The sequence below is a fragment of the Annamia dubia NIES-4383 genome (assembly GCF_055394725.1).
This window is the reverse complement of the sequence record NZ_AP025630.1, coordinates 3,093,086-3,150,756: the sequence shown is the minus strand read 5'-3', so window position 1 is coordinate 3,150,756 and position 57,671 is coordinate 3,093,086. Positions and strand designations below refer to the sequence as shown.

Sequence of the window (57,671 nt, the reverse complement as noted above, 5' to 3'; positions counted from 1 at the left end):
ATAACAAAATAGGGTTTCAACAGTTGACAATTATCAGGGAATAGTTGATAATATTTTTTAAAATTATCCACTTTTAACTTATAATGTTTTTGTCAATTTTGCTAGTTATAACTGTGGTGCAAGTATCTTGCTTGTTACCCTTTAAGAGATTTTAATTTTTAAATCTCATTTGTAAATGCAATAGTTACGAATAACAAATAAAAAATAACAAAAATTATGATGAATGTATTACAAGCATTTACTTTAACGAATATTCCTTTTACCCAATGGGGAAAAGGTAGTTTTTTATATCGAATAGTTAGCTTTTTAAATGATTGGAAAAATCAAAGTTGGTTATTACAATGGAGCGAAGCGATCGGCGGAATTATTATTAGTCTTATTTTAATATTAAGCCCCTTTGTTTCTACCAGTTTAATCGGAGTTTTACTTTTAATGGCCGGGGCTTTTTGGGCTTTATTATTAATTTCTGAAAAAGCTACTTTTGGGGGAACTCCTATTCATTTATTGGTATTTTTATATTGGTTTTGTGCTGTTATTGCTACCATTTTTTCCCCTGTTAAAAGAGCCTCACTTAATGGCTTAGTTGAATTAACTTTATATTGTTTAATGTTTGCAATTTGTGCTAAAATTTTTCGATCTAATCAGGTTAAAAACTGGGTTATAACTATCTTTTTATTAGTATCTTTACTGGTGGGAAGTTATGGTATTAGACAGGAATATTTTGGAGTTGAACAGTTAGCAACATGGAACGATCCAACCTCACTTTTAGCAGGGGATACAAGGGTTTATAGTTATTTAGGAAACCCCAATTTATTAGCATCTTATTTATTACCCGCAATTGCTCTAAGTTTAGGTGCTATGATCATCTGGAAAAACTTGCTACCTAAAGCTTTAGCCCTTACTATATTTATAGTAAATATCTCCTGTTTATTCTTTACCGATAGTCGTGGAGGTTGGTTAGCCAGTGCAGTTTTATTAACGATCTTTTTTAGTTTTTGTTATTATTGGTATCAGGATAAATTGTCTCCATTTTGGAGAGCTTCTTTGATTCCTTTAGTAACAGGAATTATCTCAATTTTATTTATCATTGCTCTTTTAAGAGTAGAATCTTTAAGGATACGTTTATTAAGTATTTTTGTGGGTAGAGAAGATAGTAGTAATAATTTTAGAATTAATGTTTGGGAAGCAGTGATTAAAATGATTAAAGATTATCCTATTACGGGCATCGGAATAGGCCATGATTCTTTTAATCAAATTTATCCCATTTATATGAAAACTGATTTTACTGCTTTAAGTGCCTATTCTATTTATTTAGAAACTATTTTAGAGATGGGATTTCTTGGTTTTAGCTCTTTTATTTGGCTATTAATTGTAACTTTAAATCAGGCAATTATTCACATCAAAAATTTAAAATTAAGTCAAAATTTACAAGCTTTTTGGTTAGTAGGGGCGATCGCAGGTTGTGCAGGTTTATTAACTCATGGTTTTGCTGATACCGTTTGGTTTCGCCCCCAAGTTAACACTTTATGGTGGATGTTGATCGCCTTGATCGCCAGTTATTATGAAACAGTAAACAATGATCAGTGATCAGTTAAGGGTTATCAGTTAACAAATAACTACTAACAAATAAGCAATAACTAATACTGTTTCATGGCGCGTGAAATATCCCTTTGATCATCACGCCGTTTAACAGTTTCTCTCTTATCATGAAGTTTTTTACCACGCCCTAAACCAATTTCAATTTTAATTTTGCTACCTTTAAAATACATTTTAATTGGCACTAAAGTTAAACCTTTTTCTTGGGTTTTACCAATTAATTTTGTAATTTCTTTTTTATGTAATAAAAGTTTACGAGTGCGTAAAGGATCATGATTAAAATAATTACCACTAGCCTGATAAGGGGAAATATGAACATTAGTTAATAAAGCCTCATGATTGCGGATAAAAATATAACCATCTTTTAAATTTACCTTTCCCGCACGGATAGATTTAACTTCCGTGCCTAACAAAGAAATTCCCGCTTCGTAAGTCTCTAAAATCTCATATAGAAAGAAAGCTTGACGGTTTTTACTAATTAATTTAATACCTGTTTTTTGCTCACCCATTTTATTAATTTACCAACCTTTAATTTATAAGTAATAAAATATTTTTAATTTTCCAACAAGCTTCAACAATTATTAATTGATCACACTTGCTTAACGGAATTTCTATTATAACATTTTTGGGACTTAAGCAGATAAAATAATTTAAAGACTTTAGCACAAAATTTATTGTATAATTTACAAATAAGCTCCTTGGCAGTAGTCTTTTTCCTCGACAAATATTTTTATACCATCTTAAGCAAATTAATCTTAACTGATCATTTTAATTAATTCATCGGACATTTCAAAATTAGATGTAACATTTTGCACATCATCTAAACCATCTAAAATATCCATTAATTTTAAAATAGATTTAGCTTGATCAGCATCATCAATTTCCATAATATTATTAGTAACCCAAGTTAATTGTACCTCCTTAATCGGTAATTTTAAATCCTTTAAAACCTGATTTAATCTTTCTAAATTACCAACTTCCGTAAAAATTTGAGTAATAATTTGATCATCTTCATTATTAATTTCATAACTGTGTGCATTGCCCTCAACAGAAGCCTCTAACAGTGTTTCTTCATCTATTTGACCCCCCAATATTATCACTCCTTTTTGTTCAAACATCCAGCTAACACAGCCAGTTTCACCCAAATTTCCCCCATTTTTACTAAAAGCTACCCTCAGATCCGCCGCCGTGCGGTTGCGGTTATCGGTTAAAGCCTCGATCAAAATGGCTACACCTCCTGCCCCATAACCTTCGTAGCGAATTTCCTCTAACCTACTGCTCTCATCATTATAAGTACCCGCTCCCTTAGCGATCGCCCTTTCAATATTATCATTAGGAATGCCGGCCGCCTTGGCTTTTTCAATAGCGGTGCGTAATTGAAAATTCCCCGCCGGATCTGGAAAACCATTTCGAGCGGCCACAATGATCGCACGGGAAAGTTGAGTAAAAGTTTTCCCTTTTTTAGCGTCTACTCTTTCTTTTTGGCGCTTAATATTCGCCCATTTTGAATGCCCTGCCATTGTTAAAAAATTCGCTTAAATTTGAATATTTTAAGTTATAATCTAAAGTTTTAATTGTGCATTATACAATATTTTGTTATTAGTTAAATGATCATCAATTCAAAAATTGATCTTTTGATCTATAATTAAACAAGTTTATTTTCATTAATATTAGCAAAAATTAAACCCAAATCAATTTATTTCATGACTTTATTTGCTTCCAGTACAACCCTTTCACCCCCCATCGGAGAACTAAAAATTTCTACTTTTAACGCTTTAGAAGAACAAGATCATCCTCCTTTAAAATTATCTTTAGTGCTTCCTACCTACAATGAGGGCAAAAATATTCAAAAAATTATTATTATTTTAAGTGATTTATTAAACTTGGTTTTACCTAATAATTATGAATTAATTGTAGTAGATGATAATAGTCCCGATCGCACTTGGGAATTAGCCCAAGCAATGACAGCAGAATATCCTCAGTTAAAGGTGATAAACAGAACAGAGGAAAAAGGATTATCTACTGCGGTTATTAGAGGATGGCAGATAGCAAAAGGAGATGTATTGGGAGTTATTGATGCTGATTTACAGCATCCACCAGAAATTTTAGTTAAATTATTAGAACAAATGACTCAAGGAGCGGATCTAGCGGTGGCTAGTCGTCATGTGGAAGGGGGCGGAGTAAGCGACTGGAGCATAATGCGCCGTTTTTTGTCACGGGGGGCGCAAGTTTTAGGTTTAGTTTTATTACCCCATGTGTTAGGGCGACTCAGTGATCCCATGAGTGGCTATTTTATGGTGCGTAGGGAGGCGATCGCTGGTTATGCCCTCTCTCCTGTGGGTTATAAAATTTTAATTGAAGTGGTGGCAAGGGGCAAAATAGGCTCGATCTCTGAAGTGGGCTATGTTTTTCAAGAAAGAAATGCCGGAGAAAGTAAAGTTACATGGAAACAATATGTGGAATATTTACAACATTTATTAAAATTAAGGTTAGCTTTATTTCCAATTAAACAATTTTTAAAATTTGGTTTAGTGGGTTTTTCTGGCGTATTTGTTGATATGATCATCTTATATTTATTGAGTGATCCAACTACTCTAAATTGGGAGGTAACTCGTAGTAAAATTATAGCGGCGGAGGTGGCAATTTTCAATAATTTTTTATGGAATGATGCTTGGACTTTTGCAGAAGTTTCTTTGGCTCAAAAGGGATGGAAAAAGCGCTTAAAAAGGTTTATCAAATTTAATTTAATTTGTTTAGCAGGATTAATTTTGAATGTTTTATTATTAAATATTCAATTAAATTTACTCGGCTTTAATGATTTAAAATATGGAGTATATATTGCTAATTTTATCGCTATTGGCATTGTCACAATTTGGAATTTTTGGTTAAATTTAAAGTTAAGTTGGCGCACAACACAACAGTGAACAGTTATCAATTGACAATTGATAATTGACAATTAGTTGATTAGGTTTATTGTTCGACTTCGCTCACCAACCAACCTCCTCTTTTAATACCATTTACAGAAAGTAACTTCAGACGTAGTTTAATGGAATAGTTTATTTACAAAGATTTCAGGTATTTAACAATGTAGCTACTAAATCTAAATGGTATGACTTGGGGCTGATTATGGTTGAGTGCAAAAAAACCAAGTTTTTTGATTAAACTTGGTTTGTTAATTTTTTGTCTGTATAATCGAAAAAGTTGATTAAATACTACCACGACGACCAATTTGACGAGCCATGCCTAAAAATGTATTTAAACTAGGGCCGGGGCGACGACGGGTATTGCTAGGTTGAGGTAATAAATAATCCGTAGAAAAAGTCATTTCTGAGCCTTCTTGTTTAGGTTTGGGATAATTTCTGGTATTTTCCATCGCTTTAACCCAGAAAGGCTCAGGAGCGACTAAACGCTTGGAAGCAACGGTGGTAGTAGGGGCTGAACCTGTTTTTGAACCTGTTTTTTTGCTAGTTTTAACAGATGTTTTTGGTGCAGGTGCAGGTGCTGAAGTTGTCTCAGCTACGGTTTTAGTCACGGTTGTTTGCTCGACAACAGAAGTAGAAGATGGGCTATCATCCTCAGCGACTACATAAAAATTGTCTTTTTTTGCGAAGATTCCAAGAATCCCTAACATTGTCAATAACTCCTAATAAGGTAAGAATTTTTTATTTTTTTTAATTAAAATCAGAACAATTTGAGACTTTTTCCCAGATCAAATGATTAATTTTTAATTTTTATCATTTTATCAAGGAAATTTAAAATTTTGGTAACAGTTTTTAACAAAACTTAAAAGTTAAGGTTTTGTGATTGGTTATTCTTTATTGGGATCACAACCACTGATGGATTGCTATAGTTAACAATACCACATAAGGACTGACACAGAAACGGATTTTCTTGTAGATTGTTTTTATTTTGAGATTTAACCCTTAATTTTAAGGCTTCTTGTTGAAGTCAACTAATAAGTAATGAGGATAAGAATTGATCAAAACTTGATGAAAATTGATTTTAGAAGTCTATTAAATTAAATGTTTAATTCTTCATCTTTAAGATCAGTAATAAACATATAGCCCGGACTATGGGTAATGGCAAGGTCTGGTTTACTTTCAATAATAGCAAGTTGGGGCGTTACTCCACAAGCCCAAAAAACGGGAATTTCCCCTTGATTAATAGTAACAGCTTCACCAAAATCAGGATTATTAATATTAGTAATTCCTATTTGTTCGGGGTTTCCAAAGTGTATGGGTGTGCCATGAGATTTAGGAAAACGACTGGTAATTTCTACTGATTTTATGGCTTGAATTGGGGTTAAAGGACGCATAGAAACGACTAAATTACCTTTAAAAATTCCTGCTGTTTGTAACGGTATATTAGTTCGATACATAGGGACATTTTTATTTTCTTGAATATGTTTTACTGGTAACTTTGCCCGTAACATTGCATCTTCAAATGAGAATGAACAACCCAACAAAAAGCAAATAAAATCATCTTGCCAATTTGATTTTATATTGTTTACTTCTTCAATTAATTTACCATGTTTCCAGATACGATAACGGGGTAAATCTGTTCTTAAATCTGCTCCGGTTGCAACAAGTTTAGGTTCATAATTTCCTATTTCTGTTACGTCTAAAATTGGGCAAGGTTTGGGATTTTTGACACAAAATAAGAGGAAATCATAAGCATATTTTTGAGGTAAAATTACTAAGTTTGCTTGAACAAAGCCGAGGCAATATCCGGGGGTAGGTTTAGTAAATTGATTGTTACGACATAAGTGACGAACTTCAGTCGGGGTTAAGGTTTTAAGAGCAGACATAGATTAATTTTTGTTGATCTTTAGGGTTATTTCAATCAGTAAAAAAAGAAAAAGTTGACCGGAATTTGACTTTTTTATGATTTAAACTATTGTAAAATTTCTTCTAGTTGATGTTGTTGCCACAAAGATAAATATAAACCCCCTTGATTTAATAATTGTTGATGTGTGCCAGATTGAATAATTTTACCTTGATCCATTACCAAAATTCGATCAGCAGTGGCCGCCGCCGAAAGTTGATGGGAAATAAATAAAACTGTTTTCTGTTTTGTGCCGTGAGAAAGTTCTTTTAAAATCGCTGTAGCCGTCTGATTATCAACACTTGATAGGGCATCATCTAATATTAATATGGGTGAATCTATCACTAATGCTCTAGCTAATGAAGTGCGTTGTCTTTGGCCTCCAGAAAGGGTAATTCCTCTCTCTCCAACTAAGGTTTCATATTGTTTGGGAAAGTTCAATATTTCTGGATGAATTTGTGATTGTTTAGCCGATCTTTCAATTAATTCTTGTTCCAATAAGGGATCGCCATAACGAATATTATTTTTAATAGTTGTACTGAATAAAAAACTATCTTGGGGTACAAATGCAATCGCTTTTCTTAAGTCTTCTAATTTAATTTTGGTTAAGTCTAAACCATCTAAAAATATTTGATTTGAGTCAATATTTAAGAGTCGAGGAATGGCATTGGCAAGGGTAGATTTTCCCGATCCGATCGGGCCTACGATCGCCACTGTCTCCCCTGTTTTAATATGAAAATTAACCCCATTTAAAGCGGGTTTATTACTACTTGGATAGGAATAAATAAGATTTTTAACCTCCAGTTCTCCCTTAACATTTTCAAGGGGCAAAGATAGGGCATTAGGTTCATTTTTAATCTGGGGTTGAGCCTCAAAAATTGTTTCAATACGATCGAGGCTAACTTCTCCTCTTTGATAGGTGGTAATAGTGAAGCCTAAAAGAGCAGTAGGAAAGACTAATCTTTCTACTAATAATATTAATGCAATAAAATCGCCTACCGTAATTTCATTATTCAAAATGGCTTTTGTTCCTAATAATAATAATACGAATAAACTTAGATAGGATAAGCTTTCTATCAGGGGAAATAAAATATTTCTAGTTCTAGCTAATCTCAGATTTGCTCTTAATAAACTTCGATTTTTTTTGGAAAAAGCTTTTCTTTCATTATCTTCTTGAGCATAAATTTTAATTAAAGCCATGCCACTCATATCTTCTTGAATTAATTCACTTACTTCCGATAATCTTTCTTGTACTTGTTGTTGATAAATTCTCAATTTATCGCTAAACAATTGCACCGTAAATAACATTAAAGGATAAACTGAAATTGCAAATAAGGATAGTTTAACATTAATGGCTAACATCACAGGTAAAGTTAAAATATAGGCAAAAATTGTATTAATTAAACTTAAAACTGCAAAGCCCAATAAACGTCTAATATTATCAACATCACTGGTAGCTCTATTCATTAAATCACCAGAAGTATTAATAGCAAAATAAGAAGGTTCAAGCTTTAATAAATGTTGAAAAATTTTCTGTTTTAAATCAAATTCTACTTGTCTTCCTATGCCAAAAATTGTCATTCTGGAAATCATGCGAATAAACCACATAAATGAGGCTAGTCCGATAATTATAATTACATAATGCCACAATTGATCGATAGTAAAACCATTTTTTAAATCATTAATACTATCTTTAATTAAAACTGGAATATAAGCACCTAAAGCATTAACTACTAACAGAGCAATTACACCAATTAATAATGGTTGCCAATGGGGAATTAAATAATTTATTAATTGTTTTAGTCTTGAATTTATCATTTTATTTTAATAATTGTTTTTAGATATATATTAATTTTTGTAGAGATATTTTTTGCAAAATTTCTACAGATTTTTCCCTTATTATTTATTACTTGATTTTTCCAAAAAATCTAATAATGTTTCTCTCATAATTTTAACAGGAACTTCTTGATTTAACCAAATTTCTAAAGCTTTTGCTCCCTGTTGTACTAACATTTCTACTCCATCAATTATAATTGCTCCCTGTGCTTGTGCTTTTTGTAAAAATAGAGTAGGTTTAGGTGTATAAATTAAATCATAAACGATCGTTTTTGGTTGAATTTTTTGTATGATTTGATCTTCGATCGGGCAATCATTAATATTTGGATACATTCCAACGGGCGTAGTATTCACAATTAATTTTGATTGGGATACCAACCCCCCTAAATTGTTGTAGGAATGAACTTTAATTGCGTCTTGAAGGGGTGTATTAGCCCAACTTTGAAGAAAATGGTCTAACTTGTCTTGATTGCGTCCAAAAACGTGAATTTCCCGACATCCTAATTTATAACAGCCCACGATCGCCGCCCGTGCCGCGCCACCATGACCTAAAATTACAGGGGTAATCTTCCCCCAATCTAAATTTAATGCTTCTAAAGGTGCGATAAAGCCTAAATAGTCGGTATTTGTGCCTTTCCAGCCGTTGTCTACAGCCCAAACCGTATTAACTGCGCCGATCATTTTGGCTTCTTCTGTGATCTGTGCAAGTAGGGGGATGATCGTTTGTTTGTGGGGAATGGTGATACTAAAGCCTTTCACGCCGATGGCCGAAAATCCGGCGATCGCAGTGGTTAAATTTTCTGGTTGAATGGGAAAAGGAAGATAAATATAATCAACTTGCAAAGCGGAAATAGCCGCATTGTGCATCACTGGGGATAAAGAATGTTCAACGGGATAGCCGATCACCCCTAATAATTTGGTTGTACCTTTAATCATAAACTGTTTTTTATTTTTTTAATTTTGGATTATTATAACCTTTTTCTGATTAGGTTTTAAGCTTAATTAAACACCGTATTAATAAATTATTAATATTTCTAACAAAAATGACATTTATTAGTATAATAATTTATATTATTATTCAAATCAGACACAATTAAAAAAATCAAGTACATTTCATTGTAATTTTTGCTTTACTAATGGCATATAAAACAATTTAACTTAGTTATTTGACCTCCTTAATACTATGAAATTTAATTTTAGATTAATTCATTTTCATCATAAAGTTAATTCTAATCAGATTGAACAAGGATTTACTTTAGTTGAATTAATTGTGATAACGGTTATTATTACTGCTTTATCAGCGATCGCTATTCCAACAATGTTAAGTCAAGGAACTAAAGCCCGACAAACAGAAGCAAAAACCACTGTTTCTACAATGTGTAAAAATCAACAAATTCATTATATGGAAAATGGTTATTTTTCCGCTACCATTGGAGCATTAAATATTGGAATAAAAGAAGAAACTCAAAATTATCTTTATTCAATTATTATGGATAGTCCCAATCATGCCATGAATATGGCAAGAGCAAAAGAAGATGTTTTAAAATCATATATTTGTACAGCTTATGCCGAGCCTCCCATCGCTGGAGAATTGAATAGTCAAGCCTCAACTTTTATTTGTGAAGCGATGTTAAACGATAGCGATCCTATTAATGTTATTGATCCGGCTCAATGCCCTGAAAATTTTGCTTTGATGACAAGATAAAACCCCGATCTATGATTAAGATCAGGGGGTTAAATTATTAGTCAGAATTGATAATTAAATTCTATGATAAATATTGTTCAATAATTACTTTATATTCGCTTTTTTGTTTAATTCCTCGAAATTCTTTAACCATTTCTTGGTTTTTAAAAATTTGTACCGTAGGAGTGCCTACCACTTGCCCCATATCGGCGATCTCCGGCTCGGCATCAATATCTATTTCCACAAAATGAATTTTACCCTCATATTCGGCTACCACCTTCTCTAAAATAGGTTTTAAGGTGCGACAAGGGCCACAAGTAGGTGACACATATTTCACCATTAACAGGCGATCGCCCTCATGGAAAATTTTGCGCAGGGCATACCCCCCAACATGGCTAGTGTCATTGATATTAAAGCTTTTAGGGGTAGTATTAGCTGATTTTTCTGGCACTTGCTCACTCATTTCAGTTTCCTGTTGATGATATTCAATAATTAAATTATGATGAGATAAATATCTTTCCGCCGAAAGAGCCGCCATACAGCCAGTTCCCGCCGCCGTGATCGCTTGACGATATTCATGATCCTGCACATCACCGGCCGCAAAAACCCCTTCAATATTGGTTTCCACCGTTCCCGCCTTTACCTTAATATAACCGATCTCGTCTAACTCTAATTGACCTTGAAATAAAGCAGTATTAGGAGTGTGACCAATGGCATAAAATAAACCTTTTACAGCTAAGTCTCTGATTTCCTCTGTTTTTGTATCTTTAATTTTAATGCCAGTTAACCGGCCATTTTCGCCAAAAACATCTACAGGTTGACTATTATAATGAATTTTAATTTTAGGATTATTTAAAACTCGATCCTGCATGGTTTTACTGGCTCTCATCACATCCCTACGCACCAATAAATGAACCACAGAAGCATATTTAGTTAAATAAACTGCTTCTTCGGTGGCCGAGTCTCCAGCCCCTACTACAGCAACCTCTTGACCTCTAAAAATGGGACTAGCACCGTCACAAATACCACAGGCGGAAATGCCACTACTCCAATATTGTTCTTCTGAAGGTAAATAAAGCCTTTTGGCCGTTGCTCCTGTGGCAATGATCACACTATGAGCTTTAATCTCTCTTTCAGAGGATGCAATAGTAAAGGGACGCTCAGAAAAATCAACTTTAACCACATCTTCACCATAGGTTTGAGTACCCCAACGGATGGCTTGAGCCTTCATTTGATCCATCAGTTGAGGCCCTGTGATCCCATTCGGAAAGCCCGGAAAATTCTCCACTTCGGTGGTAGTCATTAGTTGCCCTCCCGGAATACCTCCGGCTTGGAAACCTTCAAATAAAAGGGGTTTAAGGTTAGCTCTAGCGGCATAAATAGCGGCAGTATAACCGGCCGGCCCTGAACCAATAATTACTACATTTTCAACGGAAGCACTACTCATAATTATTCATCAAAGTAAAGAATATTGAAACATTATTTCATTATAGCATTTCTGATTGAAAGTATTTTTATTAAGCATTAATAATATCATCAAGAATAATAATAGATAGATCAGAAAGTTTACGAAAAGCCAAATCATTAGTGATAAAAATATGACATTTAGCGGATAATGCTGTTGCAAAATGAATAGCATCAGGTGTTTTTTATTTGATTTTACTTCTTAATTTTGCTGATTGTATCAAAATAGATTGATTAATAGGTTTTAGCTCTATTCCTGATGAATTTAAAAACAGTTTATAATCGTTAACTAATTGATTATCATTATTTTTGATAGGAAAAATAAGAACTTCCATTAAAGTTAATTCACTGCTAATAATTCTAATCTTTTTATCTTGTAATTTTTCCCATAAAGGTTGTATTAATGACCAATAATTTGGATCAGATTCTACGGTATAAATAAAAATACAAGTATCTAAATAAATAATACTATGATCAGCAATATTTAATCCCATGAATTACGCTCCTGAGCAAGTTCCTGATTAATTTCATCTTTTGTTCTAAATGAAGAACGATTTTTTCTTATGGTTTCTATTATTTCTAAAATATTATTAGGTTTTTTCTCTTGAGGTAAAACAATAAACACCTCAACAATTTCACCTACTTTAAAATTGGGATCATCAATTTTGATTTTGTTTCCTTCTAAAATTTGAGTTTTTAAATGTAATGTTGAGGACATAATTTCTTAACTCCGCTTAATAAAGTCTAGTTTTAATTAAATTTTAGGTTAAAAATGGTATAATATATTATTCCTAAATATATCTTAACCAATAACTAACAAAAAATAAAGAATAATTATGAAAAATCAAAATTTAGGGTATCCAAAAGAAGAATTAATTAAGGCAATTTTTGAAGGTAAAGTCGTTAGTTTTCCCACTGATACTGTTCCCGCTTTAGCGGTTAAACCTGAATTTTCAGATGCTATTTTTAAACTCAAAAAAAGAGAACCGAATAAACCCTTAATCTTAATGGGGGCTAATTTTGAGGATTTTTTACCCTATCTTAAAGGTACGGATCAAGAATTAGAAACTTGGCAAAAAATGGCCGAACTTTATTGGCCGGGGGCTTTAACTTTAGTCTTACCTGCTTCTGAAAAATTACCAAAAGCCATTAATCCCCTTGATTATAGCACCATTGGCATTAGGATTCCTGATTTAGAAATAGCTAGAACTATTTTAAATCAAACCGCTCCCCTTGCCACCACTAGCGCTAATTTATCAGGTCAACCTCCCTTACAAAAAATGAGACAAATTGCTGAACAATTTACTGAAGTTTTAACTCTTAAATGTGATAATTTCAATCAAGAAATTATTGGCAGTGGTTTACCTTCTACTGTTGCAAAATGGACGGGAAAAAGGTGGCAAATTTTACGTCAAGGTACTGTTCAATTATCAGAATAATTGATACTTTAAAAACTTTAAAATTGCAAATCTAGTTAAGTTAATTATTAAGATAATTAACTTGAAATTAATTAACTATTGATTAATTTTTATCTATTGGAAAAATGGGAGGAAATTTAAGCTTAAATTATACTCCCTAAACGGATCAAAATAAGCCAGAAAATCATTTTATACCAATAAAGTATTGACTTTATCTGATAATTTATGATTAGAAATTTCTGAAGTTGATAGATAGGAATTTTCTAAAATCATGGTAGTAGTTTTATTTTCTTCAAACCCAATCTTTTTATAAAAACTTTGTTGATGGCTTGTCATTAAATAAACTCTTTCTACTCGATTAACTTTCGGATGGGTTAAAATTGTTTCTACTAATTTTCTCCCCAAACCTAAACCACGATAATCGGGATGAACAATCACATCCCAGATCGTAGCCCGATAAATTTGATCTGAAGTGGCACGGGCGAAACCAATTAATTTTTGATGATCCCAAATTGTAACAACAGGATTGCTATTTTCTACGGCTATTTTGAGATGTTCAATGGTACGATTTTGCGCCCAAAATGCACTGATTTTAAATAAGTTTAATAATTGATAAAAATCAATTGTTTCCGTGTCAAGGGAAAATTGAATATGACGACAATCCATATAAGATAAACTCCTGATTTTGAAAGTGGTAAATCTAAGAAAATTTCTTAGTCAAAAATTGAACTTTTAGTATTAATAATTACTATTTAAAAGTAATTTCTTTGATCCTATAAAAAATTTAATCATTCTATTGTAGCAAAAAAAACATTTACTCGATTAAATTGAATAAAATGATTATCCTAACCTATTTTATACTATTTTAATAAAGTTATCATAGAAATGAAACTTTGTAGGCTTGAAACAGTATTCACTTGTGCCAATCTGATCAAACAAATACAATAATATTCCGGATTAAGGTTTAAATCTTGAGAAAAACAAATTAATAAAAATCAGGTTGAATTAATTGGAATAATTATATAATGAACACTACCACCCACAATGCTTTAATAGAGACAGCACAGATTGGAGATATTTTATCTAATCGTTATCGAGTGCTTCAAGTAATTAAATCTAGTGAATTAACACAGGTTTATTTAACAGAAGATATTTCTTTACTTCATGATAATATTTGCTTATTAAAAAGGTATAAATATAATAGTAAACAACCTCATTTATTCAAAGTAAATAAGCATTTATTTGAACTTGAATTAAATAGTTTAGAATCATTTAAAGATTGTCCTCAAATTCCTAATTTATTAGATCATTTTGAAGATGAATTTAGTTTATCTTTAATTGAGGAATTAATTCAAGGAGATTTAGTTAATAAATTATTACCTCAAACTATTAATGCTCCTAATTGTTGGTTAGAGTTAAATGTTTTAGAATTTTTAAGGGATACTTTAGAAATTTTAGTTTATCTTAATAGTAAAGATGCTATTCATGGAAATTTAAAACCTAATCATATTATTCAAAGAAACAAAGATCGTATTTTTTGTATTATTGATTTTGCTAATCTTCAAAAAATTAGTGAGATTGATCATCCTTTAAAAAAATTATTTTCTTTTCAAAGTAATTTTTTAGTGAGTCATTCTTCTTATTTTCCTCCTGAACAAATTAATGGAAAAGTAAAGATCAATAGTAATCTTTATACTTTAGGAATGATCGGGATTCAAGGTTTAACAGGAATTAATTTTGAGCAGTTAGAATCATCGGAAAATCAATCAGAATTAAATTGGCTAGAAATGTGGAAATCGGCGCGTAACAATCAGGATTTTTATCTCAGTGAAGACTTATTATTAATTTTAAATAAATTGGTTTGTTATGATTATAAAAATAGATATAAAAATCCTCAAGAAGCTTTAAAAGATGTTAAAAATTTAATTGAGAAAAAAACGGCTCAAGTTATTATTTTTAAGGAAGAACAATGGCCGGGTTTAAGTTTTTCTCCTAGTTATTATTTCAGTAAATTATCTGAATTTGATGATGATTTAGAGCTAAATTTTGATGATATTACTGGAGAACTACCCGAATATTTTATGTTAGAAGAATCAGATAATTTATCTACACAAAATGCACCTTCTACTCAAGAATTATTAGATATGTTTAATGAACAATATTATGAAAATTCTGAAAATATAACTAAATTAAATGGGTTAAAAATTGATCAAAAGTGGTTAACTATTATCGGAGGTATCGGTTTAACAGGTTTATTAATTTATGCCACTGTTATTTATTTTGGTTTAGGTAGTATTTTAAATATTATTGGTTTAGATTTTAGTGGGAATAAATTGTTAAAAGCACAGGCGATTTATGAGGGCGGAAATATTCAAGAAGCTATTACAATTGCCCAATCTATTCCGACTGATAGTAATGCTTATCAAGAGTCTCAAGCTATTATTAAAAAATGGGAAAATGAGTTAGAAAAAGCTAATCAATTATTGAAAAAAATTGAATTAGCTTTTGCTCAAAAACAATGGGAAACGGTGCTTCAAGATGCAAAAAAAATGCCTTCTCATGGTGTTTGGCAAGATAAATTAAATCCTTTAATTACTAAAGCTAAAGAGAGTTTAGATCTAGAATCTCGTCAGTTATTACAACAGGCTATTAATTATGCTCAAGCACAAGAATTTGGTCAAGCTTTAATTTATTTAAAACAAATTTCTTTAGAAAGTTCCTATGGTGAATTAGTAAAAAATAAGTTAGTTGAATATGAAGAAAAACGCAATATAAGAGATTATTTTTTTTTACAAAATGCTTTTAATGCCGCCCAAAAACATGATTTTTTAACTGCTATTAATTTGTTACAAAAAATTCCTATTAATAGCCCAAAAAGTGTAATTGCTCAACAAAAAATTATTGAATATACTAAGATGAATAATATTAAGCAAATTATGGAGCAAAGACAGAAAAGTTATGTCCCCAGTCATCATTTTAATCCCGGATATTCTTTAAATGAAATTCATATTTAAAGTGTTATTTGTAATTATCAATTATCCATTATTCATTGTTAATTATTGGATGTATCTTTCCATTTCTGGGCTTTGATTGCCATAAACTCCTGTTATTTGTTCTTGGCAACATTCTATCGCAAAATCATTAAATTCTTCGGGATCAATTTGATACATTTTGCTAAAGTTTTCCGGTGTTACTCGACAAAAAAGAGGGCGATTGTCATAAATTAAACATTTGCGAGTATTATGATCAAAATTAATACACCAGCCATCTTTTCCTACTAAACTTAAATATTGTTGTAGTTGATCGGGTGTTAAATAATCCTCTAACTCAGGGCGATCGCTTGGATCAAGATGACAACAAGCCCCACAATTTTCAATACAACGCCATTTTTTCATAATTTTTTGATTTGCTTTTTTCAGGGAATTAATTATTAATAAAAAAGTTAGTGATAAGCTCTTGCTTAATATTTTTTTAGTTGGTAAGCAAGGGCTTATTATTCCAAAATTTATCACAATTTATGTATGATTGCTATAGGCCAATGATAGTTAATAATTAATCATTGATGGTTAAGTTTTATGATCAATAAGCAATAATCAATCATAAAACTTGCACAAGTGGAATCAATCAAGATAAAATAAAAATATATCCTCAATATTACAAGGAATTTTTTATATGAAATATACGGAAGAAAGTGGGTTGCTCAACAATTTTGCGATCGAACCAAAAGTTTATTCTTCTGATACCGATGAAGAAAAACAAAAAACAAATTATCTAGTTATTGCTGGAGTAGGTTTATTACTTGTTTTAGGTTTAATTGCGGTAACTTTTACTATTTCATAAAATTAATCAATGTGGTTTAATTAGTTAAAACATTGAGACATTAAACGGCCTTGAACTTTAGTTCAAGGCTACCATAATTTTTTGAATAAATTTCAATAAATTTAAACCAATAACTACTCGTTATTAACTATAATAATTGTTCTAATTGTTGAATTAAATTAATGGTCATTTGATATTGATTTTGATAACCTTGTAAAGAAAAAAGTTGAGCAGAATTTTTTAAATCATTAACGGCTGATTCAATGTTATTAAGTTTATAATAGGTTAAACCTCGATTATAATAAGCTTCCCCAAATTCTTGATTTAAACTAATAGATTGAGTGTAATCTTCTAGGGCTTTTTGATGAAGTTCTAAACGGTTATAAGCTAAGGCTCTATTATAATAAGCTTGGGCGTTATTCGGCGCTAAATTAATCGCTTGATCATATTGATTTATGGCTTGTTGAGTGTTACCAGAATCGTCTTGAGCGTTGCCTAATTGAATATGAAAATTAACATTATTTGGTTGTAAATTAACAGCATTTTGACAATCGGAGATCGCCAGTGAATAACTTTTTAAAATATAATAAGCATAACAACGATTACCGTAGGCATAAGCAAAATTTTGATTCAAATTTAAAGCCGATGTATAATCATTAATGGCATTAGTATAATCCCCTAAAATATGATAAACATAACCACGATTATAATAAGCATCGGGATCCTGATTAAGTTGAAGTGAAGCCGTAAAAGAAGCGATCGCCTCTTGATAATTTCCGGCCGTTAAATAATCCACCCCTTGATTATATAAAGTGATCGCAGTGGGAGCATTATTATTAGTAGTTTCTTGTGCCTTAACTGATTGATTATTAAAGAAAAATTGACAAGAAATAACACCTGTTAATATAACAGTTTGAATAAGAATTTTTGTCGCCGATTGAAACACAATAAATTGGTTATTTATGATTAGTTATTGGTTATTTTTAACAACAATTTAGCTCAGTTTATAAAACAAACTTTTGGTAGGGGTGAACACCTGTTCACCCTTAGATCGCTATTAAAATAATTAGCGAATAGTTCCACGAGCCATTTTGCGGAATTTATCTAAATTACTATCATTACGTTGACGCTCAGAAGACTGTTTAACAGTATTAGATAAACCCATTTTCCGATAGGGCGTTAAGTTACTATCATTCTTTTGACGTTCAGTCTTAGAAGTGAATTGTACTTTAGGAAAAGCGGGAGAAAAACTGCTAGAAGAAAAACTTTTAGCCTGTTCTAAACTATCACTTTGTGTAGTTTGTTGACTAATTACCACCGGATCGGGAATAATAGTCTGACCACGTTTAGGGGCGGAAACCTGTATGGAAGTAGGAGCGGCCGCTTTAGGGGCATCTTCAACTTCTTTAGCGATCGTAGCGGAAACTTCTTGAACTAACTCTCCGCCACCTTTAGCTTTAGGAAATGTGCGCTTAATTTTAACTGCTTTACGCATATATTCCACATTACCCAAACTGATCGCTTCATCGGGATCTAGGAAAAAAGCTTCTTTACGGTCTTCTGCCATTTAATTTTAATCCTCTTTTGTTATGTTGAGTTGTAAAAAAAATATTATTGCTGATTATATCATCACAACATCATAATTTTTGGTGATTTTGTCAATTGTAACTTTTTGTTACTCATTAATCATTGGTCACTGATAACTGTTCATAGGCGTGATCAACATAACCCTTACCCCTGAGAAAACCCGTATTAGACCCAGGGCAAATATATTGGAGATTAGTCTCATTAAAGCGATCGGCTAAAAGTTTCACACTTTGTAACTGCCGTGGCCAATGAAAAGTTTTAGAAATGCGTAAAGGCTTGATCTGACCATGTTGATCCGGTAATAAATGCCTACCCGTAAACAAAATTCCTCCATGAGCGTTATCATAGAGACAGGAAGATCCGGGCGAAAATCCGGGAGTCCAAATACCTTGAGTTTGATCAGTTAAGAAAATTTCATTTTCAAAACTTATGACTTTAATTTCTGGTAATAAATAAGCTTCTTGTTCTTGTATAATTATGTCACAATTAAAGGTTTTTTTGATGTCTTTAATGTGTTTAGAGATAGCACCTCGATGGGTTAGATAAAACCACCTGATGCCACCTTGATCGGCTAAAAATTGTTGAGTTTCTTCTGTCCAAGGGGGACTATCAATCAAAATATTGCCAGTTTCTTTGCGCAAATAATAAGCAGTTGCACCTAATGTTTCTCGGTTCGGAGAAAAAGCATATAATTCTGGTAATAATAAGCGTGGGGCTTTCATCTTTGTACTTAATTAATTATGGTAATGATTGTGATTATTATTTATTGTTGATTATTGATTGAGCATTTGTCAATTATTTTTAATTTTTATTTGTTAAGTTTTTTTCTTTCAATTTTGAATTTTTAATATGCAATTTTGGTTAATTTTAATTATAATTTTACTTAGTTTAATGACCTATTCTTCCATTAAACGTTCTGTACAAAAATTTACCACTACTCCCATCTGGTTATTATGGTTAGTGATCATGACTCCGGCTTGGTTGTGGACGGTTTGGAGTTTAATTTATCCTCAACAAAGTCCCCCCCTTGGATTAATTATTATTCCTTTTATTGGTTGTCCTTTTTTATATTGGTTCTTAGTTAATCTAGGAAGAATTAAACCGGAAATTCCTGACAAATCAGAGGTTAAAGGTAAAGATGAACCAATTTTTAGTGTATTAATGGAAAAAGAAAATGAGCAGAAAGTTCGGCCTATTACTAATGATGAAGAAATTGCTTTAAAAAGTTGTTTCCCTTGGGATGTTTTTTATTTACAAAAAATTGATTATCGCCCTCAAGCTATTCTTTGTACGGGTAAATTAAGATCAATTCCCACCGAAGCCTATCAAAAAATTAAACATAATATTGAAAAATTATTTGGCGATCGCTTTTTAGTCTTATTTCAAGAAAGTTTACAAGGACAACCTTTTTTTGCTTTAGTGCCTAACCCTTGGGCTAAGTCTAATCGAGAAATTCCCTCTTTTTTATTACCAAAAAATATTTATCAACCTAAATTAGCTTTTAGTTTATTATTAATAACTCTTTTAACTACCACATGGATGGGGACAGAAATTGCAGGAGTTCCAACGCAACAAATACAAAATAATTTTTCTTTATTATTAACTGGTTTACCCTATAGTTTAGGTTTAATTGCTATTTTAGGACTTCATGAATTGAGTCATTATCTAACAGCAATTTATTATAAAATTCGCACTACTTTACCTTATTTTATCCCTGTTCCTTTCTTTTTAGGAACTTTTGGGGCTTTTATTTCCATGCGATCGCCTGTTCCCCACCGCAAAGCTTTATTTGACATAGCGATCGCCGGGCCTTTAGGCGGCTTGTTGATCACCGTACCCCTGTTATGTTGGGGGCTTTCATTGTCCGATGTGGTGGCCATTGGCAAAGACTCCCATTTATTAAATTTTCAGTCTTTGGATCCCCGTTTTTCTTTATTATTGGCTGTAATTAGTAAATGTATACTAGGAAATGAATTAACTTCAGGAATGGCCATTAATTTGCATCCTTTAGCCGTGGCCGGATATATTGGTTTAATTGTGACGGCCTTAAATTTAATGCCTGTGGGGCAGTTAGATGGGGGTCATATTATTCATGGAATGTTCGGACAACGCACAGCGATCGCAGTGAGTTGGATCAGTCGTTGGTTAATTTTAATTTTAGGGTTAATACATAGCGCCTTTTTATTGTGGGCAATTTTATTATTTTTTATGCCAATAGTTGATCAACCGGCCTTAGATGATGTAACAGAATTAAATGATTTTCGTGATTTTTTAGGATTAGCAACTTTAACATTGTTAGTATTAATTATAATTCCCGTACCTCATCTTTTAGTTGAGTGGTTAAATCTTTAATTTTTTGTTATTTGTTATTGGTTATTGGTGACAAAATTCTGCATTTCTTTTGACAAATAATTGAGCTATTAGATCCTATTTAAAAGTGGAATATAAGTCTAATGATTAACTTTTAAAATTAATAAAAAAATTGGTAAAGTTAATAAACTTAAAATAGTCGAAATTAGGATAATTCTAGCAGTTAAAGGTGCATCTCCTCCAAATTCATTAACAAAAATATAAGAACTAACCGCACTTGGCATCGCCCCTTGTAATACTAATACTTGAAAATCTAATCTTTCTAAATTTAACAAGGAGGCTACCACAATAGACACGATCGGAGCAATAATTAATCTTAATCCTGATGCTAAAAATTCTTTTTTTCCCCAACCATAATCACCTTGACTTAATTGAATACCTAATAATAATAAGGCTAAAGGAATGGCTGTTTGACCTAATAGACATCTCCAATAACTGATAAAGCTTATATGGTAACAGTTTCATCTTTAATCAGCACTCAGCAATCAATCGCCGTAAAGTTAATTTCACGTCAAAATTTCCTCTAAATCTAATTTCCTCCCAAAAGTATGACTGATTAAAACATCAATTACTTCACTTGATGACGATGATTTTACTATTTCTAAAACTAAACTCTCAATTCTTAATCTCACTAACCCACAAACTGTTAAAAATACTGACTGATATTTATCTTTTCTTAATCTAAATCTTTCTCTTGCTACTCGCCATATTTTTATGATTCTAATTAAATGTTCTATAAATATTCTGACCGATGAAATCTTTTTATTTTCTTCTTTTTCTTCCTGAGTTAATACTCCTTTTTTCGGTTTTTTCTTTGGGGTAATAATTTGTGGCTCTCCCACATAAGCTTTATCCCCTTTAAACATTTGATTCATCCCAAACTTCTTGAGATTTTGACGACAAATGTTAATATCACTTGAAGGACCTGGTTTTCCCGCCACTACATCCACAATATCTCGGCCTTTTGGAAGACTAATTAATTGATTTTTAAAAGTATGTTCACATTTTTTTCCACTATAATATTTTTTCTGTTCTTCATAGTCTAAAGGTCTTTCTCTTGGCTGTTCTTCACTATCTACTAATAATTCATTTTCCTTCAATTTTTCCAACATTTCTTCTATTTTTTCTGGGGACTTTTTACTTGTTTCTAGTAAAGAGCATGGCAAAGCTTCTCTCATAATTTTTGCCAATAATCAAACAAATTATTCGCAGTTGATTCACTTACTTGAAAGACGATACCTAATAGTTGAAAACTCAGATGATGTCTTAAATAAATTAAAGTCAAAATAATCTGGTTTTCTTTTGAAAGTTTACTCTCTCTACCACCACCGGAATTGATAATTCTAGTTTTTTGTTTTTCAGATTCTTCTTTTGCTTGTTTCTCCAAGATTAAAAGATGTGCGATTAGCAGTTCTAATTGTTCATAATTAATTCCTAATAATCTTTTAGTTGCTTGTTTGTGATCTTGAATATATTGCCAAGTATAATTACTCATTTTGGCTATTTCTCCTTAAAATTTTTGTTGATGATAGCTTAATTTTTTTATTTCTATTATATTATAGAGATGTCTAATAATTTAATCCCTAATTCTAAATTAAAAGGTAGTTTAATCGAGGCTATATTAAAATAAATTCCACCTAAAGTAGCCCAGAATAAAGGCATTTTGAAAGTTAATTTAAGACCATAATTTAAACCTGCTCCTGTTAATAAAGCAGGGGCAAAAATTGCCATTAAAACTGAGCCTGAAATCATATAAATTAAAGCCCTAGCTAAACCATCATCCCCTAAAGAAAAAGAAATAAAAGGTAATCCTAAATTACCAGTATTAGCGAATAAAGTAGTAGCAATTAAACTTTTATTAAAATTAGGTGAAAAGAGAAAAATTTGCTTAATTATGATGATTAAAGCATATAAAAATAAAGATGTAATTAAAAAGCCAATAATTAAGTCAGTGGCACTATTTAAAGATAGAGAAGAATGGGATAAACTATCAAAAATTAAAGCGGGAGAAAGTACGGAAATATTTAAAATTGAAAGGGTTTTTCCATCAAGATCAAATTTTGTTCCTGCAATATAACCAATAATTATGATTAGAATTACAGGAGCAAGAGCGGAAATTAAAATAGTCATTGTCAACTGATAATTTAATCTTAATCTATAGTAATCTTAGGTGAAATATACCAACCAAAAGTAGGACTATCTTCATTTATATCAAAATCTAATTGACTTTCCGCTCCATCAATGGTTAAACGTAATAAATAATCAGCCGCTTTTACCTTTTCAATGCGAATAGTAATAGAATTACTGTCTTGATGACGTGCTTTTGCATCAAATAAATAGGAAACGGGGGTAGGAATATCCTCCATTGTCCATTCATTCATGGCTAAAACTACCGCCTGTTTTTTGCCAATGGTAAAATTAAGGGTTAAGGTAATTTCGGCTGTTCTTGTTTCATCTCGATTTCGATTGATTGAATCAACATTAATATTAACAATGGTTGGACAAAGCACAAAGGGCAATACATTTGATTCCACATCACGATATTCGGGGGCATTGCCTAGATTGGCTTTCGCTTTAGGGGTACGGGGAACGCCTGTACTAATTTGATGAATGATTTGTAAGCTTTGTACTCCCGCTCTTAATGATTCTAAGGAGATCGCCCCTAAATCGAGGATAATTTCATTAGGGGTAACTTGTTGAGCTTCAACGTAAATGTAATCGCCTATTTTAACTTTAGTTCTCTCATGTTCTAAGTTACGGCCACGAATAATTAATTTACTATCGCAGAAAATGGGATTAAATCTACCCGTTTGATTGATAATTTGTTCTAAGACGGGGCGATCGGGGAAAGGAGTTACACCACCAAGATTGCGGCCACGCACTGGTAAAGCCCGTTTCCAAGGTTCTTCCCCTTCGATCAAGACTACCATCACTTTATACACAACCGATAAAATATAGGGCGTTTGGAAGAAAGCTGACCATGTTTTGGATAGATCATCCAAACTCATATCCAAGGGTAAAATATTAATTTGTTGGATTTGTTCGGCTAAATTAGAATCTTGTAAAAAACTAAAGGTAGAATCGGCTAAGGTTTCTTTAACCATGTCTACCGAGACAATTTTTTTATCATTTAAGGTGCGGATGGTGCTTCCTAAGAGCCTTTGAGGTTCTAAATCCGTATCATTACCATAAAAACTAAAGAGATAATATAAATCTAAAGCGGCCGTGCGAAAAGAGGGATTGCCCTTCACTCGGAAGGGGGTGGCATCCATATTATGAAGGGCTGGATTAGTATTTACTTGATAAAGAAATATATTAACTCCAGATTCCGATGGCCCACTACCCAAGTTAATCGGGCGTAAAGTGGTAACTCTCGCCCCATATAAATCAGACTGGATTCTTTCTTGTAATGTTCTTTGTAATGTGGCTGTAACAGTTGCGATCGCTAGATGATTACTCATATTTGAAAGGTTAAGACTCAATGATCAAGAGCCATTTTGACAAAACAATATTTTTATTTAACTTTAATTTTAAGGCTTTATCTTAATTTTGTAACAAAAATTATAAATTAGTCATTGATTTTATTATTGGTTATTTATAACAAGGCTTGATCACTTTTTTTACTAATCAATTATTCCACTTATTAATTATTACTTGATTTAGGTTGATCTTGTTCAACTAATTCTTTTAATCTTAAGAAAAATCCAGAAGAATCTAAGGGAGGGACAAATTTATGAATAGGTTGAGTTGCAAAATGATAATAAATTAAATCATCAGAAGCACAATGATCATTTACTATCTTAACAGAATTTAAAGAATTTTCTTCTACTTTTGTTTGATCAATTGGCTTTATTTCCCGATCTTGTTTTTGATTAATTGATTCATTAATTACATCTTGATCAATCAGTTTTTCTTCTTGATCTTTGACTTGATTTTTTTGAGGTAAATCAAGATTATTATTACTATCAGATACCGGAGTTAAATAATTAAATGATTGAATAATATTTTTACAAATTAATCTTTCAAATTCTTTAGTAAAATGATAACAAGGAGAGCCTTTTTTTTTCCAACAATTTAAAATTTGCTCCACCGAAAAAGCTTTATAACGCCCTTGATATAAGGCTTCAATCACAGCTAAACGAATCCAAATACCTTGATAATTAATCACCCATTTTTCAATTAATTCTTCAATTGTATAGTCTGCTATGTCAAATCCGTAATGTGTTAGTAATGTTACGGCTTGTGTCACCGTTAATTCATGTTCAATCTTTGTCATCATAATTGAAATTGAGAACGATCATATTTGATTATAATTAAAATTGATTAATTATTCATCTTAATTAAAATATTTTGATAATCAGTTAATAATAATTTTACTTGCTCTTTGTGTTGAGTAATTATTAATAAATAATGTTCACCAACTGGCCTGATTATTAAGGGTTTTCCTTCAATCTTAAATACATTTGTTTGTTGTCCATCTTCATCTATAATAATACCTTGCCCTTGATTATTAAATAATAAAAAACCTTGGGGAATGCTGATCATAAAATCAGGTTTAATTACTAAACTAATGGGTAATAAACGATAGGGTTTAAAATCAATTAAAAATCCTAAATTTACCTCGTTTTTGTCTAGGGCAAAATAACGATAGGGTTGATCAAGATGGGGTATTAATTGATTAAAATGGATGGGAATAGTTAAACTATAGATAAATTTACCTTTACGGGTAAATATTTTTACTTTAGTTTGTTGATTTTTTTCTGGACAAAAAATGATTCCGTAATTTTGATCTAGGGAAACTAAATCATTAGGAAAAGGGGATTTTAATTTAATTTTTAAAGGTTGTTTTTGATAGGTGTTAATTATGCGTAAATAGGCTAATTTCTGTTGATCAATTTCAATTAAACCTGCCCATTTTCCTTGATTTTCAATGGTATTTAAGGTAAAATCTCCCTGTCCTGATAAAATTTGTTTGGCTTGATTGGGGGGTTTATTCTTAATGGCTAATAAACTATAACTTCCTTCTTTTTTCGTTTTTATGATGGCAAAACAGTGGGATTTGGAAGGTTTAAATTGTAAAAATTCCGTTGGTAAATTAATTTTTAATTCTTGTTTTAAATTGCTGGTTAAAATTTCTTTTTCATAAACTAAACAACGAATTTCTTGTTTTAAGCCTAAATATAAACAGTTTTCAATGGCGATAAAATCCCTAATTGATTCTTCTATTTTTTCTTTTTTCAGAATAGTTAAAAAATCGTTATTTTCTTCTAGTTTTGGCGGTAAAAATCGAGGGCTTAAATTAATTTTATTTTCTAAAATTTCCATCGCTTTGTCAATATCTTTTAACATGGCGATCGCTGATTGATAACGGCGGGAAATTAATTTTTCCATCCCCTCTTTTATAATGGGACGTATCACCTCCGGCACGGAGGAAGGGATCACCACCGGCCGACTAATATGGGAAGACATTAATTCCCCCGGAAGCCCTACAAATGGACGTTCTCCCACGATTAATTCATATAAAATCACCCCTACGCCATAAAGATCGGAAGCGGCGGAATATTCCCCATAATATCGCTCTGGTGCCATATAGGCCGGTGATCCCGTATCACCTAAACCGCTAGAAGAACCTCCATCTTCGTGCAATAAACGAGCAACTCCAAAATCCGTAATCTTTGCACACCAAGCATCTTGGGTTAAACTCAATAAAATATTTTCCGGTTTTAAATCACAATGAATAATCTCTTTTTGATGGGCGTGCGCCAATCCTTCTAAAATATTTTTAATTAATTTTAAACTTAAAATGATATTTAATTGACCTTGACTATCTATTAAATCCCGTAAAGTCCCCCCTTCACAATAATCCATTATTAAATATCGTCCTTTTTGATGGTGTTCGATTCCTTGGCATGATACGATATTAGGATGATGTAAAGTCATTAAAATGCGCAGTTCTCTTAAAAATTTATGGGTAGGAAAACGCTGAGGATGTAAGTCTTTGAGGGCAACTAATTGACCAGTTTGACGATGAATACCACAAAAAACCTGTCCAAACTGTCCTTGTCCAATTAGTCCTAATTGACGATAATTAGATCGGGGGAATTGTTTTTGAAAGAAAACAGATTTTGTGAACATATATTGATTAAGAAAAATAGGTTAATATTTTAAAATATCATACAACAATTAATTAAATTATTATATTACTTATGAATAATAATTCATTAGACCCCTTTGGAGAAAAAAAACTTAAACAGTTACAACTGTGGTTTTATTTATTGCCCTTTGTGGGCATTTTCCCCGCTTTATGGGCTTTATCTCGCCCTCAAACATCAATTAAGGAAAGGGCAGTTAGTCGTTTATCCGTCAATTTAGGTTTAAGTTGGTTAATTATTTATAGTTTATTATGGTTAGGTTCATTTTCGGGTGCTGAAGTTTTAAATTTTCGTTTATTATTCTTAAATGGATTATTAACTTCTGGTTATTTTTTAGCTTGTTTTATTTTTATGATTCAAGTTTGGCGGGGCAAAAATCCTAGTTTTAAATAATTTTAATTTGCTCTTTGTGCCTCTGGAGCTAAGGGTTAGAAGAATTTTTAAGATAAAAATTAATTCTTTCTTCTAATTGAGTCACTGTTAAATTTTTAGTAAAATATTCCACTAAACCATGGCCAAAAGCCCACGCATTTTGTTTTGAAAATTCATTATTTTCTAATACAATAGACCATAAAGATAACAGATCAAATTGATCAGGATTTAATAATAATGATAATTCATAAGCCATTTGTAACTTGCCGATGGCAATGGGTAATTTTTCGATGGGAATTTGTTCGGCTAAAAGATAGGCCAGAGTAGGCGATCCCGTTGTTAAAGTGGAAATAAATTTTAAAATCGGACTTTTTAAGAGGGTTGTGAGTCCTGATGTGGTTGACATTTGATTGCTATATTGTTCGATAATACTAGCGGCCGCTAAGATTTTTGCTTCTTGATTACGGAAAAAACGGGCTAAACGGTTTTGTTTTGAGGGTTCTAAGTTTTGAATTAAGGTAGTTGCCAGAAGCTCATCACCGTAGGAAGCTCGATTTATTTTTTGCTCATAATTTACAATCGGGATAAAATAATCACAATATTTATTCAAATTTTCTTGACGATATTTAACCGTTTCTCTGATGGCAATTTCTTTTTTTGCTGTGCCTGTTTGCCAGTTATAGGGCGGTTTCCATTCTTTGATCGGCCGTAGGCGATCGATTTGGGAAATAATTGTTATAATTTTAATATCTTCAATTTCTGCTTTAATTAATTTAATAAAATCTAAATCTATTTGTAAAGTAGGATCTAAAGCCGGAGTAACTAATAAAATTAAATCAATTTTAGGTAAATAATCTAAGACTTTTTGCCGTAAATTTTCACCTTTGATTTGTTCATAACCCGGACTATCATAAATTGTGAGTTTTTCCCCTGTATTAGCGAACCATTGATAACTCTTAACATCCTCTGTATTGGGTAATAAATTAACTTCGGCTTGATCTGATTGAAACAGAGTGTTAATTAAACTACTTTTCCCCGCACCTGTACGCCCTACTAATAATAAATTTAAAGGTTTTTCTCTTATTTTCTCAATTGGCTCTGCTTCTTCTAAAATTAATTGTAATGTTTTAGTTTCTTTAGGGGGTAAACTCGATTTATTCTCTAATAATTCTAATTCTGGGATCACCGTTTGACCATATAAAGCTATCGCTTGACGACAGAGATTTTTTAAAGCAGAGGCTTTTAAGATTTGATTAAGATTACCTAATAATTCTTGATTAGCCTTATTTAAAGAAGTTTGAGCGGCCTGTTTAGCGGCGGCGGCCGTGGGATTAAATACCCATTGACTCAAATTCCAAATTTGCAATAATTTACGAGCCGAAGGCTCAATTTTTTTATATACCTCATAACCCTGATAAGCCTGTGCAATGCTAACTTGATTCAAAACTGGGGCTAATTTTTCCATCACCTGATCCATCTCATCAACAGTGCCACGAATGAGCTTATACGCTTGGGGTATATAGATATTCAGTAAAGGATATTTAACTTCAGGGTAATAAAGATGTGCCAGATCTGTCACCAAATTTTGACATCTTTGCCAAAAAGCTTGTAGATCTTGCCAGATAGGGGGATCGGCCTCTGATGCTTTAATTTGTTTTTCCAAAACAATTTGGATTTTTGCTAAAAGTTCTGGTTTAATAGATTGTTGAAGGTGAATATTATTTAAGTTTAAATCCTGATTTATTTCAGTAATTATTCCCTCTAATTGTTGAGTAATGGGTTTTGTCCATTTGACTAATAACCACCGCCAAGCTGAAAAAATTAAGATAAAAATAGCCCAAATCCAATTAATTCCCCAATAATGTATTTGCACTGCGGCCGCAAATAATAGAAAACTGGCCACGAGGATCAGGGGAAATGCTAAAATTAACCATTGCGATCGCTGTAATTTCATCATAATTTTGTGATTGGTTTTTGTTGTGAGTTATTTGTGGGATGGGCTTTTAGCCCGTCACAGACAAGATCTGTGGGTCACAGATGCTAAAATTATAATTGATTTGCCACAAATTATTGAAAATTGTCATACAATTATTATTAAATTCAAATATCAATTAAAGGAATTATTTATGAACAATAAACAAGAAAAAATTTGTATTTTAGGAGGCGGTTTTGGGGGCTTATATACCGCTTTGCGATTGAGTCAACTTCCTTGGGAAATGGAATATAAACCGGAAGTTATTTTAATAGATAAAAATGATCGTTTTCTCTTTACTCCTTTACTTTATGAAATAGTAACAGGGGAAATGGAAAATTGGGAAATTGCACCTAGTTTTTCCCAATTATTACAGGGTACTTCTGTTAAATTTTATCAAGATCAAATTACAGAAATTGATCTCAATAATCAAGCAATTAAATTAACAGAAAATCAAACTTTAAATTATACTAAATTAGTAATAGGTTTAGGGGGTGTTGCTCAAGATTTTAACATTAAAGGACTTAAAGAAAATGCTTTATCTTTTCGCAATTTAAAAGATGCTGAAACTTTAAAAAATCGTTTACGTTTATTAACTAAAACTAACCCAGAAAAAATTAGAATTGTCATTATTGGCGGTGGTTATACAGGAGTAGAATTAGCTTGTAATTTAGCTGATAATTTAGGGAGAAAAGCCCGAATTAGGATAGTCGAAAAAGGTGAACAAATTTTAAAAAATGCAGATAGTTTTAATAAAAAATTAGCCGAACAAGCCTTAAAAGATAGAGGTGTTTGGCTAGATTTAGAAACAGAAATAGAAAGTATAGAAGCAAATCAAATTAACTTATCTTATAAGGATAAAATTGATAATATTCCCGTTGATTTAGTCCTATGGACAGTGGGTAGTGAAGTCAATCCTTTAATTAAAAATTTAGATTTACCCTCTCATAAATCGGGGAAACTATTAATAAATCAATATTTACAAATATTAGAAAATCCCGATCTTTTTGCCTTAGGAGATTTAGCTTATTTAACAGAAATTAATGATCAAAATTTACCTTCGACTGCACAAGTAGCCTTACAACAAGCTGATTTTTGTGCATGGAATATTTGGGCGCAAATTCATCATAAACCATTGTTACCTTTTAGTTATCAAAATTTAGGTGAAATGATGACTTTAGGTTTAAATAATGCAACTTTAAGCGGTTTAGGAATACAATTAGATGGTTTATTAGCACATTTAACTAGACGTTTAATTTATTTATATCGTTTTCCCACTTGGCAACATCAATTAAATGTTGGGATCAATTGGTTATTTAAACCATTTATGCCAATTAATAATTATTAATTATTAATTGATAATTGATAGTTAATATTTATTTTTGATAAATAACAAAAAATAACTAATAAATAATAAATAATATGATACAAACACCAAAAGTAATTTTTTTTGATGCGGTTGGCACATTATTTGGTATCAAAACTACAGTAGGGGAAATTTATCGAAATTTTGCCAAAGAAATAGGCTTAGAACTATCAACAGATCAGTTAAATCAAGCCTTTAAAAAAAGTTGGCAAAATGCTTCTAGTCCGGTATTTTCAGGGGTTGATTCCCAACAAATTCCCGAAGCAGAATATAAGTGGTGGAAAGAGATTGTGGAAAGAACATTTCAAGAAGTAGGAGCATTTGAAAAAATCCCCGATTTTAAGGCTTTATTTACTAAAATTTATGCCCATTTTGCCACGGCCGATCCTTGGGAAGTTTATCCCGATACGATTAAATCTCTTAAAAATTTACATCAAAATGGGCTAGAAATGGGGGTTATTTCTAATTTTGATACCCGCCTATATGCCCTGTTAGAATTATTAGGATTAAGTCAATATTTTCAAAGTGTAACTATTTCATCCTATACGGGGTCTGCCAAACCAGATCCGCGCATTTTTTTAGCGGCTTTAGAAAAACATAATTGCCCTCCCTCCCATGCTTGGCATATTGGCGATAGTTTTAAAGATGACTATGAAGGGGCGAAAGCAGTAGGAATTAAACCAATTTTAATTAAACGTGATAAAATTTTATTTTAATCAATTAAAAAGTAAAAAAAATCCCCTGATCAGCAAAATTAAAACATAATTATAAACAGCGAATATAGGGAATTAAAATAGGATGAATAAATTGATATTTAATCTCTAAAGTATCAAAAACTTTGATGATTAAATGAGATTCTGCTAAAATTTCTAAAATCAAATTAATTTTTTGTTTAATCCGAAAAGAATAATTAATTAATTTTAAATCCTTCATTAATTCCCTCGTTGTTTTAGGAATAGATAATCCTCCATTTTTTTCTGTTAATAAATATAAAATTGTTTTAGCCAATTCACGGTTATTTTCTCCGCACAATTCAAAAATATAATCTAAAAAATCTTGCCAAATTTTGGTTAAACTCTCCCCCTGATCATTGTGATAATTTTCCCTATATTCATCCACAGTAAAAATTTTTCTTTTTTCCAATTGTGACATCACAATATTTAATTCAATCGCTTTAATTTCTTGATTTTTTTGATTTAATTGATCACAGATCAATTCAATTAATTCTGGAGTAAAAGGAAAATTAAATCTGTCATGCAAAATAGTCCATTCTTTTTTAATTTCTTGAGAATTAAGATCATTAATTTTATAAAAGTTTTGTAAATTGAGGATTTGAGCTAATTCTAATAAGTTAAATAAACTAGATGTTTCCATCACGAAAATAACTTTAAAATGATTTAATTCTTGTAAAGAATTAATCAAAACTAACCAATCATTTTGCTCTTTTTGTTGGGTAAAAGAAGAACAAAATAAGCGTTCTAATTGATCAAAAATAAGTAAAATATTATTATTAGTTTTACCTTCCAATTGATTATTAATCATTTCAGCTAAATTAGTTAACTGATTAATGTCATGAATTAAATTTGTTTTTTCTTGATATTGGGGATTAATTTTTAACAATAACTCATCGAAAAAATTACCAAGTTGTTCCATCCATTTATTATTATTATAATTATTAATGATCGAAGGATACCATTGACAATCTTGATCATAACATTGTAAAAATGGCACAATTCCCAACTCTAAAAAGGTAGTTTTTCCTATCCCATAATTACCATGTAAAACTAAAACTTTTTGACGGGGAAAATTAAGTTGATTAATCATCTTATTCAAATCATTATTTCTACCAGATAAACCAATATTTATTTGATTAATTTGATTCAAAGTTAATTGATAATAATATTTGGAAAAATTTTGACTTAAATTTAAAACTTTTCTAGTTTTCAAATAGCCAAATTCAACAAAAAAACACTGTTGATATTGCTGAATAATTGATTGTTTTTCTTGTTGAATTTTAAAAGCTTTTAAAAAATCTTTTTGAGCGAAATAATAGCCAAATAAAAAATTAAATAAATAAATTTTGAAGGGAATATTCTCAGTAAATTCTACGAAAAATTTAGCTCTATTGAAGTTTTTTAAAGCTTCTTCTTTTTGTCCTAATTGATCTTGAATTTTGCCAATTAAAAATAAAAATAAACTCTGTTCTTCTGGAAATTCTTGTTCAGTTAAATTTTGTTGTTCTATCAAAATCATAAAAGCTTTTTTCATGAATGTTTCTGCTTTTTTCGATTGATTTTTAGCTAAATTAATTTGAGCTAAATAAGCTAAATTTTTTGCATTGATGATAATTGAACTATAAGCTCGATGTAAGGGAATAGCCCGATCAATAATTAGTTGTAATTGTTCCCATTCCTCTAATGCTGTGAGAATTTCTGCCAAAAAATGAATCATTTTGGCCATGCGATCACTTCTTTCTAATTCAGTAAAATAATTAAGACATTGTTCAAAATATAATTGAGCTTTTTTTAAATAAATTTTTTCTGTTAATAAATTAAACCATGCTATTTGATACCAATAACATCCTAAAGCGTAATTAATACAGGCTTTACGAATTAAATTATCACTATATTGTAACAGATTTAAACTTTCTTCAAAATGTTGTAAAGTTTTTTCATTTCCTCCTTCCATAATTCCTAAAATAAATTTTAAACTTCCCTCAATTTCTCGATCAAGTTTAATCTGAAAAATCTCAATTTTTTGGGTGGCAATTTTCAATTTTTGATAGCGTTCGGAATTAATTTGTAAATTGAAACTTTCATAATCAATAAAAGAGCCAATTTGAGTATTTAAAATAGTAGCAAATATTTCAGAAATAATCCCATTAAGAAAAGTTAATACTGGATCAATTAAACTCATTTGTTCAAAAATATTTAATTTAATCCCATAAATTTTTTGGATATATTCGTGATAATTATCATTGACTAAATAACAATGTAACTTATGTTTAAGAGTTAAAAAATAATCTAAATGTTCATAAGCATTTTGACTCCACATTAATTCAACACTTAAATTTTTAGCTTCTTCCATTAGTTTTAAGGCTGTTGAAATTACTTTTTCTTGTAATACTTCTGTGATGATTTTCGGTAAATTATGATCGGTTTTGATTGAATAAATATCCGTATGAACTAAACATTTAATCATGAAAGAAAAAGATAAAGAATAATTCTGTTCTAGCTCATAAATTAGTTCTTGTAATTTACTTAAAATATAAACCATTTTAATGCCATCAAAACCTTGATTATTTAGGGTATTATGTAACCATAAACCAATAAAATATTCTTGATGATAAGCATATAAATTACCGCCCATCTTTTGCAGAATATCTTGAAGTTTGTAATAAAAATCTTCTAAAATTTGTCTAGTAATTTGAGGGGGCAAAATTTCTTCTAATTCACTTAAATTTTCCAGATAAATAACAACTACACTACTCAAAGAAAGAGGGGCTTTTTCTACTATTTCTGGTTCAAAATCTGCTTCTATTTCAACGTAAGCTCCACTAAAAACCTGCTCATCTTCAAGATGTGTTTCAATACCGGAATTAATGGGTTCGCTCACCGTAGTAATTGGGGCATTAAATTTTAATCTACTTTGACCAAAAACAATCACATCTCCATGATATAAAATAGTTGGTAAATTGACAATTTTATTATTGATTAATGTTCCGTTTCGAGTGCCTAAATCAATTAAAGAATAGGTTTTGTGATTGATTCTTTTTATAATAGCATGGTGACGGGAAACCCATTGATCTAAAATGATTATATCATTATCATTGCTACGTCCAATCGTAAAATCATGATAACCTTCTAACAAAAATTCCTGCTCCCCTTGAGCAGTATATAAAATTAATGAAGCTGAAGAAGATTGAGTCATGTTTTTTAAGTAATAACTAATTAATAAACAATAAATAATAAATAATAAATAATAACAAAGAACTAATAACTAATTAAAGTTTATTTAAGTCTTTAATAATTAAATCAGCCGATTGATAACGCTCTTTAAAATGATAACAAATCATTTGATCAATAATATTAGTTAAAGCGGGGCTGAGATTAACTAAATGATGCCATTCGATTTCGCCGTTATGTTCATCTCTGGGTAACTTTTCGGGAGTTATGCCCGTTAAGGCTTGAATGGCAATCATTCCCAAGGCATAAAGATCGCTGTTAAAATAAGGTTTTCCCGCTAGTTGTTCGGCGGGAGTATAGCCCCTAGTGCCGATGGCAATGGTATTTTCATTCACCAAATATTGATGGTGGGGTTGCATTTCTTTCACCGCTCCAAAATCAATTAAAACAAGACGTTGATCTTTTTGACGGCGGATCATATTAGCAGGTTTTAAATCTCGATGAATTACCCCTTGACTATGAATAAAAGATAAAATAAAGAGGATTTCTTTTAAAAGTTTAATTATTGATTTTTCAGAAAAAGGAATATTATCCTGAATTTCTTTACTTAAAATTGTGCCGGGGATAAATTCTTCTACTAGATAAAATTGCTGATCTTCCTCAAAATGAGCTAATAATTGGGGGATTTGGGGATGATGGCCGATTTTTTCTAAAATAGAGGCCTCGGTTTGAAATAAACGTCTAGCCACTTGTAAAAATTCTTCATCGCCCGAAGCGGGTTGAAGTTGTTTAACTAGACATTTCGGTTTTCCCGGACGTTGAATATCTTCTGCTAAATAGGCATAACCAAAACCTCCAGATCCTAATATTTTAAGAAGATTATAACGCCCTACTAATAATTTATTAATACTTAAATTTAAGTTTTGTGCTTGTGTAATTAAAGTTGTTTTAATTTCACTTTCTGGTTTAATTTGAACTGTAATTGGATGGGTACTTTTGCTAACAGGATGATTATTTTTTAAGAGGCTTTTAAGTAATATTAAATCTTGTTCTTGTTGTTTTAATTGGAGGGCAATTTTTTCTTTTTCTTTTTGGGCTTGAATGTTATTACTAATTAAACCAAATATTAAACTACCACCTAAACTAAGATTGGCCGGAATAAGGGGCAACCAAGCACCCTGTAAAAATAAGAAAAAACAACTACCATTTAAAATAATGATTGATCCCACCGATAAAGGTATTAGAAAAATATAATCATGAATAAAATAAATAATAATGCCTCCGGTTAATCCCCAAGCTAAAATCCAGATCATTTCTAACCATTCTGGCCAATACCAAAATAATTTATTTTGCCCTAAAGTAGCATTAATAATTTGACTGGTTAATTGGGCATGAATCATAACTCCGGCCATTTTTTGATTAAAACGATCGGATGCGCTATAGGGAGTGTAAAAAGCATCATCAATACTAGGGGCATTGACACCGATTAAAACAATTTTATTTTTAATCCAATCACTTTGAAAATTGTGCTTTAAAATCTGATCTAAAGTTAACATTCGAGGGGGATTTTGTAATAATTGATAGTTGAGTAAAATTTGATAACCACGATCATCTATTTTCTGATAACTACCACTATTAAAAGTTAACTTTTTAAAAATAGTTTGATTCCATTTTAATTGATTATTTTTAGTTAATTCTGGGTTTAAGTTTTTCAAAGCTAAATATTTTTGTGCCAATTGAAAAGCCAGAGATAATTTAGTTTGACAAGGAGAATTTTGGCTAGGCTCAGTAAAAATTAAACCTCTGCGCACGATCCCCCCTTGATCAACTGTCACATCGGCAAAACCCAGTTGTTGACTGGGTATTTGACTCGGTGGAGCAATTCCGGCCGTAACAGTGCCACTTACTTTACAGATGGAAATTACATTATTTTTTTTTAATTCTCGCTGTAATTCTTCATAACCCGGCTCATTCTCAATATCTCGAAATATATCTAAGCCGATCGCCACTGGTTGATGTTGATTTAAAATTTTTAAAGTTTGAGCAATAACTCGATCTAAAAGAGGCCATTTTTTTTGAAGTTTAATATCTTTTTCCGTAACTTCCACAACCACAATGGGCTGATCCGTGGTAATTTTGCGATCAAAAAAAGGATTAACCTGTAAGCGGAGCATTTGATCAAAAATGGCCAATTCAGAGGATTCCAACCATCCTAACTGACGAATTCCAATCAGGGTAAGACTCACAAATAAACTAATGGCGAAAACAGATTTAACCCAAGAGAATAATTTAAAATTCATAATCCAACAAAATTAACTCTTTTCACTTGATCTTAATTGATAGCGGGTAATTATAATAATAATAGGCTTTGGTCTAAATTTCTAATACTTTTACAGATTAAGTTCAGTATAACTGTAAAATATGATCAATTACATACATTAAATTTTGTTAAAAAGGTTTTTTTAAAGATAAAACTTTTAATTGATCTTCACTATCAAATTTAACAATTGAATAATGACGTGGGGAAATTAAATCAACTAAATAAACCTTATTTCCTACCTCAAAATTAAGGTCAGTTGCCCGTTCCCAAGGACTCCCTAAAACATGAATAGAAAAGCGTCCCACTTCATCATAAATAGATATTTCGATCAAACCATTTGTTAAGATAGATAAAATTTCTCCTGATGTACCAATTAATCTTTCTGGTAATAATTGAACTGTGTGAGTTTTTAACAGTAATTTTCTTAATTTTCCCGTGATTTTAACAAAAATGATGGTAAAAATTAAACCAATTAAACGAATAGACCACCACCAAATAGGGGTTAAAGATTGTCCATTAAATAATAATAAATAAATTAAATTTCCCGTTAATCCTATAATGCCAATTATTAAAGGATAAATCCCTAATAAAAATAAAATTGGCACATCCCCCACCCCCATTAAAGATAAAATAAAACCGATTAAAGGTAGTTGAAGAATGGTCATTTTTTTGCCTAATTGTTCCCCTAATAGATCAGGTGCGGCCATACTAATTACTGCTATTAATAAGATTAAAAATCCCATTAATATCGCAATGATAAAACCATGATTGATCTGAGCAAAAATATAATTCATTATTAGTTATTTGTTATTAATTATTGGCTATTTATTTCTATTATAAAATAAAAAGTCTGGGATTTCCCAAATTTCTAACTTTTGAAAACTTACAAAATTTGTTATAATTGAAAGCTGGACATTTTTTAAATATAAATAAATTAATTTTTATCTGGAAATATTACCTATTATGACTACTCAAACTCCTAAAAAATATAATATTACTACCTTTGGCTGTCAAATGAATAAAGCCGACTCAGAGCGCATGGCGGGTATTTTAGAAAATATGGGCTTTGAGTGGTCAGAAGACCCTCTAAAAGCGGATTTAGTGTTATATAATACCTGTACGATTCGAGATAATGCGCAACAAAAAGTTTATTCCTATTTGGGCAAACAAGCCAAACGTAAAAAACAAAATCCTGAATTAACTTTAGTGGTGGCTGGATGCGTGGCACAGCAAGAGGGAGAGCAACTTTTAAGACGTATTCCCGAATTAGATTTAATTATGGGGCCGCAACACGCCAACCGCCTAGAAGACTTATTAGAACAGGTTTTCAACGGTAATCAAGTGGTGGCCACGGAAGAAATTGATATTTTAGAGGATATTACTAAGCCCCGTAGGGATAGTAATATTACGGCATGGGTAAATATCATTTACGGTTGTAATGAAAGATGTACCTATTGCGTTGTGCCTAGTGTGAGGGGCGTTGAACAGTCGCGCACTCCTGAAGCAATCTATAAAGAAATTGAGGATATTGCGCGTCAAGGCTATAAAGAAGTGACTTTATTAGGTCAAAATATTGATGCTTATGGGAGGGATTTGCCCGGAGTAACGGAAACAGGACGACATAAACACACTTTAACCGATTTATTATATTATATTCATGATATTGAAGGGATCGAGCGGATTCGTTTTGCAACGAGCCATCCTCGTTATTTTACTGAGCGGTTAATCAAAGCTTGTTATGAGTTACCGAAGGTGTGTGAGCATTTCCATATACCTTTTCAATCAGGGGATAATCAAATTTTAAAAGCGATGTCAAGGGGTTATACTCAGGAAAAATACCGTAGTATTATTAATAAAATTCGGGAATATATGCCCGATGCCTCTATTAGTGCGGATGTAATCGTAGGATTTCCGAGGGAAACGGAGGAACAATTTGAAAATACTTTAAAATTAGTAGATGATATTGCCTTTGATCAACTCAATACGGCCGCCTATTCTCCCCGCCCAAATACACCGGCCGCTTTATGGGAAAATCAGTTAAGTGAAGAAGTTAAAAGCGATCGCTTACAAAGATTAAATCATCTTGTGGCAATCAAGGCCGCAGATAGATCCCAGCGTTATTTAAACAGAATTGAAGAAGTATTAGTAGAGGCACAAAATCCCAAAGATCAAAGTCAAGTTATGGGAAGAACAAGGGGTAATCGTTTAACCTTTTTTACGGGTAATATTAGTCAGTTGAAAGGGCAAATTGTTAATGTTAAAATTACGCAAGTTCGCGCCTTTAGTTTAACAGGAGAAATGATTAATTAAAAAGTCGGTAGGGCAAATATATGATTAATATTGAGCCTTTAATGAATAATTTTACTATCAAAGAATTTTTTACATCAATTAATTTTACTATTTCCTATTCTATTCCCGAATTTCTCACTTGTGCCACAAATCTAGTGATTAGCCCTTGCCAAAGATCAAAAAAAGTATTATAATTGAAACATAAAAGGGGCCGCAACGGTTTCGACAGGTTGGCGAAAGCTTCTCTGTGATGCAGGTTAAGAGTGAGTCTCCTCTTATAAATCAAAGGCTCAAAAAAATAGTAACTGCGAACAACATCGTTCCTTTCGCTCGTAAAGCCGCTCCTGTAGCTGCTTAAACACAACCTTAACTTAGGTTTCGAGCCTCTATCATTTGACTCCGTTAAGGATGATAGTGCTAACCCCAACGGATGCTCTTTTTAACTTGCTCTAGTCAGTTAAAAAGCTAAGATTTGATTAGAGAATCCATGTCATCTGGAATAATTGATGATCCCAGTTTGAGGGTCAGAAAAACTAAACCTGTGAATGAATGGATAGTTAATACCCAGTTTGGACAGCAGTTCGACTCTGCTCGGCTCCACTGAGAAGATAAATCATTGAAAAAGGCTTTTGATTTCTTTAAGATTTCATCAGCCTTTTTTGATCTCAAAAATAAATGTTCATCAATAACAGTTATCTTTCAAAAAAGATTTATAATCTTAAGGTTTAGGCTAAATACCTTAATTTGTCGGGCTTATTCTTTGATGACAAAAAACAAGGTAAAATTGGCAAAATTAAAGTACAATAACTTAATTTATATTGATTACAAAAGTAAAAACACCCCACTATGAGTTCCCTTCTTCAATCGTCTTTCTCTCAATCAGAATCGAATCTTGCTCCCCCTTCTGACCTGTTTTTACGTCAACGGATTAAATTAGTTGAGGAATTGTGGGAATTGGTTTTAAAAGAGGAATGTGGTCAAGAATTGGTAGATCTGCTGAAAAATTTGCGTGATATGTGTTCGGAGGAAGGACAAACGGCCGAAATTCCTCAATCTTCAGCACCCACTTTAATTGAACAATTGGATCTGAATGCGGCGATCCGAGCTTCTCGGGCTTTTGCTTTATATTTTCAGTTAATTAATATTGTTGAACAACATTACGAGCAACGCAATCAAGAATTATCCCGCCGTGCTACTTCTCAAACTCCTGCTTGGCATTCTGGCTCTCAAAATCTTTGGACCCAAAGTAATTTAGGCCTTGATCTGTTGGAAAAAACCGTGCCTTCGGCGGAGGAAGCCAAGAAAACTGGTCTTTTTCATTGGCTTTTCCCCTATTTACGCCAGATCAATATGCCTCCTGCTAAAATTCAAAAGTTATTGGAGCAGTTGGATGTGCGTCTAGTTTTTACGGCTCATCCCACGGAGATCGTCCGTCATACTATTCGCAAAAAACAAAGACGCATTGCTCAAATTTTACAAAAGTTAGATCAGGTGCAGGAAAGCTCTCAAGGTATTGGTTTAAATCCTTTTTGGGATACTCACGAAGCTAATCAACAGTTAACGGAGGAAATTCGTCTTTGGTGGCGTACGGATGAGTTACACCAGTTTAAGCCCACTGTTTTAGATGAGGTTGATTATACCCTTCATTATTTTGAAAATGTATTATTTGATGTTATTCCTCAGTTATCTTTGCGTTTAAAACAGAGTTTAAAGAGTGCTTTTCCTTCTTTAATTCCACCTCGTAATAATTTTTGTTATTTTGGCTCATGGGTAGGTAGCGATCGAGACGGCAATCCATCTGTAACACCTAAAGTTACATGGGAAACGGCTTGTTATCAAAGGGGTGTGGTGTTGGAAAAATATATAGAGTCAATCCGTGAATTAAGAAATCTGTTGAGTTTGTCTCTGCACTGGAGCGATATTTCGCCTACTTTACTTGATTCTTTGGAAAGGGATCGCACGGTAATGCCTGAAATTTACGAAAAATTGGCCATTCGTTACCGTCAAGAGCCTTATCGTCTCAAATTATCCTATATTGAGCAAAGATTGAAAAATACTCAACAACGCAATGAACAAATTGCTTTTCAATTGGAAAAACCAATCACTGAGCCGCCTAAAGGTCAAATTTATCAATCGGCACAGGACTTTTTGGCTGATTTAAGTTTAATTCAAAGTAATTTGGCTCAAACTGGCTTAAATTGTCAGGAATTAGATAATTTAATTGCTCAGGTGGAAATTTACGGTTTTTATCTGGCTCAATTGGATTTTCGTCAAGAGTCTTCCCGTCATTCTGAGGCGATCGAGGAAATTGCACAATATTTACAAGTTTTACCGAAAAAATATACTGAGCTTTCTGAGCAAAAAAAAATTGATTGGTTAGTATCGGAATTAAAAACCCGTCGTCCCCTGATTCCGCCTGAAATGCCCTTTGGGGAAAGAACTTGTGAAAGTATTAATACTCTCAAAGTTTTGCGTAAATTACAGCAGGAATTCGGCTTACAAATGTGTCATACTTATATTATTAGTATGAGTAATGATGTGAGTGATGTGTTAGAAGTTTTGTTATTAGCTAAAGAGGCGGGACTTTATGATCCGGCCAGTGGCATTAGCACGGTGCGCATTGTACCCTTATTTGAAACGGTGGATGATTTACGCAAAGCTCCTGATATAATGCGTTATTTATTCTCAATTCCTCTTTATCGTAGTGCTTTGGCAGGGGGTAAAGAATTTGAAGAAACAGAAATAAACTCTCATAATTATCATAATCTATTTCCTCTAAATTTACAGGAAGTGATGTTAGGTTATTCTGATAGTAATAAAGATTCTGGGTTTTTAAGTAGTAATTGGGAAATTCATAAAGCTCAAAAAGCCCTGCAAAAAGTAGCCTCACAATTTAACATAGATTTACGCATTTTTCACGGCCGTGGTGGCTCGGTGGGAAGGGGGGGAGGCCCTGCTTATGCGGCGATCCTTGCCCAACCCACTTCAACGGTGAACGGACGCATTAAAATTACCGAACAGGGCGAGGTGTTAGCTTCTAAATATTCCTTACCTGAGTTAGCCTTGTATCACCTTGAAACCATTACAACTGCGGTCATTCAAACGAGTTTACTCGGTTGTGGTTTTGATGATATTGAAGCGTGGAATGAAATTATGGAGGAGTTATCGGTGCGATCGCGCCGTGCCTATCGGGAGTTAATTTATGAACAGGAGGACTTTTTAGACTTTTTCCTCTCTATTACGCCCATTCAAGAAATTAGTCAATTGCAAATTAGTTCCCGTCCTGCTCGGCGTAAAGGGGGAACTAAAGACTTAAGTGGTTTACGGGCTATTCCTTGGGTATTCAGTTGGACTCAAACGAGATTTTTATTACCCGCATGGTATGGAGTGGGGACGGCTTTAAGTGAATTTTTAGCTTTAGAACCGCAGGAAAATTTAAAATTATTGCGTTATTTTTATGTGAAATGGCCATTCTTTAAAATGGTTATTTCAAAAGTAGAAATGACCCTTTCTAAAGTTGATTTACAAATGGCTTATCATTATATGAGTCAATTATCTCAACCTGAAGATCGAGAGCGTTTTCAAAAGTTATTCGATCAAATTTCTAAAGAATATTATTTAACCCGAAAATTAGTCTTAGAAATTAACGGTCAGCCCAAACTTTTAGATAATGATCTTGAGTTACAAAAGTCTATTCAATTAAGAAATAAAACTATTGTTCCTTTAGGATTTTTACAGGTTTCTTTATTAAAAAGATTACGTCAATATAGTCAACAGTCAGCGGCCGGAATGATTCATTTTCGTTATTCAAAAGAGGAATTATTGCGCGGCGCTTTATTAACTATTAATGGTATTGCGGCCGGTATGAGAAATACGGGCTAATAATGGTTAAGAGTGACCAGTTAATAGTTAATAGTAATTAGTAATATAAATTAAGTTTAATTTATTGAACGATATTTGTTGGCTTTGAAATTAATTTCAAAGCGGGTTAATTACAAAAAGTTATCCCTTGAAGCATTACACCACTTCGCAATAAATTGACGAGGCTAATATAAATCGTTCAATAAATTGAACTAAAATTTTGTAAAAAAATTATTTTTTTTTAACTTAATTTATATAATTTGATTTAGATTTTATTAAATAAAAATACACTCTCCTCTGGTTGTGATAGATGTACAGAAAGAGAAACGAAAATTATTAATTAATATTTATTACTTAAAACTATGGCACAAACATTAATCAAAGAAATAACTTTAGATGAATTTCTTAAACAAGCAGAAACAAAACCTGCTCAAGAATTTTTTGACCATAAAATTTATCAAAAAGATATGCCACAAGGACAACATAGTCGTATTCAACTTAAACTTTCTAATGCAATTAATTTAGTAACAGAAGATGCCAAAATTGCCTTAGCATTTCCAGAATTGAGATGTACATTTTCAGGAATATCTATTGTGCCTGATGTTGCTGTTTTTAAATGGCAAAATTTACCAATTAATGAAGATGGTATAATTGCTAATAAATTTAATCTTGCTCCTGACTGGATGATTGAAATTTTAAGCCCTGATCAATCTCAAACTATTTTAATTAAAAAAATTCTTCATTGTTTAGATCATGGTACAATGTTGGCATGGATAATTGATCCTCACGAAAAAGTTATTTTTAGTTATACTCCTAATAATTTACCCTGTTTTTTTGAAACAGAAAAAGACTTGATTCCAGTACCCAAATTTATCAAAGATTTTCAGTTAACATTAGGCGATATTTTTGGCTGGTTAAAAGTATAATAAATTTTAGTTACTCGTTATTAATTATTAGTTATTCTTGCTCAAAAATACCTAATAAATAACAAATTATAAATAACCAATAACAAATAACCATGACTCTAATAGAAATTAAAGCGGAAAAATCTGCTAAAAAAAAGAAAAATAAACCTAATTTAAAATTTGAAAAACTAATGGCAATTTTAGCCGTTGGTAATTTAATTTTTGTGTTATTTGATTTAACTTATGTTCCTTTTCGCAATTTTTGGTTACAGGGAAAATTAGGTTTATTTAATTATTCTATTAAAGTTTTACCCATTAATATTACCCCAATTTATGATGTAGTAAAAGGAATTGAAGCTAATCGTTATACCGCCAAATATTTAGAAGAAGTAGCTAAATTTGAAGCAGAATATAATCAATTAAAACAACAAAATCCCCAAGCTTTACCCCCCGAAAATCAATTAAAAGTTTTACGAGATTTAAGTCTCGAAATGATAGATACTGATCCCTTTGCTGTTGCTAATAAAACGGGAACATTAGAGAAAATTAAAAATGATATGCGCTTACATATTTTCAAAAGTAAAGACGCATCAGCAAAAGATTCTTTTCGCCAATTTTGGAGTCAACAATATTTAGTTAAGAATAATCCCGAAAAACAATTAGCTTTTTTTAACAAAAAAATTAAACCTTTAATTGAAACTAATTATTTTCGCCCGATCGCCGAAAATGGACAACCAATAGACTATTTTTGGATTTTAGATTTATTTCCATCGGGTTTATTTTTCTTAGAATTTTTAGGCAGAACTTGGTATATTAAAAGTCAGAAAAAAGGCTTAAGTTGGTTTGATGCAATGTTATGGCGTTGGTATGATATTTTTCTATTTTTACCCCTTTTTCAATGGTTAAGAATTATCCCAGTAACTGTTAGATTAAGTCAGTCTGAATTACTTGATTTAAAAGCGATTCAAAAACAAGCAAGTCAAGGTTTTGTGGCCACTATTGCCGAGGATATTACTGAAGTTATTTTAATCCGAGTTGTTAATCAAATTCAAGGCTCAATTAAGGAGGGAGAAATAACTAAATTTTTATCACAAACGGCTAAACAACCAAGTTATATTGATCTTAATCAAACTAATGAAACGGCCGAAATTATTAAGTTAATGGCTAAATTAACAATTAATCAAGTTATGCCTAAAATTAGAACAGATATTGAGGCATTATTAAAGTATAATTTTGATAAATTAATTCAAGAATCGCCCGTTTATCAACAAATTAAATCTTTACCCGGAGTTGATGATTTTCAAAATAATTTAACAGGGGAAATTACTAAACAAATTTATCAAATAGTTCATACAACTTTAACTAATTTAATCGCAGAAGATCCAAACTTTGATCAATTATTAGAACAATTAGTAGGCAATTTTTCCAATGCCATAACTTCAGAAATTCAAGCAAAACAAAGTATTGATCAATTAGAAATTTTATTAGTAGATTTATTAGAAGAAGTTAAAATTAATTATATTTCTCGTTTATCTCAAGAAGATGTAGAAGATATTTTAGAACAAACAAGGGCTTTACGTCAAAAGGTTTAATATTTATCATTTGTCATTTATCATTTCTAAAAAGTGTTATTGTTATATAATATAAAACTGTATTTAAAATGACTTTTTAAGAAGAAAAAAACAATGGCCTCTGTTATTTCAATGGTGAATATGAAAGGCGGTGTGGGAAAAACTACCGTCACAGTTAATTTAGCAACTTGTTTAGCTAAAAATTATCAAAAAAAAGTGTTAATTATTGATTTAGATACTCAAATTAATGCCACTTTAAGTTTTATGACTCCGGCACATTTTGCTAAATTAAAACAGGAAAAACGCACTTTAAGAACATTAATTAATCAAGCTGTTTATCCTAAAAATGAGATAATTTGGTCTACTAAAGATATTATACAACAAAATATTTGTAATATTAAAGGTTTAGATTTATTACCCGGAGATATTGAATTATATGAAGATTTTGTGTTAGCAGAAATGATCTATGATTATACGATGGGCAGACAACAAAATTATGCCCAAACTTGGCAACAAATTGAAGATAGATTAATAAAAATAGTTGTTAAACCTTTTCTTAATTATTATGATTTAATTTTCTTAGATTTTTCCCCCGGAGATCATTTAATAACTCGCAGTGGAATTTTAGCTAGTGATTATTATATTATTCCTTGTAAACTTGAGCCTTTATCTGTAATTGGTATTGGCATATTAGAAGGTAGAATTAAACAGTTTAAAGAAAGTCAAAGAAGTAACATTGAATTATTAGGAATTGTCATTACTTCTTTAGGTAGAAATACAAAAATGTCAACCAATGTTCAGGGCAGATTAATAAAAGATTTTGGGAAAGAATTAATTTTTAAAACAGAAATTCCCATGAATGTAGCAGTGGCAAGGGCGATTGATGAATGTAAACCTGTAGTTTTAACTGAGCCTCAATCCGTTGGCTCAAAAGCTTTTGAGGAATTAGGAATAGAATTTTTTAAACGATTTTATTCCTAATTAATTATAATTAATCATTAATAGACCTCTTGCAAAAGTAATAAATATTAGCTAATAAAATCAATTTTCATAATTTTTTAATTAATTAGTATAGTTATTACTTATTACTTGACTTGTGCAAGAAGTCTAATCATTTCCAGTTGTTAATTATTAATTAAATCAAGATATTGTTCCTCCATTAAAAACGCCCCTTGTTTAAATTTTACACCCCAATAATAACCCGGACGACGATCTAAAATAACCCCTTCTTCGCCAATTTCCATAATATCAGAAGGGCGTAACATGGGCATGGGTTCGGCTGTTTTAAGATAAGGAGGTAAAGTAATTAATTTAACTTTATCGCCAATTTTAAAAGTCTTTTCTGTCATTTTATTTGCAAATTTGATCTATTATTTATGATAGTATTATTACATATAATTAGGTAGCATTAAGCATTAAGGCTAAAGCCTTATGCTATATAAACGAAGTCTGCACAGGCAGACTTTGTTTATATAGTTTATATAGGATTGTTTCAAATAAACCTTGAAATGCCTTAATTTTAGTTCTAAAAGTAGTTTTATTTTGCTTACTTTTAGATTCTATTTTAGATAAATCTGCCTGTAAAATAATCACTTTTACCTCCCCTTAAATAAATAACCAATAACAAGTTATAATAATTTATATTATAATAAAAAAATATCTCAAAATCCATTATTAATACAATTTTAAAACTATCATGACACAATCCCTTTTACCACCTAGCTCTGACACAGAAACCCCCATCTCCGTTAAAATACCGAAACAACATCAAGAAGATCTAGGCCCTATTAGTGACACTTCACCCGAAAGTTGGTGTTATGATCCCGAACGCATTAATAATTATTATCGTCAAAGACCTTTACAAATTTTGGGAAGATTATTAAATATTAGTCTAACTTTTGGCTTATTTCTGTTTGGTTTATGGTGGGATAAATTATTAAGAAAAAATCCTAAAAATAGTCAAAAAAGAGCGATTCAATTAAGGGAAGTTTTAACAAAATTAGGCCCTACTTATATTAAAATTGGTCAAGCTTTATCTACCCGTCCCGATCTAGTTCCTCCTTTATTTTTAGAGGAATTAACTACTTTACAAGATCAACTTCCTTCCTTTCCAAATGAGATGGCTTTTCAGTTCATTGAAGAAGAATTGGGGGATATTCCTTCGGAAATTTTTGCGGAAATTTCCGATCAACCTTTAGCGGCCGCATCCTTGGGACAGGTATATCAAGCTAAGTTAAAAACAGGGGAAAAAGTAGCAGTAAAAGTACAACGTCCAGATTTAATTAGACGTATTACTTTAGATATTTTTATTATGCGCAATTTAGCAGGTTGGGCGAAGGAAAATTTTAAACAAATTCGCTCAGATCTAGTGGCAATTGTTGATGAATTTGCAGGGCGTATTTTTGAGGAAATGAATTATTCTCAAGAGGGCAGAAATGCGGAAAAATTTGCTGATTTATATGGTTATATGAAAAATATTTATATTCCTAAAATTTATTGGGAATATACGGGGCGTAGAGTGTTAACAATGGAATGGATCGAAGGTATTAAATTAACCAGAATTAAAGAGATAGAAAGTAAGGGCATTAATGCCACTAAAATTGTGGAAATTGGGGTTGAATGTTCTTTAAGACAACTGTTAGAAAATGGCTTTTTTCATGCTGATCCCCATCCGGGTAATTTATTAGCAATGAATGATGGAAAATTAGCTTATTTAGATTTTGGCATGATGTCACAAATTAAACCCCATCAAAGATATGGTTTAATTGAGGCGATCGTGCATTTAGTTAATCGTGATTTTACCGCTTTAGCTCATGATTATGTTAAGTTAGAATTTCTCACTCCAGACACAGATTTAAGCCCAATTATTCCCGCTTTAACTGATGTTTTTGGGAATGCTTTAGGCTCATCAGTAGCAGAATTAAACTTTAAAAAAATTACTGATGAAATGTCAGAAATGATGTATGAATTTCCTTTCCGTGTACCTGCTTATTATGCTTTAATTATTCGCTCAATGGTGACTTTAGAAGGGATTGCTTTAGGAATTGATCCTGATTTTAAAGTATTAAGTAAAGCCTATCCTTATGTAGCTAAAAGATTATTAACAGATCCTTCAATGGAGTTAAGAAATTCGTTAAAAGATTTATTATTTAAAGATGGAAGTTTTCGTTGGAATCGTTTAGAAAATTTATTAAGAAATGCGAAAAATAGCCCTGATTATAATATTGAAAAAGTCTTAAATCAAGCGATCGAATTTATTTTTTCCGAAAGAGGTACATTTATTAGACAAAATTTAATCAATGAAATTATCCAAGCAATTGATTTATTTGGCAGAAGAACATGGCATGATTTTTCATCAAAAGTCTTAAAACAAGTCGGTTTTCAAACACAAGAAAAACCAGCAGAATTAAATCAAAATAGTGAGAGTTTTAAACATTTACAAAATATTTGGACAATTTTACAAACAACTCAAGGCTTTGATCCGATGAGTTTATTACCCTTAATTCCTCAACTTTTAACGAAGGATGAAACTAAAGATATGGGGCAAAAAATTGCTGAAGGTTTAGTGCAAAAAGTTGCGGCCAGATTAATTCGTAATATTTTATTAGAAAATGAAAATATTGATGATCAAAATAAGATTATTAATATTAATAAAGTGGTCAAATTAGAGAAAGATTCTCTACAAAAAGCCGCTTTTCGTTAAAAGTTAAAAATACAATCAAGCATTTAGCACAACTAATGTCATGTTTCTACAGTTGTCATATAGATAATAACTCATTATTCCCTCTTTAAAATAGGGTTTAACCTGATTATTAAGTCAATCATAACTTGATCAAAAATTGATCAAATAATTAAATCAGATCAATTTACTGCGAAAAAAGCCACTTTATGGCAAAATATAATTTCTGCCAAATAAGTTTTTCCGTGAATGGCAATAAATAGCAATGACTTTAGATTGGATTAGCCGTGCTGACCGCTTAAACGCACTTCCCCCTTATGTTTTCGCCCGTTTAGACGAACTCAAAGCCCATGCTAGAGAGCAAGGAATAGATTTAATTGATCTAGGGATGGGCAACCCCGATGGCTCCGCCCCTCAACCTGTGATTGATGGTGCGATCGCCGCCTTATCTGAGCCAAAATTTCATGGTTATCCTCCTTTTGAGGGGACAAAGGATTTTCGGGAAGCCATAACCCGTTGGTATCAAAAGCATTACAATGTTTCCCTTGATCCTAACAGTGAGGCTTTGCCTTTACTGGGTTCAAAAGAAGGTTTAGCTCATTTGGCTTTAGCTTATATTAATCCGGGGGATGTGGTTTTAGTACCCAGTCCGGCTTATCCCGTGCATTTTCGAGCGCCTTTGATCGCAGGTGGTGACATTTATCCTTTGATGTTGAAAGAGGAAAATGATTGGTTAATTGATTTGTCAGCGATCCCTGAAGATGTGGCCAAAAAAGCGAAAATTCTCTATTTTAATTATCCGAATAATCCCACGTCTGCGGTCGCTCCAAGGGAATTTTTTGAAGAAATCGTAGATTTTGCCCATCATTATGAAATTTTATTAATCCATGATCTAGCCTACGCTGAAATCGCCTTTGACGGCTATAAACCCACCAGTTTATTAGAGATACCTAGAGCCAAAGAAATTGGGGTAGAATTTCATACCATGTCAAAAACCTATAACATGGCCGGTTGGCGTGTGGGTTTTGTGGTGGGTAACTCCAACATTATTCAGGGTTTACGCACTTTAAAAACTAATTTTGACTACGGTATTTTTAGCGCCATTCAAAAAGCCTCACAAGTGGCTTTAGATTTACCCACTAGCTATATTGACACGGTAAGACAGCGTTATCAAGCCAGAAGGGATTATTTAATCAAAGGTTTAAATCAACTGGGTTGGGATCTTAAACCTCCTAAAGCTACCATGTATTTATGGATTCCTTGTACTAGGGGCATGACTTCGGCGGATTTTGCTTTAAATATGTTACAAAAAACCGGAGTTGTGGTTACTCCAGGGGGAGCTTTTGGAGAAGGTGGCGAAGGTTATGTGCGAGTAAGTTTAATCACTGATTTCGAGCGCATGGACGAGGCTTTACGCCGTTTAAAAGAAGCAGGTATTCGTTATTAAAAACATTGCTGATTAGAGGAAAGAACATATATTTTGTTCAAAGGTAAAACCCTTGTAGGGACATGGCTTGGCCATGTCCCCGTGCAATAATTAAATTTTAAATAAGCAAAATATATTTAAAATTTTATGATCAACAATTGATAGACAATTCAACTAATTTTCGGCCTGTTTGTGTTTGATAAGTGTTAATAATTTCCCTAAATTCCTCCCCATCAATTGTTTCTTTTTCAATTAATAAATCCACTAAACGATCGATTAAAGTACGATTTTCCTGAATAATTTGTTTAGCTTGTTCATAACAATTAATAATAATATTACGAATTTGTTGATCAATTTGAGCCGCTATTTCTTGGGAATATTCCGGTGGGTTGCCATACCAGTCACTACTGATCGTGCGGGTATTATCATCTTCTAAAGCAAGTTGTCCTAACTTTGACATCCCTAAACGAGTCACCATAAAACGGGCTAAACGGGTAGCCTGTTGTATATCTTGAGATGCTCCGATCGTCACTTCACTTTCCCCAAAGATCACCGCCTCGGCCGCACGGCCGCCCATTGAACAGGCAATTTTTGAGATAATTTCCGTTTTTGTTTCCAAGCCCGGCTCATCATCTGGGGTAAACCATGTAATCCCTTTAGCTTGACCTCTCGGCACTAAGGTGACTTTTTCCACCGGATCATGGGTATTGGTAAAACTGCCCACGATCGCATGGCCTACCTCATGGTAAGCAATCAGGCGTTTACCCTTACTATCGGTTAAAGGAGTGCCTTCCATTCCGGCGATCACCCGATCAATGGCATCATTAATTTCCGCCATCGTAATGGCATTTTTGCGCCTACGCGCGGTTAAAATGGCCGCTTCATTGAGTAAATTCGCCAGATCCGCCCCCGTAAAGCCCGGAGTGCGTTTAGCGATCGCCTCTAAAGATACCTCTGGAGAGACTTTTTTCGGTTTAGCATGGACTTCTAAAATATATTGACGGCCTTTGACATCGGGATAGTCTACCGTTACTTGACGATCGAAGCGGCCAGGGCGTAATAAAGCCAAATCTAACACATCAGGACGGTTGGTAGCGGCAATGACAATAATACCGTTATTTGGCTCAAAACCATCCATTTCCGTTAATAATTGGTTTAAGGTTTGTTCGCGCTCATCGTTACCGCCACCAATACCCACGCCCCTTTGTCGGCCTACCGCATCAATTTCATCTATAAACACTAAACAGGGTGCATTTTCCTGAGCTTTTTGAAACAGATCCCTTACCCGTGAAGCTCCTACTCCCACAAACATTTCCACAAATTCCGATCCCGAAATACTGAAAAATGGAACTCCGGCTTCCCCTGCGATCGCTTTAGCCAATAGGGTTTTACCTGTTCCGGGAGGGCCTACCAACAAAACACCTTTAGGAATTTTAGCCCCGATGGCGGTAAATTTTTCCGGTTGTTTGAGGAAAGTTACCACTTCCTGTAATTCTTCCTTTGCTTCTTCGATCCCTGCCACATCATCAAAACTAACACCTGTTTTCGCCTCCATTTGAAAACGGGCGCGGGATTTGCCAAAATTCATCGCTTGACCGGAAACTTGAGCCGATCGGCGTATAATCAGGACTAAACCAGACAGTAAAATCATTAATAAGAGTAAATTAACTAAAATTCTGGCGGCCGTGCCACTGTCAGCAGTAGGATTACTAGACAAATCTACATTAGCAGAACGCGCCCTTGAAATTAATTCGGGATTTTCCGCAAAAATTGGCACAGTCAGGGGTGGGGTTTTCTCCGGTTGTTTTTTGAGTTTAACTTTAGCCGTATAATTAACGTCATCTAGTTCAATACTTTCAACTTGACCCTGATCAATTTTTTCTAAAAGTTGACCGTAGGTTAATTTATTCTCTTTATCCTTATTATCCGCTAAACAGGGAGAAGCGATCAACAGAGTTTGAATGAGCATCCAACTGCCGATGACAGATAAAAAAGATAATTTTTTGTGTGATTTACGCTCCTTGGGCGAATGATTAGGCCTGTTTAGTTTATTCATAAATTATTTGATATAAGTGGAGATCTTTTCTTATTTTAACGAAAATTTAAGGTTTTTGCCTGATGGTTGTCATGATAATATTTTATTCCTTTGAATATCAATAAAATTAAAAACATCATTAAATAAAGTTTTGCTGGTACTATCAAACCATGTAATCTGAGGATCGGCTTTAAACCATGTGCGTTGACGTTTAGCAAATTGGCGAGTATGAATCATAATTAATTCTTGTGCTTGATCTAAGGTTATTTTTCCTCTTAAATATTGTTGAATTTCCTGATAACCTAAAGTTTTTAATAAGGGTAAATCTTGACCATATTTTAACTCTAATTGTTGTACTTCTTCAACTAAACCTTGGGCGATCATTTCTTGTGTTCGTTGTTTAATCCATTGATTTAAAATTTCTACGCAACAATCTAAACCAATTTGAATGATCGGATAATCAGGGGGAGTTTCTCCCTGTTGTTCTGAAATAGGTTTTCCGGTGGTATAAAATACCTCTAAAGCGCGTAAAGTTCTTACCTGATCATTACTATGAATTTTTTGAATTGCAAGGGGATCAATTTGTTTTAAAATAGCATAATTATGCCCTTGTCCAAGGGTTAATAATTGTTGTCTTAACTCCTGATTAGGTGACACTCTAGGAATCTTTAAACCTTTAGTAATTGATTTAATATATAGGCCTGTCCCACCCACTAATAAAGGTGGACTTTTTGAAGTTTCAAAATGTTGATTTAAAAGATTATTTACTGTTAGTTGATAATCGGCTAAAGTTAAAGTAAAATTAGGCTCATAACAGTCTATTAAATAATGAGGAACTAATTTTAATTGATCGAAAGAAAGTTTAGCCGTGCCAATATTAAAATCTCGATAAACTTGACGAGAATCAGCACTAATAATAATAGAATTAAGTTTTTGTGCGATTTTAATACTTAAATTTGATTTTCCTGTGGCCGTTGCACCACAAATTACAATTAACATTGTTTAAATAATTACTAAATTGAAATACCAGTAGAGTTGAACAGTCTTTCACCTCTACAAAATTTATTTGTATCACAATTTGATCAAAATGTTATTAACTTTGCTTATCAAGATTCATTAACAACTGCTATATGATTTTATGGAAAAACTATACTGCGAGAACCCAGATAAAAATCTTGAGGATTTTCTCCCGCTGGAGTTGCCCAAATTCCGAAGTTATAAAAACCATTATTGATATTAGAAGGACGATTTCCTTGTAAGCAAATTGTAATTATATTATTAGGCGGAATTGGGGCTAAAAATGTAACTTTAATGGCTTTATTTTGATCGATCATAGTGTGATAAAAACTATTAATAGTAATTGGATTATGATCTTGATTAAACCATGCTTTTGTTTTCTCTAAATTAAAATCAAATTGAGGAAGATTATTCGGGGAAATAATAGTCAAAGATTGTAAATTTTCTCCCATATTAGAGGGTAATTCAATTGTAAATTGATAATTAATAATTGAATTATGGTCTAATTCATGGCTATAATTTAGATTAGTAAATAAAGGATAAGCGTGGAAATAGCTTTGATTGAATTCAACATTTTGATTAATTTCTAAAATAGGATTTAAAACATTAATTGTATTATTTTCTACAATCAAAATTTCTCTTTCAAATTGTTCTCTTCCTTCGTTAAAAAATCGAGTAGATGAGTTATTTTCCAGATCACAAATACTAAAAGCTTGACTATTTCTTATTAAAAAAAACCATGATAACAAAACAAATACAAACAGTCCATATTTTCTGTAAACTACGTTAGTGGTAATCATCATTATCACCTCCTTAATTCAAGGCTTATATTATTTATATTTTTACTCGAACAACTTCACTATACTAACAGTATAACTCATAAAACTAACAATTTTTTGTTCAGGGGATATATTTAACAATATTTTAATAAAATTGAAAAAAATATTAAATTATTTATCTCTTTTTTTAGTTATCTAAATTTCGCTTTTCTCCATAATTTAATAATTGTTCTAAAGCTAATAAACGATTATTCCATACTTCCACTTGATAATTATTAATTTTCCCATATTCTGTCATTAAATTTTTAAAATAACTTTGGAAAATTCTTAATTGTAATTGGGTTAATAAATAATTCATTTCATTAGGTTGATTAACTAAAACTTGTAACTGATTGATTAAATTTGTTTGAGATTCTTTCCATTGTTTAATAGTAGCTTCATCTAAATTTAATTGACCTTGATCTAGCCAAAAATTCCATTCTTGTTGTAATCTTTGATAGCGTTGTAAGGCCGCCATAAAAGGCTGACGATGGGGAAAAATTAGATCAATCTCTGTTAAATTTTCATCCCCTTGAGTGCGCAATAAAATTTGATAAAGATTAGAATTAAAATTATCGGCCGCAAAAAAACCATAACCTAAAGTTGGTAAACTTCTCGCATATTGCACTTGATCTAAAACGCTTATTTGTGATTGATTTTGGATTCTAATACCGGGTAAAATTAAGGTTGATCCTGTTAATTTTGATTGAAAAATAGGCTCAGTTAATGATTCAAATTCTTTTGTATTATCACCATAAGTCATTGGTAATAATAAATCTATATAATTTTCTTTGATCCAATTTTCCCAATTTTGTTGAATTTTCTCAATTCTTTGATTATATTCAATCGGAAATACGGCCGCTGAAATAATTAAATTTGGTTTTTTTGCTTTTAATTTTTCGGAAACTGTTGCAACAAATGTATCTATTTGTTTAACTTTAAATTCTGTCCATTTTTGCCATAAATTATCCCCAATTTTTAAATTAATTGGATCAACTCCTGTTATTTTAAAAAATTGTTCTCTCGCCGATAAACTATAACCATAATGATCATTAAAATAGGGATTTTGGAAGGGATAACGAATATAATCTAATTGAAGCCCATCTACGTCATAATTGGTAACTATTTCTTCAAAAATAGAGAGCAAATATGCCCTTACATCAGGATTAGACGGATCTAAAAATGCTTTTTGACTACTGGGTTGGAATAAATTGCCTTGGTTATCTGTCATGATCCAGTCAAGATGCCTTGATAACACTGGCCCTAAATAGTCGGCCGATTGATTTAAAATTTGATTATGACGTTGATTGGCGGTGGCAAATACCCACACCCAAGCGTGTAACTCCATTCCCCTTTCATGGGCTAATTTGACGGCACTTTTGAGAGGATCCCACCCTTTTAAGAGGGGGTTCTGCTCTGGTGCAATTTGACTGGGATAAATAGTATAACCCGCATTCAGAGTCTCCATAAAGATAATATTAATTCCCGCTTTGGCAAATTGATCAAAGAGGGGAATTAAATCTGCTTCTGATTTTGCTTTGACGATTGTGCCACGATCAAGCCACAGATAACGGATTTCAGGCTGGGCAAGGGAGCGATCACTTGGATAATTTTCTAAGAGTTGATCCTGAATTTTTAAGATCTTAATTTCTGCTTCTTCATATTTTTTTTGCGAAATTAAATCTAAAATTATATTTAATTCTTGTTTAGCTTGTTCAATTAAAGAGTTAAAACTACGATTATTTTCAGAATTGGAAATCAAATTAATAGTTTTATCTTCTAATGTCAATTCTCTAGGTGAGGTTGCGTAGGCTTGAGCCGTAAAAAAAGCACTTTCAATGCGATTAATTAAGCTTCTTAAATCCTGTTCTTTTGTTAATAATTCTCTTTCCCAATCAAAATTTTCAGGGGGGGGAGTAAAATTAAGTTCCTCGGGGTTATCCTCTGTATTAACTCTGTTTTCGCCCAAAGGTTGACTCTCAATTCTGGCTTGATGCTCATTGACAAGGGTTTGTGATTGATGATCAAGAAAATTAGATGGGATTTGCTGATCATTTGATGGTTCTATTACTTGTGAGTTTTGAGAGTTATTGGGAGTTTCCCCTTGATTGCTATAACTACGACAAGGCCTTCCAGTGGTGCTTTGAGCGGTGTTGATCGCCCCATAATGATTTAAAATTGCCCTGAGCCAAGTTTGATCAAAGGAAGATGAGGCCACTTGATCTTCTCCCCATTGCCACCCCATAAAAACGGCCTGATCCCCCATTACCACCGCCGGAAGATTACCAGATGTATTCCAAACGGCGGCCGTATGCCTACCAACGCCAAAAGGAATGATCACCCCCCCCTCTATGGCTTCCATTGGCACTGTCAGATTAAACCAGTTTTCTTGTTCTACTGTGACGGGATTGAGATTGGTGTCGTTGATGAGGGAAAAGCCCCAATAAGCCCCCAACAGCGATCGCAATTTATTCTTGAGATCGGGAGGCGACTTTGAGCCTGTTTCCCCAGAAACAATGACGATCTGACCTCGATTTAGCCAGTCTTCAAGGGTTTTAACTTGAAGATAATTCCATGTTTTACCATTGGGAATAAAGAGGGTATTTAAGTAATTTAATGCTAAATTTTCAGGTAAAAAAGCAAAATCAATGGTACAATAATCAATATTCATACTCCGTAAACGGGCATTTATTTGTTCCCATTGAGCGGTATTTTCTTCTGTTTTAATCACTCCTAATTTTAAATTTTGTGATAAAACCGCTTGATTCTGAGTTAATTGGAATAAAATAGCTATGCTTAAAGCTGAAATAAAATCTAATAAAATTTTAAATTTAGGAGAAAGATAAAAATTTGTTTTTCTCAATACCATTTTTTTAAACTAGAATCTCTCAAAAAATTTTTTTTTACAATTAATTTTAATAATAATTAAAAATATAGGTACAATCAAGATATATTGAAAAGTAGATTACCTATTTAAAAGTGTTAATTGATCAAACCACAAAGAGACAAAATGAATTTAATCAAGATTTTAAAATCAAATCAATTTATTGTCAATAAATTATTGATTGTGGTTTTGATATTTTTATTGATAATCATTATCTTAATCATTCAATCTTCTTATCATCAAATCCCGAAAAATTCAGTTTTGAATATGGAAAAAACCAAAATTAAATGTTTATTTAACCCACCGGATCAAGCCCAGCCCATTAACACTGTAGGGGGGGCTTCTCGGCGTTAGTATTTTTAAGATTAAAAATAAAAGGAAACCGCTCAAACTTTCATTCGAGCGGATTGTGGTGTGAGGAGTGTGCCTAAAAAGTTTACACTTTTTTTGGCTAAATCTATTCTATCGAATTTTTAGACATTTTTTGAAAATAAATGATTA

The 57,671-nt window shown here is 32.1% G+C and carries 48 protein-coding genes and 1 other RNA gene; 19 read left to right on the top strand and 30 right to left on the bottom strand.

Features of this window, described 5'->3' with window-relative positions; genetic code table 11:
- The first annotated feature begins 216 nt into the window (after positions 1-216).
- Complete coding sequence (locus Anndu_RS14175; RefSeq protein ID WP_464101827.1) at positions 217-1,587, top strand: IctB family putative bicarbonate transporter; 1,371 nt, start codon at positions 217-219, stop codon at positions 1,585-1,587.
- Positions 1,588-1,637: 50 nt separating this feature from the next.
- Here Anndu_RS14175 and smpB read toward each other — a convergent pair whose 3' ends face one another.
- Together smpB and Anndu_RS14165 are read right to left on the bottom strand one after the other, a co-directional pair.
- Positions 1,638-2,105: an SsrA-binding protein SmpB gene (gene smpB / locus Anndu_RS14170; protein ID WP_464101826.1), complete on the bottom strand. Its 468-nt coding sequence runs from the start codon at positions 2,103-2,105 to the stop codon at positions 1,638-1,640.
- A 246-nt stretch (positions 2,106-2,351) separates the two neighbouring features.
- Positions 2,352-3,116 (bottom strand): YebC/PmpR family DNA-binding transcriptional regulator, encoded by a 765-nt coding sequence (locus tag Anndu_RS14165; protein ID WP_464101825.1) that lies wholly within the window; start codon positions 3,114-3,116, stop codon positions 2,352-2,354.
- 183 nt (positions 3,117-3,299) lie between these two features.
- On the opposite strand from Anndu_RS14165, the gene Anndu_RS14160 reads away from it, so the two are divergent.
- Positions 3,300-4,520, top strand: coding sequence for a glycosyltransferase (locus Anndu_RS14160; protein ID WP_464101824.1), 1,221 nt, complete (start codon positions 3,300-3,302; stop codon positions 4,518-4,520).
- 281 nt (positions 4,521-4,801) lie between these two features.
- On the opposite strand, the gene Anndu_RS14155 is transcribed toward Anndu_RS14160, so the two are convergent.
- The 4 genes from Anndu_RS14155 to Anndu_RS14140 all read right to left on the bottom strand — a co-directional run bounded on the left by Anndu_RS14155 (position 4,802) and on the right by Anndu_RS14140 (position 9,192).
- A complete protein-coding gene (locus tag Anndu_RS14155) occupies positions 4,802-5,227 on the bottom strand; it encodes a hypothetical protein (RefSeq protein ID WP_464101823.1) in 426 nt (141 codons plus the stop codon).
- Positions 5,228-5,614: 387 nt separating this feature from the next.
- Positions 5,615-6,403: a putative hydro-lyase gene (locus Anndu_RS14150; RefSeq protein ID WP_464101822.1), complete on the bottom strand. Its 789-nt coding sequence runs from the start codon at positions 6,401-6,403 to the stop codon at positions 5,615-5,617.
- A gap of 86 nt (positions 6,404-6,489) precedes the next feature.
- On the bottom strand, positions 6,490-8,238 hold the full coding sequence (locus tag Anndu_RS14145; RefSeq protein ID WP_464101821.1) for an ABC transporter ATP-binding protein: 1,749 nt from the start codon (positions 8,236-8,238) through the stop codon (positions 6,490-6,492).
- A gap of 81 nt (positions 8,239-8,319) precedes the next feature.
- Positions 8,320-9,192: a shikimate dehydrogenase gene (locus Anndu_RS14140; protein ID WP_464101820.1), complete on the bottom strand. Its 873-nt coding sequence runs from the start codon at positions 9,190-9,192 to the stop codon at positions 8,320-8,322.
- 247 nt (positions 9,193-9,439) lie between these two features.
- On the opposite strand from Anndu_RS14140, the gene Anndu_RS14135 reads away from it, so the two are divergent.
- Positions 9,440-9,961, top strand: a complete 522-nt coding sequence (locus Anndu_RS14135) for a type IV pilin-like G/H family protein (RefSeq protein WP_464101819.1) — start codon at positions 9,440-9,442, stop codon at positions 9,959-9,961.
- A 61-nt stretch (positions 9,962-10,022) separates the two neighbouring features.
- On the opposite strand, the gene trxB is transcribed toward Anndu_RS14135, so the two are convergent.
- The 3 genes from trxB to Anndu_RS14120 all read right to left on the bottom strand — a co-directional run bounded on the left by trxB (position 10,023) and on the right by Anndu_RS14120 (position 12,122).
- Complete coding sequence (gene trxB / locus Anndu_RS14130) at positions 10,023-11,387, bottom strand: thioredoxin-disulfide reductase (protein WP_464101818.1); 1,365 nt, start codon at positions 11,385-11,387, stop codon at positions 10,023-10,025.
- 202 nt (positions 11,388-11,589) lie between these two features.
- On the bottom strand, positions 11,590-11,898 hold the full coding sequence (locus tag Anndu_RS14125; protein WP_464101817.1) for a type II toxin-antitoxin system VapC family toxin: 309 nt from the start codon (positions 11,896-11,898) through the stop codon (positions 11,590-11,592).
- On the bottom strand, positions 11,889-12,122 hold the full coding sequence (locus tag Anndu_RS14120; RefSeq protein ID WP_464101816.1) for a hypothetical protein: 234 nt from the start codon (positions 12,120-12,122) through the stop codon (positions 11,889-11,891). Before Anndu_RS14120 ends, Anndu_RS14125 begins: the two co-directional genes overlap by 10 nt.
- Positions 12,123-12,240: 118 nt before the next feature.
- Between Anndu_RS14120 and Anndu_RS14115 the strand changes: the two genes are divergently transcribed.
- Entirely contained in the window at positions 12,241-12,843 is a 603-nt protein-coding gene (locus Anndu_RS14115; protein WP_464101815.1) for an L-threonylcarbamoyladenylate synthase, read from the top strand.
- A gap of 168 nt (positions 12,844-13,011) precedes the next feature.
- Here the strand turns inward: Anndu_RS14115 and Anndu_RS14110 are convergent, their stop codons facing one another.
- On the bottom strand, positions 13,012-13,488 hold the full coding sequence (locus Anndu_RS14110; protein WP_464101814.1) for a GNAT family N-acetyltransferase: 477 nt from the start codon (positions 13,486-13,488) through the stop codon (positions 13,012-13,014).
- A gap of 359 nt (positions 13,489-13,847) precedes the next feature.
- Here Anndu_RS14110 and Anndu_RS14105 point away from each other — a divergent pair, with 359 nt between their 5' ends.
- Positions 13,848-15,836: a protein kinase domain-containing protein gene (locus Anndu_RS14105; protein ID WP_464101813.1), complete on the top strand. Its 1,989-nt coding sequence runs from the start codon at positions 13,848-13,850 to the stop codon at positions 15,834-15,836.
- Positions 15,837-15,878: 42 nt separating this feature from the next.
- On the opposite strand, the gene Anndu_RS14100 is transcribed toward Anndu_RS14105, so the two are convergent.
- Positions 15,879-16,217 (bottom strand): YkgJ family cysteine cluster protein, encoded by a 339-nt coding sequence (locus Anndu_RS14100; RefSeq protein WP_464101812.1) that lies wholly within the window; start codon positions 16,215-16,217, stop codon positions 15,879-15,881.
- 277 nt (positions 16,218-16,494) lie between these two features.
- Here Anndu_RS14100 and psb34 point away from each other — a divergent pair, with 277 nt between their 5' ends.
- The gene (psb34, locus tag Anndu_RS14095) at positions 16,495-16,662 is read left to right on the top strand and encodes a photosystem II assembly protein Psb34 (protein ID WP_464101811.1); all 168 of its coding nucleotides are present in this window, start codon (positions 16,495-16,497) and stop codon (positions 16,660-16,662) included.
- Between the two features lie 127 nt (positions 16,663-16,789).
- Here psb34 and Anndu_RS14090 read toward each other — a convergent pair whose 3' ends face one another.
- The 3 genes from Anndu_RS14090 to Anndu_RS14080 all read right to left on the bottom strand — a co-directional run bounded on the left by Anndu_RS14090 (position 16,790) and on the right by Anndu_RS14080 (position 18,950).
- Positions 16,790-17,587 (bottom strand): tetratricopeptide repeat protein, encoded by a 798-nt coding sequence (locus Anndu_RS14090; RefSeq protein WP_464101810.1) that lies wholly within the window; start codon positions 17,585-17,587, stop codon positions 16,790-16,792.
- Positions 17,588-17,707: 120 nt separating this feature from the next.
- Positions 17,708-18,208, bottom strand: coding sequence for a hypothetical protein (locus Anndu_RS14085; RefSeq protein WP_464101809.1), 501 nt, complete (start codon positions 18,206-18,208; stop codon positions 17,708-17,710).
- Positions 18,209-18,323: 115 nt separating this feature from the next.
- Complete coding sequence (locus Anndu_RS14080) at positions 18,324-18,950, bottom strand: MBL fold metallo-hydrolase (RefSeq protein WP_464101808.1); 627 nt, start codon at positions 18,948-18,950, stop codon at positions 18,324-18,326.
- 127 nt (positions 18,951-19,077) lie between these two features.
- On the opposite strand from Anndu_RS14080, the gene Anndu_RS14075 reads away from it, so the two are divergent.
- Positions 19,078-20,580, top strand: a complete 1,503-nt coding sequence (locus Anndu_RS14075) for a site-2 protease family protein (RefSeq protein ID WP_464101807.1) — start codon at positions 19,078-19,080, stop codon at positions 20,578-20,580.
- A gap of 98 nt (positions 20,581-20,678) precedes the next feature.
- On the opposite strand, the gene Anndu_RS14070 is transcribed toward Anndu_RS14075, so the two are convergent.
- The 7 genes from Anndu_RS14070 to Anndu_RS14040 all read right to left on the bottom strand — a co-directional run bounded on the left by Anndu_RS14070 (position 20,679) and on the right by Anndu_RS14040 (position 26,733).
- A complete protein-coding gene (locus Anndu_RS14070; protein WP_464104104.1) occupies positions 20,679-20,975 on the bottom strand; it encodes an AEC family transporter in 297 nt (98 codons plus the stop codon).
- Positions 20,976-21,104: 129 nt separating this feature from the next.
- Positions 21,105-21,776 (bottom strand): HARBI1 family protein, encoded by a 672-nt coding sequence (locus Anndu_RS14065; RefSeq protein WP_464101806.1) that lies wholly within the window; start codon positions 21,774-21,776, stop codon positions 21,105-21,107.
- A complete protein-coding gene (locus Anndu_RS14060; protein WP_464100878.1) occupies positions 21,773-22,093 on the bottom strand; it encodes a helix-turn-helix domain-containing protein in 321 nt (106 codons plus the stop codon). The genes Anndu_RS14065 and Anndu_RS14060 overlap by 4 nt, the downstream gene beginning before the upstream one ends.
- A 56-nt stretch (positions 22,094-22,149) precedes the next feature.
- Positions 22,150-22,728 (bottom strand): AEC family transporter, encoded by a 579-nt coding sequence (locus Anndu_RS14055; RefSeq protein WP_464101805.1) that lies wholly within the window; start codon positions 22,726-22,728, stop codon positions 22,150-22,152.
- A gap of 20 nt (positions 22,729-22,748) precedes the next feature.
- Positions 22,749-24,059, bottom strand: a complete 1,311-nt coding sequence (locus Anndu_RS14050; protein WP_464101804.1) for a Pvc16 family protein — start codon at positions 24,057-24,059, stop codon at positions 22,749-22,751.
- Positions 24,060-24,241: 182 nt separating this feature from the next.
- Entirely contained in the window at positions 24,242-24,877 is a 636-nt protein-coding gene (locus tag Anndu_RS14045) for a hypothetical protein (RefSeq protein WP_464101803.1), read from the bottom strand.
- Between the two features lie 44 nt (positions 24,878-24,921).
- Positions 24,922-26,733 carry a serine/threonine-protein kinase gene (locus tag Anndu_RS14040; protein WP_464101802.1) on the bottom strand — a complete coding sequence of 604 codons (1,812 nt, stop codon included), beginning with the start codon at positions 26,731-26,733 and terminating at the stop codon, positions 24,922-24,924.
- 71 nt (positions 26,734-26,804) lie between these two features.
- On the opposite strand from Anndu_RS14040, the gene Anndu_RS14035 reads away from it, so the two are divergent.
- Positions 26,805-27,143: a hypothetical protein gene (locus tag Anndu_RS14035; protein ID WP_464101801.1), complete on the top strand. Its 339-nt coding sequence runs from the start codon at positions 26,805-26,807 to the stop codon at positions 27,141-27,143.
- A gap of 28 nt (positions 27,144-27,171) precedes the next feature.
- Here the strand turns inward: Anndu_RS14035 and Anndu_RS14030 are convergent, their stop codons facing one another.
- Positions 27,172-29,079 (bottom strand): GTPase family protein, encoded by a 1,908-nt coding sequence (locus Anndu_RS14030; RefSeq protein ID WP_464101800.1) that lies wholly within the window; start codon positions 29,077-29,079, stop codon positions 27,172-27,174.
- A 169-nt stretch (positions 29,080-29,248) separates the two neighbouring features.
- Here Anndu_RS14030 and Anndu_RS14025 point away from each other — a divergent pair, with 169 nt between their 5' ends.
- Positions 29,249-30,442: an NAD(P)/FAD-dependent oxidoreductase gene (locus tag Anndu_RS14025; protein ID WP_464101799.1), complete on the top strand. Its 1,194-nt coding sequence runs from the start codon at positions 29,249-29,251 to the stop codon at positions 30,440-30,442.
- Positions 30,443-30,516: 74 nt separating this feature from the next.
- The gene (locus Anndu_RS14020) at positions 30,517-31,176 is read left to right on the top strand and encodes an HAD-IA family hydrolase (protein ID WP_464101798.1); all 660 of its coding nucleotides are present in this window, start codon (positions 30,517-30,519) and stop codon (positions 31,174-31,176) included.
- A gap of 49 nt (positions 31,177-31,225) precedes the next feature.
- Here the strand turns inward: Anndu_RS14020 and Anndu_RS14015 are convergent, their stop codons facing one another.
- The 3 genes from Anndu_RS14015 to Anndu_RS14005 form a co-directional block, all read right to left on the bottom strand.
- Positions 31,226-34,390: an FHA domain-containing protein gene (locus Anndu_RS14015; protein ID WP_464101797.1), complete on the bottom strand. Its 3,165-nt coding sequence runs from the start codon at positions 34,388-34,390 to the stop codon at positions 31,226-31,228.
- Between the two features lie 73 nt (positions 34,391-34,463).
- On the bottom strand, positions 34,464-36,665 hold the full coding sequence (locus tag Anndu_RS14010) for a CHASE2 domain-containing protein (RefSeq protein WP_464101796.1): 2,202 nt from the start codon (positions 36,663-36,665) through the stop codon (positions 34,464-34,466).
- Between the two features lie 148 nt (positions 36,666-36,813).
- A complete protein-coding gene (locus tag Anndu_RS14005; RefSeq protein WP_464101795.1) occupies positions 36,814-37,479 on the bottom strand; it encodes a hypothetical protein in 666 nt (221 codons plus the stop codon).
- 166 nt (positions 37,480-37,645) lie between these two features.
- Between Anndu_RS14005 and miaB the strand changes: the two genes are divergently transcribed.
- The 7 genes from miaB to Anndu_RS13970 all read left to right on the top strand — a co-directional run bounded on the left by miaB (position 37,646) and on the right by Anndu_RS13970 (position 46,292).
- Positions 37,646-38,995: a tRNA (N6-isopentenyl adenosine(37)-C2)-methylthiotransferase MiaB gene (gene miaB / locus Anndu_RS14000; protein WP_464104103.1), complete on the top strand. Its 1,350-nt coding sequence runs from the start codon at positions 37,646-37,648 to the stop codon at positions 38,993-38,995.
- Between the two features lie 20 nt (positions 38,996-39,015).
- Complete coding sequence (locus Anndu_RS13995; RefSeq protein ID WP_464101794.1) at positions 39,016-39,168, top strand: hypothetical protein; 153 nt, start codon at positions 39,016-39,018, stop codon at positions 39,166-39,168.
- A gap of 13 nt (positions 39,169-39,181) precedes the next feature.
- Positions 39,182-39,577, top strand: a transfer-messenger RNA (tmRNA) gene (gene ssrA, locus Anndu_RS13990).
- Between the two features lie 243 nt (positions 39,578-39,820).
- A complete protein-coding gene (gene ppc, locus Anndu_RS13985) occupies positions 39,821-42,856 on the top strand; it encodes a phosphoenolpyruvate carboxylase (protein WP_464101793.1) in 3,036 nt (1,011 codons plus the stop codon).
- A 341-nt stretch (positions 42,857-43,197) separates the two neighbouring features.
- Complete coding sequence (locus Anndu_RS13980) at positions 43,198-43,761, top strand: Uma2 family endonuclease (RefSeq protein ID WP_464101792.1); 564 nt, start codon at positions 43,198-43,200, stop codon at positions 43,759-43,761.
- 92 nt (positions 43,762-43,853) lie between these two features.
- On the top strand, positions 43,854-45,332 hold the full coding sequence (locus Anndu_RS13975) for a hypothetical protein (protein ID WP_464101791.1): 1,479 nt from the start codon (positions 43,854-43,856) through the stop codon (positions 45,330-45,332).
- A 93-nt stretch (positions 45,333-45,425) separates the two neighbouring features.
- Positions 45,426-46,292 carry a ParA family protein gene (locus Anndu_RS13970; protein WP_464101790.1) on the top strand — a complete coding sequence of 289 codons (867 nt, stop codon included), beginning with the start codon at positions 45,426-45,428 and terminating at the stop codon, positions 46,290-46,292.
- Positions 46,293-46,435: 143 nt separating this feature from the next.
- On the opposite strand, the gene sipA is transcribed toward Anndu_RS13970, so the two are convergent.
- Positions 46,436-46,660 (bottom strand): regulatory protein SipA, encoded by a 225-nt coding sequence (gene sipA, locus Anndu_RS13965; RefSeq protein WP_464101789.1) that lies wholly within the window; start codon positions 46,658-46,660, stop codon positions 46,436-46,438.
- A 347-nt stretch (positions 46,661-47,007) separates the two neighbouring features.
- Here sipA and Anndu_RS13960 point away from each other — a divergent pair, with 347 nt between their 5' ends.
- Complete coding sequence (locus Anndu_RS13960) at positions 47,008-49,014, top strand: ABC1 kinase family protein (protein ID WP_464101788.1); 2,007 nt, start codon at positions 47,008-47,010, stop codon at positions 49,012-49,014.
- Positions 49,015-49,255: 241 nt separating this feature from the next.
- Complete coding sequence (locus tag Anndu_RS13955) at positions 49,256-50,437, top strand: aspartate aminotransferase (protein WP_464101787.1); 1,182 nt, start codon at positions 49,256-49,258, stop codon at positions 50,435-50,437.
- A gap of 130 nt (positions 50,438-50,567) precedes the next feature.
- On the opposite strand, the gene ftsH is transcribed toward Anndu_RS13955, so the two are convergent.
- From ftsH to Anndu_RS13935, 4 genes are all read right to left on the bottom strand, one after another.
- Positions 50,568-52,472 carry an ATP-dependent zinc metalloprotease FtsH gene (gene ftsH / locus Anndu_RS13950; protein ID WP_464101786.1) on the bottom strand — a complete coding sequence of 635 codons (1,905 nt, stop codon included), beginning with the start codon at positions 52,470-52,472 and terminating at the stop codon, positions 50,568-50,570.
- Between the two features lie 69 nt (positions 52,473-52,541).
- Positions 52,542-53,450 carry a tRNA (adenosine(37)-N6)-dimethylallyltransferase MiaA gene (miaA, locus tag Anndu_RS13945; RefSeq protein WP_464101785.1) on the bottom strand — a complete coding sequence of 303 codons (909 nt, stop codon included), beginning with the start codon at positions 53,448-53,450 and terminating at the stop codon, positions 52,542-52,544.
- 137 nt (positions 53,451-53,587) lie between these two features.
- Complete coding sequence (locus tag Anndu_RS13940) at positions 53,588-54,271, bottom strand: DUF2808 domain-containing protein (protein WP_464101784.1); 684 nt, start codon at positions 54,269-54,271, stop codon at positions 53,588-53,590.
- 163 nt (positions 54,272-54,434) lie between these two features.
- Complete coding sequence (locus tag Anndu_RS13935) at positions 54,435-57,149, bottom strand: glycoside hydrolase family 10-like protein (protein WP_464101783.1); 2,715 nt, start codon at positions 57,147-57,149, stop codon at positions 54,435-54,437.
- Positions 57,150-57,671 lie beyond the last annotated feature (522 nt).

Coding starts and splice junctions, on each gene's coding strand:
- Anndu_RS14160 (WP_464101824.1), top strand. CDS start 3,300: ATGACTTTATTTGCTTCCAGTACAACCCTTTCACCCCCCATCGGAGAA.
- Anndu_RS14065 (WP_464101806.1), bottom strand. CDS start 21,776: ATGAGAGAAGCTTTGCCATGCTCTTTACTAGAAACAAGTAAAAAGTCC.
- ppc (WP_464101793.1), top strand. CDS start 39,821: ATGAGTTCCCTTCTTCAATCGTCTTTCTCTCAATCAGAATCGAATCTT.
- Anndu_RS14140 (WP_464101820.1), bottom strand. CDS start 9,192: ATGATTAAAGGTACAACCAAATTATTAGGGGTGATCGGCTATCCCGTT.
- Anndu_RS14050 (WP_464101804.1), bottom strand. CDS start 24,059: ATGAGTAATCATCTAGCGATCGCAACTGTTACAGCCACATTACAAAGA.
- Anndu_RS14015 (WP_464101797.1), bottom strand. CDS start 34,390: ATGACTCAATCTTCTTCAGCTTCATTAATTTTATATACTGCTCAAGGG.
- Anndu_RS14135 (WP_464101819.1), top strand. CDS start 9,440: ATGAAATTTAATTTTAGATTAATTCATTTTCATCATAAAGTTAATTCT.
- Anndu_RS13980 (WP_464101792.1), top strand. CDS start 43,198: ATGGCACAAACATTAATCAAAGAAATAACTTTAGATGAATTTCTTAAA.
- Anndu_RS14145 (WP_464101821.1), bottom strand. CDS start 8,238: ATGATAAATTCAAGACTAAAACAATTAATAAATTATTTAATTCCCCAT.
- Anndu_RS14150 (WP_464101822.1), bottom strand. CDS start 6,403: ATGTCTGCTCTTAAAACCTTAACCCCGACTGAAGTTCGTCACTTATGT.
- Anndu_RS14155 (WP_464101823.1), bottom strand. CDS start 5,227: ATGTTAGGGATTCTTGGAATCTTCGCAAAAAAAGACAATTTTTATGTA.
- Anndu_RS14085 (WP_464101809.1), bottom strand. CDS start 18,208: ATGGCAGAAGACCGTAAAGAAGCTTTTTTCCTAGATCCCGATGAAGCG.
- smpB (WP_464101826.1), bottom strand. CDS start 2,105: ATGGGTGAGCAAAAAACAGGTATTAAATTAATTAGTAAAAACCGTCAA.
- Anndu_RS14175 (WP_464101827.1), top strand. CDS start 217: ATGATGAATGTATTACAAGCATTTACTTTAACGAATATTCCTTTTACC.
- Anndu_RS14115 (WP_464101815.1), top strand. CDS start 12,241: ATGAAAAATCAAAATTTAGGGTATCCAAAAGAAGAATTAATTAAGGCA.
- Anndu_RS14055 (WP_464101805.1), bottom strand. CDS start 22,728: ATGACTATTTTAATTTCCGCTCTTGCTCCTGTAATTCTAATCATAATT.
- Anndu_RS13955 (WP_464101787.1), top strand. CDS start 49,256: ATGACTTTAGATTGGATTAGCCGTGCTGACCGCTTAAACGCACTTCCC.
- miaA (WP_464101785.1), bottom strand. CDS start 53,450: ATGTTAATTGTAATTTGTGGTGCAACGGCCACAGGAAAATCAAATTTA.
- Anndu_RS14005 (WP_464101795.1), bottom strand. CDS start 37,479: ATGAATTATATTTTTGCTCAGATCAATCATGGTTTTATCATTGCGATA.
- Anndu_RS14010 (WP_464101796.1), bottom strand. CDS start 36,665: ATGAATTTTAAATTATTCTCTTGGGTTAAATCTGTTTTCGCCATTAGT.
- Anndu_RS14075 (WP_464101807.1), top strand. CDS start 19,078: ATGCAATTTTGGTTAATTTTAATTATAATTTTACTTAGTTTAATGACC.
- Anndu_RS14060 (WP_464100878.1), bottom strand. CDS start 22,093: ATGAGTAATTATACTTGGCAATATATTCAAGATCACAAACAAGCAACT.
- Anndu_RS14105 (WP_464101813.1), top strand. CDS start 13,848: ATGAACACTACCACCCACAATGCTTTAATAGAGACAGCACAGATTGGA.
- Anndu_RS13940 (WP_464101784.1), bottom strand. CDS start 54,271: ATGATGATTACCACTAACGTAGTTTACAGAAAATATGGACTGTTTGTA.
- Anndu_RS14100 (WP_464101812.1), bottom strand. CDS start 16,217: ATGAAAAAATGGCGTTGTATTGAAAATTGTGGGGCTTGTTGTCATCTT.
- psb34 (WP_464101811.1), top strand. CDS start 16,495: ATGAAATATACGGAAGAAAGTGGGTTGCTCAACAATTTTGCGATCGAA.
- Anndu_RS14025 (WP_464101799.1), top strand. CDS start 29,249: ATGAACAATAAACAAGAAAAAATTTGTATTTTAGGAGGCGGTTTTGGG.
- Anndu_RS14110 (WP_464101814.1), bottom strand. CDS start 13,488: ATGGATTGTCGTCATATTCAATTTTCCCTTGACACGGAAACAATTGAT.
- Anndu_RS14080 (WP_464101808.1), bottom strand. CDS start 18,950: ATGAAAGCCCCACGCTTATTATTACCAGAATTATATGCTTTTTCTCCG.
- Anndu_RS13995 (WP_464101794.1), top strand. CDS start 39,016: ATGATTAATATTGAGCCTTTAATGAATAATTTTACTATCAAAGAATTT.
- trxB (WP_464101818.1), bottom strand. CDS start 11,387: ATGAGTAGTGCTTCCGTTGAAAATGTAGTAATTATTGGTTCAGGGCCG.
- Anndu_RS13960 (WP_464101788.1), top strand. CDS start 47,008: ATGACACAATCCCTTTTACCACCTAGCTCTGACACAGAAACCCCCATC.
- Anndu_RS14035 (WP_464101801.1), top strand. CDS start 26,805: ATGAATAATAATTCATTAGACCCCTTTGGAGAAAAAAAACTTAAACAG.
- ftsH (WP_464101786.1), bottom strand. CDS start 52,472: ATGAATAAACTAAACAGGCCTAATCATTCGCCCAAGGAGCGTAAATCA.
- Anndu_RS14165 (WP_464101825.1), bottom strand. CDS start 3,116: ATGGCAGGGCATTCAAAATGGGCGAATATTAAGCGCCAAAAAGAAAGA.
- Anndu_RS14020 (WP_464101798.1), top strand. CDS start 30,517: ATGATACAAACACCAAAAGTAATTTTTTTTGATGCGGTTGGCACATTA.
- Anndu_RS14040 (WP_464101802.1), bottom strand. CDS start 26,733: ATGTTCACAAAATCTGTTTTCTTTCAAAAACAATTCCCCCGATCTAAT.
- sipA (WP_464101789.1), bottom strand. CDS start 46,660: ATGACAGAAAAGACTTTTAAAATTGGCGATAAAGTTAAATTAATTACT.
- Anndu_RS14120 (WP_464101816.1), bottom strand. CDS start 12,122: ATGTCCTCAACATTACATTTAAAAACTCAAATTTTAGAAGGAAACAAA.
- Anndu_RS13970 (WP_464101790.1), top strand. CDS start 45,426: ATGGCCTCTGTTATTTCAATGGTGAATATGAAAGGCGGTGTGGGAAAA.
- Anndu_RS14045 (WP_464101803.1), bottom strand. CDS start 24,877: ATGATGACAAAGATTGAACATGAATTAACGGTGACACAAGCCGTAACA.
- Anndu_RS13975 (WP_464101791.1), top strand. CDS start 43,854: ATGACTCTAATAGAAATTAAAGCGGAAAAATCTGCTAAAAAAAAGAAA.
- Anndu_RS14030 (WP_464101800.1), bottom strand. CDS start 29,079: ATGATGAAATTACAGCGATCGCAATGGTTAATTTTAGCATTTCCCCTG.
- Anndu_RS14125 (WP_464101817.1), bottom strand. CDS start 11,898: ATGGGATTAAATATTGCTGATCATAGTATTATTTATTTAGATACTTGT.